At 53.2% G+C, this 57,671-nt stretch carries 51 protein-coding genes (2 of these 51 cut by a window edge); 21 read left to right on the top strand and 30 right to left on the bottom strand.

Annotation, left to right across the window (positions count from 1 at the left end; genetic code table 11):
• Positions 1 to 335 carry the final stretch of an envelope biogenesis factor ElyC gene (gene elyC, locus VIJ98_RS06765; RefSeq protein ID WP_061723608.1) on the top strand. Its footprint begins 451 nt before the window's first position, so the window shows 335 of its 786 coding nt (coding positions 452-786); its start codon lies beyond the left edge, outside the window; its stop codon occupies positions 333 to 335.
• Here the strand turns inward: elyC and VIJ98_RS06760 are convergent.
• From VIJ98_RS06760 to serC, 12 genes are all read right to left on the bottom strand, one after another.
• Positions 315 to 1,208, bottom strand: a complete 894-nt coding sequence (locus tag VIJ98_RS06760; RefSeq protein WP_154153024.1) for a YcbJ family phosphotransferase — start codon at positions 1,206 to 1,208, stop codon at positions 315 to 317. The two genes, elyC and VIJ98_RS06760, sit on opposite strands and share 21 nt — an antisense overlap.
• Before the next feature lie 110 nt (positions 1,209 to 1,318).
• Positions 1,319 to 2,068: a 3-deoxy-manno-octulosonate cytidylyltransferase gene (kdsB, locus tag VIJ98_RS06755; RefSeq protein ID WP_154153026.1), complete on the bottom strand. Its 750-nt coding sequence runs from the start codon at positions 2,066 to 2,068 to the stop codon at positions 1,319 to 1,321.
• Positions 2,065 to 2,247 (bottom strand): Trm112 family protein, encoded by a 183-nt coding sequence (locus tag VIJ98_RS06750; protein WP_007887424.1) that lies wholly within the window; start codon positions 2,245 to 2,247, stop codon positions 2,065 to 2,067. Before VIJ98_RS06750 ends, kdsB begins: the two co-directional genes overlap by 4 nt.
• A 90-nt stretch (positions 2,248 to 2,337) precedes the next feature.
• Positions 2,338 to 3,555: a winged helix-turn-helix domain-containing protein gene (locus VIJ98_RS06745; protein ID WP_154153029.1), complete on the bottom strand. Its 1,218-nt coding sequence runs from the start codon at positions 3,553 to 3,555 to the stop codon at positions 2,338 to 2,340.
• A 22-nt stretch (positions 3,556 to 3,577) separates the two neighbouring features.
• Positions 3,578 to 4,579 carry a tetraacyldisaccharide 4'-kinase gene (gene lpxK / locus VIJ98_RS06740; RefSeq protein ID WP_323272926.1) on the bottom strand — a complete coding sequence of 334 codons (1,002 nt, stop codon included), beginning with the start codon at positions 4,577 to 4,579 and terminating at the stop codon, positions 3,578 to 3,580.
• Entirely contained in the window at positions 4,576 to 6,324 is a 1,749-nt protein-coding gene (gene msbA, locus VIJ98_RS06735) for a lipid A ABC transporter ATP-binding protein/permease MsbA (RefSeq protein WP_008102390.1), read from the bottom strand. Before msbA ends, lpxK begins: the two co-directional genes overlap by 4 nt.
• A 34-nt stretch (positions 6,325 to 6,358) precedes the next feature.
• Positions 6,359 to 8,617 carry a DNA internalization-related competence protein ComEC/Rec2 gene (locus VIJ98_RS06730; protein WP_323272923.1) on the bottom strand — a complete coding sequence of 753 codons (2,259 nt, stop codon included), beginning with the start codon at positions 8,615 to 8,617 and terminating at the stop codon, positions 6,359 to 6,361.
• Positions 8,618 to 8,822: 205 nt separating this feature from the next.
• Positions 8,823 to 9,107, bottom strand: a complete 285-nt coding sequence (gene ihfB, locus VIJ98_RS06725; RefSeq protein ID WP_003849360.1) for an integration host factor subunit beta — start codon at positions 9,105 to 9,107, stop codon at positions 8,823 to 8,825.
• Positions 9,108 to 9,193: 86 nt separating this feature from the next.
• A complete protein-coding gene (gene rpsA / locus VIJ98_RS06720) occupies positions 9,194 to 10,870 on the bottom strand; it encodes a 30S ribosomal protein S1 (protein ID WP_052025984.1) in 1,677 nt (558 codons plus the stop codon).
• A gap of 121 nt (positions 10,871 to 10,991) precedes the next feature.
• Positions 10,992 to 11,672: a (d)CMP kinase gene (cmk, locus tag VIJ98_RS06715; protein WP_036647904.1), complete on the bottom strand. Its 681-nt coding sequence runs from the start codon at positions 11,670 to 11,672 to the stop codon at positions 10,992 to 10,994.
• Between the two features lie 198 nt (positions 11,673 to 11,870).
• Positions 11,871 to 13,157, bottom strand: a complete 1,287-nt coding sequence (gene aroA, locus VIJ98_RS06710) for a 3-phosphoshikimate 1-carboxyvinyltransferase (protein ID WP_323272911.1) — start codon at positions 13,155 to 13,157, stop codon at positions 11,871 to 11,873.
• Between the two features lie 81 nt (positions 13,158 to 13,238).
• A complete protein-coding gene (gene serC / locus VIJ98_RS06705; protein ID WP_061717145.1) occupies positions 13,239 to 14,324 on the bottom strand; it encodes a 3-phosphoserine/phosphohydroxythreonine transaminase in 1,086 nt (361 codons plus the stop codon).
• A 310-nt stretch (positions 14,325 to 14,634) separates the two neighbouring features.
• Here serC and ycaO point away from each other — a divergent pair, with 310 nt between their 5' ends.
• The 4 genes from ycaO to pflA all read left to right on the top strand — a co-directional run bounded on the left by ycaO (position 14,635) and on the right by pflA (position 20,873).
• On the top strand, positions 14,635 to 16,398 hold the full coding sequence (gene ycaO, locus VIJ98_RS06700) for a 30S ribosomal protein S12 methylthiotransferase accessory factor YcaO (RefSeq protein WP_323272908.1): 1,764 nt from the start codon (positions 14,635 to 14,637) through the stop codon (positions 16,396 to 16,398).
• 357 nt (positions 16,399 to 16,755) lie between these two features.
• Positions 16,756 to 17,616, top strand: coding sequence for a formate transporter FocA (gene focA, locus VIJ98_RS06695; protein ID WP_008102405.1), 861 nt, complete (start codon positions 16,756 to 16,758; stop codon positions 17,614 to 17,616).
• Between the two features lie 69 nt (positions 17,617 to 17,685).
• Entirely contained in the window at positions 17,686 to 19,968 is a 2,283-nt protein-coding gene (gene pflB / locus VIJ98_RS06690; RefSeq protein WP_258144858.1) for a formate C-acetyltransferase, read from the top strand.
• 164 nt (positions 19,969 to 20,132) lie between these two features.
• Positions 20,133 to 20,873 (top strand): pyruvate formate lyase 1-activating protein, encoded by a 741-nt coding sequence (gene pflA, locus VIJ98_RS06685; protein ID WP_323272904.1) that lies wholly within the window; start codon positions 20,133 to 20,135, stop codon positions 20,871 to 20,873.
• Between the two features lie 55 nt (positions 20,874 to 20,928).
• Here pflA and VIJ98_RS06680 read toward each other — a convergent pair whose 3' ends face one another.
• Complete coding sequence (locus VIJ98_RS06680; protein ID WP_323272903.1) at positions 20,929 to 22,080, bottom strand: MFS transporter; 1,152 nt, start codon at positions 22,078 to 22,080, stop codon at positions 20,929 to 20,931.
• Here VIJ98_RS06680 and VIJ98_RS06675 point away from each other — a divergent pair.
• The gene (locus VIJ98_RS06675; RefSeq protein WP_179450910.1) at positions 22,028 to 22,225 is read left to right on the top strand and encodes a hypothetical protein; all 198 of its coding nucleotides are present in this window, start codon (positions 22,028 to 22,030) and stop codon (positions 22,223 to 22,225) included. The two genes, VIJ98_RS06680 and VIJ98_RS06675, sit on opposite strands and share 53 nt — an antisense overlap.
• Positions 22,226 to 22,394: 169 nt before the next feature.
• Here the strand turns inward: VIJ98_RS06675 and serS are convergent, their stop codons facing one another.
• The 5 genes from serS to lrp all read right to left on the bottom strand — a co-directional run bounded on the left by serS (position 22,395) and on the right by lrp (position 29,929).
• The gene (gene serS / locus VIJ98_RS06670) at positions 22,395 to 23,687 is read right to left on the bottom strand and encodes a serine--tRNA ligase (RefSeq protein WP_008102413.1); all 1,293 of its coding nucleotides are present in this window, start codon (positions 23,685 to 23,687) and stop codon (positions 22,395 to 22,397) included.
• A gap of 100 nt (positions 23,688 to 23,787) precedes the next feature.
• Positions 23,788 to 25,134, bottom strand: a complete 1,347-nt coding sequence (locus tag VIJ98_RS06665) for a replication-associated recombination protein A (protein WP_323272902.1) — start codon at positions 25,132 to 25,134, stop codon at positions 23,788 to 23,790.
• A 7-nt stretch (positions 25,135 to 25,141) separates the two neighbouring features.
• Positions 25,142 to 25,753, bottom strand: coding sequence for an outer membrane lipoprotein chaperone LolA (gene lolA / locus VIJ98_RS06660; protein ID WP_008102417.1), 612 nt, complete (start codon positions 25,751 to 25,753; stop codon positions 25,142 to 25,144).
• A 175-nt stretch (positions 25,754 to 25,928) separates the two neighbouring features.
• On the bottom strand, positions 25,929 to 29,315 hold the full coding sequence (locus VIJ98_RS06655; RefSeq protein WP_323272900.1) for a DNA translocase FtsK 4TM domain-containing protein: 3,387 nt from the start codon (positions 29,313 to 29,315) through the stop codon (positions 25,929 to 25,931).
• Between the two features lie 119 nt (positions 29,316 to 29,434).
• Complete coding sequence (gene lrp / locus VIJ98_RS06650; protein WP_006118610.1) at positions 29,435 to 29,929, bottom strand: leucine-responsive transcriptional regulator Lrp; 495 nt, start codon at positions 29,927 to 29,929, stop codon at positions 29,435 to 29,437.
• Positions 29,930 to 30,448: 519 nt separating this feature from the next.
• Here lrp and trxB point away from each other — a divergent pair.
• The 5 genes from trxB to infA all read left to right on the top strand — a co-directional run bounded on the left by trxB (position 30,449) and on the right by infA (position 36,350).
• Positions 30,449 to 31,414 carry a thioredoxin-disulfide reductase gene (gene trxB, locus VIJ98_RS06645; protein WP_061717155.1) on the top strand — a complete coding sequence of 322 codons (966 nt, stop codon included), beginning with the start codon at positions 30,449 to 30,451 and terminating at the stop codon, positions 31,412 to 31,414.
• A 145-nt stretch (positions 31,415 to 31,559) separates the two neighbouring features.
• Complete coding sequence (gene cydD, locus VIJ98_RS06640; RefSeq protein WP_323272898.1) at positions 31,560 to 33,329, top strand: heme ABC transporter permease/ATP-binding protein CydD; 1,770 nt, start codon at positions 31,560 to 31,562, stop codon at positions 33,327 to 33,329.
• Entirely contained in the window at positions 33,329 to 35,059 is a 1,731-nt protein-coding gene (gene cydC / locus VIJ98_RS06635; protein ID WP_323272895.1) for a heme ABC transporter ATP-binding protein/permease CydC, read from the top strand. The genes cydD and cydC overlap by 1 nt, the downstream gene beginning before the upstream one ends.
• 33 nt (positions 35,060 to 35,092) lie before the next feature.
• Positions 35,093 to 35,785 carry a leucyl/phenylalanyl-tRNA--protein transferase gene (aat, locus tag VIJ98_RS06630; protein WP_323272893.1) on the top strand — a complete coding sequence of 231 codons (693 nt, stop codon included), beginning with the start codon at positions 35,093 to 35,095 and terminating at the stop codon, positions 35,783 to 35,785.
• Between the two features lie 346 nt (positions 35,786 to 36,131).
• A complete protein-coding gene (gene infA, locus VIJ98_RS06625) occupies positions 36,132 to 36,350 on the top strand; it encodes a translation initiation factor IF-1 (RefSeq protein ID WP_002211347.1) in 219 nt (72 codons plus the stop codon).
• 90 nt (positions 36,351 to 36,440) lie between these two features.
• Here infA and clpA read toward each other — a convergent pair whose 3' ends face one another.
• Both clpA and clpS read right to left on the bottom strand, forming a co-directional pair.
• A complete protein-coding gene (gene clpA / locus VIJ98_RS06620) occupies positions 36,441 to 38,720 on the bottom strand; it encodes an ATP-dependent Clp protease ATP-binding subunit ClpA (RefSeq protein ID WP_008102430.1) in 2,280 nt (759 codons plus the stop codon).
• A 55-nt stretch (positions 38,721 to 38,775) separates the two neighbouring features.
• Positions 38,776 to 39,096 carry an ATP-dependent Clp protease adapter ClpS gene (clpS, locus tag VIJ98_RS06615; protein ID WP_007887621.1) on the bottom strand — a complete coding sequence of 107 codons (321 nt, stop codon included), beginning with the start codon at positions 39,094 to 39,096 and terminating at the stop codon, positions 38,776 to 38,778.
• 323 nt (positions 39,097 to 39,419) lie between these two features.
• Here clpS and cspD point away from each other — a divergent pair, with 323 nt between their 5' ends.
• Complete coding sequence (cspD, locus tag VIJ98_RS06610) at positions 39,420 to 39,647, top strand: cold shock-like protein CspD (RefSeq protein WP_007887624.1); 228 nt, start codon at positions 39,420 to 39,422, stop codon at positions 39,645 to 39,647.
• A 92-nt stretch (positions 39,648 to 39,739) separates the two neighbouring features.
• On the opposite strand, the gene VIJ98_RS06605 is transcribed toward cspD, so the two are convergent.
• Positions 39,740 to 41,380: an ATP-dependent endonuclease gene (locus VIJ98_RS06605; RefSeq protein ID WP_323275748.1), complete on the bottom strand. Its 1,641-nt coding sequence runs from the start codon at positions 41,378 to 41,380 to the stop codon at positions 39,740 to 39,742.
• 137 nt (positions 41,381 to 41,517) lie between these two features.
• Between VIJ98_RS06605 and VIJ98_RS06600 the strand changes: the two genes are divergently transcribed.
• The 3 genes from VIJ98_RS06600 to ltaE all read left to right on the top strand — a co-directional run bounded on the left by VIJ98_RS06600 (position 41,518) and on the right by ltaE (position 45,309).
• Positions 41,518 to 42,414 carry a lysine exporter LysO family protein gene (locus VIJ98_RS06600; RefSeq protein WP_008102433.1) on the top strand — a complete coding sequence of 299 codons (897 nt, stop codon included), beginning with the start codon at positions 41,518 to 41,520 and terminating at the stop codon, positions 42,412 to 42,414.
• A gap of 103 nt (positions 42,415 to 42,517) precedes the next feature.
• On the top strand, positions 42,518 to 44,239 hold the full coding sequence (poxB, locus tag VIJ98_RS06595) for a ubiquinone-dependent pyruvate dehydrogenase (protein WP_154153069.1): 1,722 nt from the start codon (positions 42,518 to 42,520) through the stop codon (positions 44,237 to 44,239).
• A 68-nt stretch (positions 44,240 to 44,307) separates the two neighbouring features.
• Positions 44,308 to 45,309 carry a low-specificity L-threonine aldolase gene (gene ltaE / locus VIJ98_RS06590; protein ID WP_323272889.1) on the top strand — a complete coding sequence of 334 codons (1,002 nt, stop codon included), beginning with the start codon at positions 44,308 to 44,310 and terminating at the stop codon, positions 45,307 to 45,309.
• Between the two features lie 153 nt (positions 45,310 to 45,462).
• Here the strand turns inward: ltaE and VIJ98_RS06585 are convergent, their stop codons facing one another.
• A complete protein-coding gene (locus VIJ98_RS06585; protein ID WP_323272887.1) occupies positions 45,463 to 46,287 on the bottom strand; it encodes an N-acetylmuramoyl-L-alanine amidase in 825 nt (274 codons plus the stop codon).
• Positions 46,287 to 46,607 carry a heavy metal-binding domain-containing protein gene (locus VIJ98_RS06580; RefSeq protein ID WP_007887640.1) on the bottom strand — a complete coding sequence of 107 codons (321 nt, stop codon included), beginning with the start codon at positions 46,605 to 46,607 and terminating at the stop codon, positions 46,287 to 46,289. Before VIJ98_RS06580 ends, VIJ98_RS06585 begins: the two co-directional genes overlap by 1 nt.
• 98 nt (positions 46,608 to 46,705) lie before the next feature.
• Between VIJ98_RS06580 and VIJ98_RS06575 the strand changes: the two genes are divergently transcribed.
• From VIJ98_RS06575 to artJ (VIJ98_RS06550), 6 genes are all read left to right on the top strand, one after another.
• Positions 46,706 to 47,245 carry a lipoprotein gene (locus VIJ98_RS06575; RefSeq protein WP_323272884.1) on the top strand — a complete coding sequence of 180 codons (540 nt, stop codon included), beginning with the start codon at positions 46,706 to 46,708 and terminating at the stop codon, positions 47,243 to 47,245.
• A 239-nt stretch (positions 47,246 to 47,484) separates the two neighbouring features.
• Complete coding sequence (gene artP / locus VIJ98_RS06570) at positions 47,485 to 48,213, top strand: arginine ABC transporter ATP-binding protein ArtP (protein WP_008102444.1); 729 nt, start codon at positions 47,485 to 47,487, stop codon at positions 48,211 to 48,213.
• A 15-nt stretch (positions 48,214 to 48,228) separates the two neighbouring features.
• The gene (artJ, locus tag VIJ98_RS06565) at positions 48,229 to 48,960 is read left to right on the top strand and encodes an arginine ABC transporter substrate-binding protein (protein WP_008102446.1); all 732 of its coding nucleotides are present in this window, start codon (positions 48,229 to 48,231) and stop codon (positions 48,958 to 48,960) included.
• Between the two features lie 6 nt (positions 48,961 to 48,966).
• Positions 48,967 to 49,680 carry an arginine ABC transporter permease ArtQ gene (artQ, locus tag VIJ98_RS06560; protein ID WP_061717169.1) on the top strand — a complete coding sequence of 238 codons (714 nt, stop codon included), beginning with the start codon at positions 48,967 to 48,969 and terminating at the stop codon, positions 49,678 to 49,680.
• A 2-nt stretch (positions 49,681 to 49,682) separates the two neighbouring features.
• The gene (gene artM, locus VIJ98_RS06555) at positions 49,683 to 50,351 is read left to right on the top strand and encodes an arginine ABC transporter permease ArtM (protein WP_008102451.1); all 669 of its coding nucleotides are present in this window, start codon (positions 49,683 to 49,685) and stop codon (positions 50,349 to 50,351) included.
• Between the two features lie 133 nt (positions 50,352 to 50,484).
• The gene (gene artJ, locus VIJ98_RS06550; protein WP_097094391.1) at positions 50,485 to 51,216 is read left to right on the top strand and encodes an arginine ABC transporter substrate-binding protein; all 732 of its coding nucleotides are present in this window, start codon (positions 50,485 to 50,487) and stop codon (positions 51,214 to 51,216) included.
• Between the two features lie 62 nt (positions 51,217 to 51,278).
• Here artJ (VIJ98_RS06550) and rlmC read toward each other — a convergent pair whose 3' ends face one another.
• The 7 genes from rlmC to VIJ98_RS06515 all read right to left on the bottom strand — a co-directional run.
• Positions 51,279 to 52,412, bottom strand: coding sequence for a 23S rRNA (uracil(747)-C(5))-methyltransferase RlmC (gene rlmC, locus VIJ98_RS06545; RefSeq protein ID WP_323272876.1), 1,134 nt, complete (start codon positions 52,410 to 52,412; stop codon positions 51,279 to 51,281).
• Positions 52,413 to 52,460: 48 nt separating this feature from the next.
• Positions 52,461 to 52,928 (bottom strand): YbjO family protein, encoded by a 468-nt coding sequence (locus tag VIJ98_RS06540; protein WP_323272874.1) that lies wholly within the window; start codon positions 52,926 to 52,928, stop codon positions 52,461 to 52,463.
• Between the two features lie 85 nt (positions 52,929 to 53,013).
• Complete coding sequence (potI, locus tag VIJ98_RS06535; protein ID WP_008102460.1) at positions 53,014 to 53,859, bottom strand: putrescine ABC transporter permease PotI; 846 nt, start codon at positions 53,857 to 53,859, stop codon at positions 53,014 to 53,016.
• Positions 53,856 to 54,812, bottom strand: coding sequence for a putrescine ABC transporter permease PotH (gene potH, locus VIJ98_RS06530; protein WP_176970900.1), 957 nt, complete (start codon positions 54,810 to 54,812; stop codon positions 53,856 to 53,858). The genes potI and potH overlap by 4 nt, the downstream gene beginning before the upstream one ends.
• A 9-nt stretch (positions 54,813 to 54,821) precedes the next feature.
• A complete protein-coding gene (gene potG, locus VIJ98_RS06525) occupies positions 54,822 to 55,955 on the bottom strand; it encodes a putrescine ABC transporter ATP-binding subunit PotG (protein ID WP_008102465.1) in 1,134 nt (377 codons plus the stop codon).
• A gap of 114 nt (positions 55,956 to 56,069) precedes the next feature.
• Positions 56,070 to 57,179 carry a spermidine/putrescine ABC transporter substrate-binding protein PotF gene (gene potF, locus VIJ98_RS06520; RefSeq protein WP_008102467.1) on the bottom strand — a complete coding sequence of 370 codons (1,110 nt, stop codon included), beginning with the start codon at positions 57,177 to 57,179 and terminating at the stop codon, positions 56,070 to 56,072.
• Between the two features lie 372 nt (positions 57,180 to 57,551).
• Positions 57,552 to 57,671: the 3' end of a YbjN domain-containing protein gene (locus VIJ98_RS06515; RefSeq protein WP_008102469.1), read on the bottom strand. It continues 360 nt past the right edge of the window; only the last 120 of its 480 coding nucleotides appear in the window; its start codon lies off the right edge, out of view; it ends in the stop codon at positions 57,552 to 57,554.

The following is a 57,671-nucleotide window of genomic DNA, read 5'->3' as shown; positions in this document are numbered from 1 at the left end:
TGCCGCCAGAAGCGATTATTCAGTTGGATCAACCTCGGGATACGATTGGTGAAGCACGCGCGGTGAAACAGACGATTGGGGAACATCCGTTTTTACTGGTGACCTCCGCTAACCATCTGCCACGTGCGATGCAATTCTTCCAAAGTGCTGGCATGAATCCTCTGGCTGCACCGGCGAACCAGCTGGCGGTGACATCGCCGCTCAACTGGTGGGAACGCGCGATTCCGTCACCGCTGTGGCTCGGTCACAGTGAACGAGCGATCTATGAAACGCTAGGACAGATCTGGCAGAAGCTGCGCGGTGACGATCTCACCTCAACCCAGCCAGGGGAGTAATTGCGCCCGGGCATGATCGAAACGCGGACGGTCAAATTGTCCGCTGCTGACCAGCGTGTCGACGCAATCCCACAGCTGATACAACCAGCGTCGCCAGAGAAAACCTTCCGCCACGGGCGCACGCTGCAGATAGTGTTGCAGCAGTGACGCTTCTGCGCCGCTATCCGCCAGGCGCATCAGATCGTATTCGCGCGGTGCCCAGAGAATGTTGCCCGGCTGCATCATCGCAATCAGCTGATCGCTGTGCGCATCTTTCAGCATGCTGGCTAAGCGCAAATTGCCGTGCATCAACACGCAAGGATCGTCAAACCCGTTGAAAAGACGCGGTAATAGCTGACGGCTGCGAAACAGAATCTGACGATCTTCCAGCGTGAAAAACGGCGGCGATAGATAACCCAGCGTTGACCACAACACATCTACCCGCTGGCGATACCATGCGGGCCAGCTATTCTCCTGCACGCTGTCCACGCTACCGACTAAGCCATGACTGTCGATGCGATGCCACGCCAATACGCCTTCGACGATCTGCTCGCACAGCTGTTCCCAGCGTGCTGCGCTGCGTGCCGGAGCTTCCGCCGAGACGCCGTTAAAGCGCGCCATCAGCAACATTTCATGTACCGGCTTTTGCTGGCTGAGCACCAGACCAAACACTGCGGGCACGGCAATTAAGCCATCATGGCCGAGCATGGTCAGCTTTTTGGCTTCCAGCGCAGCACGTCCCTGATGACGAAAATACTTTGCCACCAGCGGCATCGGTTTACCGGCGTTATCGTATAGCGCATACAACCGCGTGTGCGTATTCTCACTAATGGTTTCGAGACGGCTGATGCTTTCACCGAGCACCAACGCGAGTTCTGAACGGAGCTGTTCCATGCAATATCCTCCGAAGTCAAAGGGCTGGAATATGCTGGAGGTGATGGCGGCGCAAATCTTAGCGCCAGATCAAACTTTAAGGCCAGCGAGAGCCGCTGGCCGGTCGGAGATTAACCCTGCATAGCGAGACGAACCCGCTCAAGGTCTTCCGGCGTATCCACCCCAACACTTGGGATAGCTTTTGCCACCGCGACGTGAATCTTTTCACCGTACCACAGCACGCGCAGCTGTTCGAGCAGCTCAATGTGCTCCAGCGGGCAAGGTTCCCACGCGATATAGCGACGGATAAAACCGGCGCGATAAGCGTAGATACCAATGTGCCGCAGCAGCGTGTCGCCAATCTGCTCGCGCGATTGAGCATAACGCTCGCGATCCCAGGGAATGGTGGCGCGTGAGAAGTAAAGCGCATAACCTTTGGCGTCCATCACCACTTTCACCGCGTTCGGGTTAAAGGCTTCTTCTGCATCGGTGATCGGCACCGCTAGCGTCGCCATTCCGGCTTCAGATTGCGCCAGATTACCTGCCACCTGACGTACAATTTCCGCCGGGATCATCGGCTCGTCGCCCTGCACGTTAACGATGATGGTGTCGTCGGCAAACTGATACTTCTCGACCACTTCTGCCAAACGCTCGGTGCCAGACTGATGATCGACCCGCGTCATGCACACTTCGCCGCCCGCTGCGGTTACCGCCGCCGCCACATCCGGATGATCGGTGGCGACAATCACGCGATCGGCACCCGATTCGCGCGCGCGTTCCATGACGTGCAGCACCATCGGTTTACCCTGAATATCCACCAGCGGTTTGCCGGGCAGACGCGTTGAAGCGTAACGCGCGGGAATAATGGCAACAAAACTCATGGGTGGATCTCTTCAACAGACAGCGTACGCGCTTCCACTTCCAGCAGCACTGGAATGCCGTCACGTACCGGATAAGCCAGGCCATCTGGTTTACAGATCAGCTCTTGCTGCTCTTTGTTGAAATAGAGTTTTCCGTTGCATACCGGGCAGGCAACGATTTCGAGTAAACGGTGATCCATAATCTTCTCCATTCAGGACCAATTCAGGCGGTTAGCATATCATAATAGCGTGCGCGTGAATGGCGCACTCAAGCCAGACAAATGGCGGCTTTATTCACCAATCGACCAGCGATTTGACCAGGCAGCCAGCAGTTCTGCCGGCGCATTTTCGATAATCACTTCATTGGCACCTTGCCACGCAGCAAAGCGATTAATGGCTTTTTGTACGTCATTAAGGAAAGCGTTACTGACGCGTGTGCTTTCTTCCAGCCAGAATGCACGAATTACCAATTGTTGTGCCTGACGCTCCATTTTGGCGTCGATGCGCGCTTTCAATACGCCGCGATGTAGCACTGGAAGGACAAAATAACCATATTTGCGCTTCTCTGCTGGCGTGTAGCACTCGATGCGGTAATCAAAATTAAATAGCTCCAGCGCACGACGACGATCCCATACCACTGGGTCAAAGGGTGACAACAGCGCGGTATGCGTAGCCGAGAGTGGCTTTTCCAGCAGCGGCAATAACGCGTGGTGTAGCCACATTTCACCCAGCTGCTCGACCTCAACGCGAACTATCTCTCCGCGTGCGGCGGCATCCATGAGCCACGACTTGAGTGGTGCGCGTTTGAGGCGATAGTAATCAGCTAGCCAACTATCACGGAAAATGCCGAGGCTGCGCGCACTGTGACTCAACATCTGTATCACTGCTTCGTCTTCACTCAGTGCATGCTGTTCATCAATCCAGTCCGGCATTACGCGGCTGTGCAGATCGTAAACTCGTTGAAAGTTGCGCCGCTCCACCACCATCAACTGACCGGCACTGAACAAATTCTCCAGATGACGCTTATGCGGCTTCCACGCCCACCAACCTGGTTTGGTCTGTTTATCATTGCTGAAATCGGCAGCACGTACCGGACCATTGGCGGAGATGTGTTGCAGAAGATCAGTGATTTCCTGTTGATGTTCATCAACCCACTGTTGGTTGTACTTCCAGCCAAGTCGCTGCGGTTCCAGCATGCGATGGCGCAGCAATGGGTAATCTTCGACAGGAATAAAACAGGCTTCATGCGCCCAATATTCAAATAACGCGCCAGATGCCAGCGCCTGTTCCAGCCAATTGGCCTGGTATGCGCCAAGGCGGCTAAACAGCACCAGATAAGGACTGCGTGCCACCACATTGATGGTATCGATTTGCAGCAAAGACATTTGACGCACAGTGGCGTGAATATCGCTAAAGCGCGCTCGGCGGCCCAGAGGACGTAACAGTCCCTGAGCAGCCAGATGAAGGTGACGAGCAGTTTGTAACGAGAGGGAAGCGACGCGGTTCATGACTCAGTTCCCTTTTCGGAGGTTAGCGCGAACGGGCGTCGCGCGCGTTGGTGCAGAGATGAGTGATATCGTCTAACAAGGTTGCCACCGCCGCGCCCTGCAGATGCGCATCCACCGGCAGATACCACCAGTTTGGGCGAGCAAAGCCACGACATTTCACCGCATCTTTTTCTGTCATCAGTAAACACTGTTCTGCCTGAGTCAGACGTTGCAATTCTTCTTCGCTGTAAGCGTGGTGATCGGCGAAGGCAATTTCTGCCACCGGCTGAATACCTTGCTGTTTGAGCGTGTTGAAGAAGCGCGGCGGATGACCAATACCGGCCATCGCGACAATTTCCGGCAACTGCGCTAACGCTAAGGTTGCGCCGCTGATCAGGTTTACCGCCAGACCAGGCTGCAATGTCATCGCAATTTCGCCCGCCTGCGCATCACCACCATTAACGATCACCGCATTCACCGTCTGAAGTCGCGAAGCACGTTCACGCATCGGCCCAGCCGGTAACCACCAGCCATTGCCAAAACGACGCATACCATCCACCACCACGATTTCACGATCGCGCTGCAGCGCGTAATGCTGCAGGCCATCATCGGTAATGATCACATCCAGATCGTGCGCAGCGAGCAGACCTTCTACCGCCAGACGCCGCTGCGGTGCAACCGCGACTGGCACCTGCGTACGCTGAGCGATTAAAACAGGTTCATCGCCAGCCTGCGCCGTGGGTGTTTCAGCGGTAACCAACAGCGGATATCGTTCAGCTTTTCCGCCGTAACCTCGCGACACCACGCCAGCACGTAAACCGCGTTGTTGCAGCGCCTGCACCAACCAGATCACTACAGGCGTTTTACCATTCCCGCCTGCGGTGAGATTCCCCACCACAATCACCGGGCAAGGTGCGCGCCAGCTTTTTCGCCACCCGTGCTGGAAGCTGAGGCGAATCAGCGAGGTGATCGCCCCATAAAGCAGACTCAGCGGCCATAGCAGCAGCCATAACGGCGAGCGCCCGCTCCAGATGCGTTCAATCATTGACCGAACTGCAGCTTGTGAAGCTGCGCATAGGCGCCCTTCTGTTCCAGCAGCACGCTGTGGGTACCGCGTTCGACAATGCGACCATCTTCAACCACGACGATCTCATCAGCTTTTTCAATGGTCGACAGACGGTGCGCTATCACCAGTGAAGTACGGTTTTTCTGCAGCTCATCAAGTGCGGCCTGAATCGCACGCTCAGATTCGGTATCCAGCGCTGATGTGGCTTCATCAAGAATCAAAATTGGGCAGTCACGTAGTAACGCACGCGCAATCGCAATACGTTGACGCTGACCACCAGAAAGCAGCACGCCATTCTCACCAATCACGGTATCGAGGCCGTTATCCATCTTCTGGATGAAGTCCATCGCATGCGCCATGGTCGCAGCCTGCTCAATTTGTTCACGCGTGTATTGGCCATTGCGGGCATACGCAATGTTGTTGGCGATGGTGTCGTTGAAAAGGTGTACGTTCTGGGAAACCAGCGCGACCTGGTTACGCAGTGAGCGCAGGGTGTATTCACGTAAATCGTGACCATCCAGCAAAATTTCACCGCTGTCGATGTCGTAGAAGCGCGTCAACAAACTGGCCATGGTGGATTTACCCGAGCCGGAACGACCGACCAGTGCAACCGTTTTACCGGCAGGCAGCGACAGGTTGATATCGCGCAGCGCAGGGATTTCACGGCCTGGATAGGTAAAGGTCACGTTGCGGAATTCAACATCACCTTTGGCGCGATCCATCTCACGCTTGCCGTTATCCACTTCCTGCTCACTGTCGAGAATCGAGAACAGTGTCTGACATGCCGCCATACCACGCTGGAACTGCGCATTGACGTTGGTCAGTGACTTCAGCGGACGCATCAGGGCGATCATTGAAGAGAAGACCACGGTGATGGTACCGGCTGTGAGCGTATCCATCACGCTTGGGAAGCTCGCGGCATAAAGCACGAATGCCAGTGCCAGTGAGGCAATTAACTGAATCACCGGATCAGAAATGGAGGACGCTGACACCAGTTTCATGCCCTGTTGACGCATCTTGTTGCTAACCTGAGAAAAGCGCTTCGCTTCGACGTCCTGGCCACCAAAGATCAGCACTTCTTTATGCCCTTTCAGCATCTGTTCGGCGCTGGTTGTCACCTGTCCCATGGTGTTCTGCATGTTCTTACTGATGCTGCGGAAGCGCTTTGAAACGGTACGAATGGCAAAAGAGACGATCGGCGCCAGCACAATGAGAATCAAAGACAGCTGCCAGCTGTAATAGAACATCATGATGAACAGGCCAATGATCGAGGCCCCTTCACGCACCACGGTAACCAGTGCGCTTGAAGAAGAAGAGGCAACCTGCTCAGAATCGTAGGTGATGCGTGATAGCAGCGTACCCGTTGACTGTTGATCGAAAAAGGTAACCGGCATGCCCATCATATGGCCGAACAGACGGCGACGCATGTTCATGACCACGTTGCCGGAAACCCATGAGATGCAGTAACTGGAGATATAGCTGGTCACGCCACGCACCAACATCAGGCCGATTACCACCAGCGGCATCCACAGCATTACGGATCTGTCAGCTTTACCGAAGCCATCATCCAGTAAAGGTTTCAACAGAGAGAGCATCAGGGTATCGCCTGCCGCATTGAGTATCAGCGCCACCGCTGATACATACAAGCCAGCCTTGTGGGGTGCAATCATCGGCCAGAGTCGACGGAATGTCTGCCACGTTGAGAGATCTTTATCTTGATGCATTATTTATTCACGCTGTTTGAAATAGCCGCTCATTCTACCTGGAATCGCGTTTGACGCCAAACCACTGATGGTACCAGCGAGGCATTATTTGCTCTCTTAAGCCCTTAATTTGCCAATGACCTTGTCTGATACCCACATGAATCTGCCCCGATTGTGCCGTGTCGTGCCACATATACCCTTGCTGACGATAGCGCTGCACCACGGCTGGTGCAGGCATACGCCAGGCGTTATAACGCGCCACCGAAGCGAATGCCGCCTTACCAGCAACATTACGTAACAGTAACGCTCCAGACGAAGTGCGACTGCCATGATGCGGCACCTGCAAAATCGTCGCGTTGAGCGCATCTTTTTCCAGCGCGACAATTTTTCTCTCGGCTTCTAACTCAATATCACCGGTGAGCAATACGCTAAATTGCCCGTCATCGACTCGCACCACACACGAATCGTTATTTTGTCCCTGGGTCTGACTCTCCGGCGGCCACAAGGCGGTAAATTGCAATTTGCCCCATTGCCACTGCTGGCCACGGAAGCATGGCAGATGTCCCTTTTCCGCTAAGGCACTTCGAATTGCTACCGCTGGATTAACTTTGAGCAATGAGTGTAGCCCACCACGGTGATCCAGATGCTTGTGGCTTAGTATCAGAGAATGAAGGCTTCTGCCGTGATACTGCAACCATGGCAGGATGACCCGTGAACCGGCATCATCCTGCTTCCAGCCCGGTCCAACATCATATAGCACCACTTCATTGCCTTGCGTAATGGCAATAGCCAGGCCATGCCCCACATCAATCATGTCGATTTGCCAATCATCACGCTGAGTAGTGCTGCGCCAAAGGATGATCGCGAGTACCAGGCTAAAACACGGCATAAGGCTGCGATATATCAGCTTGCTACGCCAAAGAAGTAATCCCACCCACAGCAGCACGATCGCGGGTAAGGTATCGCTCCATGCCCACCAGCTCGCGGGTAACCACTGCAGCACGAGCAATAGTTTGTTTATAGAAAAATCCGCCAGATACCACAGTCCCGCTGAAATCGGCGGCACCGGCAAGAGCATTGCCAGCAATATCAGTGGCACCGTGACAAATGACACAACCGGCACCGCGATCAGATTTGCCAATAAAGCACTCAGGCTTATTCCCTGAAACAAGAAGATTTGTAGCGGAGCCATGAGGATCATCATGCCAAGCTGCAGATGCAGCAATTGCAGTAGCAGCCATCGACGCTTTGAGCGAAAGCGATGCGGCAATGGAAACCATTGATACCAGACAATTAGCATCGCGACCGCCAGTGCTGACAACCAAAAGCTTTCTGACAGTACGGTTAATGGATCAAGTGCCAGCAAGGCGCCAATACACAATGTCCATACTTGCCAGCCACTGAGTTGCCAACCAACGCTACGAATACCTGTCCAAAGCATGAGCGCGATAATCGCGCGCTGGGCCGGTGCATGGCTGCCAGAAACCCATGTGTAAATGGCTGCGGTTATGATGCTAATCAGCAGCGGAAACAAATGGCCAATCAATTGAGCAGGTAAAGTCACCTGGATTGCACGTGATAATAGCCATCCAACGCTGGCAGCTAACGCAATGTGCATGCCTGAGATGGCCATCAAGTGGGCGGTGCCTGTTTCCCGCAGCAACTGTCGCTGCTCTTCGGTCATGTTGGTACGTATACCAAACGCTAAAGCCTGCATGATTGCGGGTAGCTGGAACGTATCAAATTTAGGTAAATGATAATCAATAAAACGCGTGCGCCAGTTGCAAGTTAGCGATTCCGCCTGCTGACTGATGATGCGACCTTGCAGCGGAGTGTGATTCGACAAAGCAAAGCGTTGCAGATCGAACTCCCCTTCGTTCAGTCTGCCGTGCACGGCACGCAGTCGCAATTTCATCTGCCAGCGCTGACCGGCACAAAATGGTTGGTCTGTAGAAGCATTATTGAGCGTGACAAATAGAGGTGGAAATTGATAACGCTGACCGACACGCAGGATTTGCGCTGTCAGCTGCTGCTTCTGTTCACGCACTTCAGTGATGCGCACCGTGGCTTCAATAGACGCGGCAGCCAGTTCCTCAATGCTATTAACCATCTGCCGAGCTTCATTCAATGTCCAGGCCAACATTAACAGAGCAATCCCTAATATCCGCAGCAACGTGATTGGCATCAACCCGAGTAACACCGCGAATCCAACCATGATGAGTATTACGCTGGCGGCGGGTATGTGCGGCAATATGCCCAACGGCAACGCCGAGGCAATCATCAATCTCGCCAGAACAATCCAGTTCATATGCATTAGTAATCTCCCTCATTGGGGGAAGAGTTTGCAGTGAAGATGGGGGATTTGCTTCAGTGAAAAGAGTGTGTGTCGCGATGGATTCAGAGAATTTTGCAGAGATTACATTGGTGGGACTTCATTTTGGAAAGCAGCTCGCAATTCTGCATACTGCAAGCAAAAAAAACGACACCCTAAAGTGTCGTTTTTATCGTTCGGTAACGGCTTAGCCGTAGATGTTCGCACGGTCACGCAATTCTTTGCCCGGCTTAAAGTGAGGAACGTATTTACCTTCCAGATCCACTTTGTCACCCGTTTTCGGGTTACGACCCGTACGCGGTGCACGGTAATGCAAAGAAAAGCTGCCGAATCCCCGGATTTCAATGCGCTCGCCCTGGGCCAACGTAGTGGCCATGTGCTCAAGCATCTCTTTGACCGCATCCTCAACGACTTTCGCCGGAATATGAGTATGCTGGCCAGCAAGTCTTTCAATCAGTTCTGACTTGGTCATGTAACCTCCGGTTAATCCTTATTGGGAAAGGTATGACAGCTTTTACCGAAACCGGACGATTTTCATCGTCCGGTGCCTTAGGTCGATTACTCGCCTTTAGCCGCTTTGAACGCTTCAGCCATCGCGCTAGAGAAGTTGCTGCCTTCATCCTGTTTGGTGTTAACAGTGTTGATAGCTTCTTTCTCATCAGCCTGGTCTTTAGCACGAACAGACAGGCTCACAACGCGGTTCTTACGGTCAACGCCGGTGAATTTAGCTTCAACGTCGTCGCCAACACTCAGAACCAGAGTTGCGTCTTCGATGCGGTCCAGAGAAGCTTCAGAAGCGCGCAGGTAACCCTCTACGCCGTCAGCTAATTCTACTGTAGCACCTTTAGCGTCAACTGCAGTGACTTTACCAGTCACGATAGCGCCTTTCTTGTTCAGGGTGATGTAGTTGTTGAATGGATCTTCAGCCAACTGCTTCACGCCCAGAGAGATGCGCTCGCGCTCTGCATCAACCTGCAGTACAACGGCAGCGATTTCGTCGCCTTTTTTGTACTCACGAACGGCTTCTTCGCCAGTCGCGTTCCAGGAGATGTCAGACAGGTGAACCAGACCGTCGATGCCACCGTCCAGGCCGATGAAGATACCGAAGTCAGTGATTGACTTGATTTTACCTTCAACGCGATCGCCTTTGTTGTGGGTCTCAGCGAACAACTGCCATGGGTTAGATTTGCACTGCTTCAGACCCAGGGAGATACGACGACGCTCTTCATCGATGTCCAGAACCATTACTTCAACCACGTCGCCTACGTTTACAACTTTAGACGGATGGATGTTTTTGTTGGTCCAGTCCATTTCAGAAACGTGTACCAGACCTTCAACGCCTTCTTCGATTTCTACGAAGCAGCCGTAATCAGTCAGGTTGGTTACACGACCAGTCAGGCGGGTGCCTTCTGGATAGCGCTTAGCGATAGCCACCCAAGGATCTTCGCCCAGCTGTTTCAGGCCCAGAGATACACGGGTACGCTCGCGGTCGAACTTCAGCACTTTAACAGTGATTTCGTCGCCCACGTTGACGATTTCGCTCGGATGCTTAACGCGTTTCCAAGCCATATCGGTAATGTGCAGCAGGCCGTCAACGCCGCCCAGATCCACGAATGCACCGTAGTCAGTGAGGTTCTTAACGATACCTTTAACTTCCATGCCTTCCTGCAGGTTTTCCAGCAGCTGATCGCGCTCAGCGCTGTTCTCAGATTCGATAACTGCACGACGTGAAACCACGACGTTGTTACGTTTCTGATCAAGCTTGATTACTTTGAATTCAAGCTCTTTGCCTTCCAGGTGCAGAGTATCGCGAACCGGACGAACGTCTACCAGTGAACCTGGCAGGAACGCACGAATACCGTTCAGCTCAACTGTGAAGCCACCTTTAACTTTGCCGTTGATAACACCGGTAACAGTTTCAGCGTCTTCGTAAGCTTTTTCCAGCGTGATCCAAGCTTCGTGACGTTTAGCTTTCTCACGGGACAGCAGGGTTTCACCGAAGCCGTCTTCTACTGCGTCCAGCGCAACGTCAACTTCGTCGCCTACCTGGATTTCCAGTTCGCCGGCTGCGTTCTTGAACTGCTCTGCAGGAATTGCAGATTCAGATTTCAGACCCGCATCAACCAGAACTACGTCTTTGTCGATAGAGACAACAACGCCACGAACGATGGAACCCGGACGGGTTTCGATTTCTTTCAGGGACTCTTCAAAGAGTTGAGCAAAAGATTCAGTCATATTGATAATCTTAGGATTCTTCAATTTAACGTCCACCTGACTTCATTGTCGGATGGGGTTGTTTCACATGCCCTGCACCGGGTCCTTGGTACAGGGTTATAGCAATTCGGTTGCCGAAAGATTAAATGCCGAGCTTCTGCTTAGCATAATCAAGCGCCTTTTCAATCACTTGCTCAATCGACATACTGGTTGAATCCAGTACCAGAGCATCTGTGGCAGGCACTAAAGGTGCGATGGCACGATTACGATCGCGGTCGTCGCGTTCCTTTATCTCGGATAAAAGGCGATCAAAGTTAACATTAAAGCCCTTCTCCTGCAACTGTAGCATACGGCGATGCGCACGCTCTTCCGAGCTGGCGTCGAGGAAAATTTTCACTGGTGCATCTGGGAAAACCACGGTTCCCATATCTCGTCCATCAGCGATTAAACCGGGCTCTTCACGGAATGCACGTTGGCGACGAAGCAGCGCCTCACGCACCCGCGGAAAAGCGGCCACGCGCGATGCGGTGTTGCTCACTTCTTGCGTGCGGATTTCACCGGTGACGTCTTCACCTTCAAGCACCACCTGCATTTCACCGTCAACCGACAGAAAACGCACATCAAGATGCGCAGCAATCGGAACTAATGCTTCTTCAGACTCAATATCCACCTGATGGTGAAGTGCAGCCAATGCTAAAACGCGATAAATAGCGCCAGAATCCAGTAAGTGCCACTGCAACGACTCCGCCATCGCTTTACATAAAGTCCCTTTACCCGCGCCACTTGGCCCATCGATGGTAATAACCGGGGCGATTGCCGTCATTGTTCTCTCCTGTTGCTGCGTGCTTATTGTCAGCCCTTCCAGGCCGCCTGGATTGCGCGGCATTATACGCTGCCTGCATCAGGTTAGTTACCCTTTAGCGTAGACAGCGCTAGAAATATAGACAGATTCAGAAGAATTTCCGATTGATAAGGCCAAAGGAGAGCAAAGAAACCCGGCCTAGTGCACCGGGTCAGACGATCAAGAAGTATGACTGATTTTCGCCAACTGCTGGAAATAGCTTGGGAAGGTTTTCGCGGTACAGCCTGGATCAAGGATGGTTACTGGCGTATCAGACAGAGCCACCAGTGCGAAGCACATCGCCATGCGGTGATCGTTATAGGTACCGATATCCGCATGGTTCAACTGAGCCGGCGGTGTCACACGAATAAAGTCGTGTCCTTCTTCCACTTCAGCACCCACTTTGCGCAACTCAGTCGCCATCGCCGTCAGACGATCGGTCTCTTTTACGCGCCAGTTATAGATGTTGCGCATCAGCGTGGTGCCTTCTGCGAACAGTGCTGTGGTTGCAATGGTCATTGCCGCATCGGGAATATGGTTCATATCCATATCGATTGCCGTCAACGATCCACGCGTACAGGAGATGTAATCATCGCCCCACTCAATCACTGCGCCCATCTTTTCTAGCACATCAGCAAAACGAATATCGCCCTGCACGCTGTTGCGGCCGATACCGGTTACACGCACGGTGCCACCTTTAATGGCTGCCGCAGCGAGGAAATATGAGGCAGAAGACGCATCACCTTCCACCAGGTAATCGCCCGGAGACTGATACTGTTGCTGCCCTTTGACCACAAAACGCTGATAGTTCTGGTTATCAACGTCCACACCAAAGCAGCGCATCAGGTGCAAGGTAATGTCAATATAAGGCTTAGAAACCAGATCGCCTTTAATGGTGATGATGGTGTCTTGCTGCGCCAGCGGCGCGGTCATCAACAACGCCGTCAGGAACTGGCTGGAAACGCTGCCATCAACGCTGACTTCGCCCCCAACAAAACCGCCATTGAGGCGTACTGGTGGGTAATCGGTCTGCTCAAGATAGTCGATCTTTGCTCCGCCCTGACGCAGTGCATCAACCAGATGACCAATCGGACGCTCTTTCATGCGCGGCTCGCCAGTCAGGACAATTGACTGCTGGCCCAAACACAGCGCAGCAGCCAATGGACGCATCGCGGTGCCTGCGTTACCCAGAAACAGCTCAAGCGGCTTTTCAGCGCGCAAAGGTCCCGCGTTACCCACTACTTCGCATACGGTGCGATCATCGGAGAGCGTATAGCTGACACCCAGCGCCTTGAGGGCGTTCAGCATGTGCTTAACGTCATCGCTATCGAGCAAATTAGTCAGGCGAGTGGTGCCTTTTGCCAGCGCGGCCAGCAAGAGAGCGCGGTTCGAGACGCTTTTTGAACCCGGTAAATTTACCGTGCCGTCAACGCGAGCAATCGGTTGTAGAGTCAGGGTGTCCTGCATGTGAAACCAAATCTCCAGAAAATACGAGACCCCATCGTGTGACGGGGTCTGATACCAGACAAGCTGGCATGAAAAAAGCAATTAACCGTGGCGACGTTCGAAGTCAACCATGAACTCAGTCAGTGTTTTAACGCCTTCCAGCGGCATCGCATTGTAGATCGATGCACGCATACCGCCAACCACGCGATGGCCTTTCAACGCATGCAGACCAGCCTTGAGAGACTCTTCCAGGAACACTTTGTCCAAAGATGAATCGGCTAACTGGAATGGAACGTTCATACGTGAACGGTTTTCGCTTGCGACATCGTTACGATAAAACGCGCTGTTATCAATCACGCCATACAGTAAGTCGGCTTTTGCCTGATTCAGCTTGTCCATCTCGGCCACGCCGCCCTTCTCTTTCAGCCATTTGAATACAAGGCCAGAGAGATACCATGCGAAAGTTGGCGGGGTGTTGAACATCGATTCGTTTTCGGCCAGCACCTTGTAATCAAGGATTGAAGGCACATAACGCTGTGCTTTACCCAGCAGGTCTTCGCGCACAACCACTAAGGTTAAGCCCGCCGGGCCGATATTTTTTTGCGCGCCAGCATAGATCACGCCATAACGACTCACATCGATTGGACGAGACAAAATAGTAGAAGAGAGATCGGCAACGACGATCTTATCGCCAAAATCTGGCTCTTCATCGATAGCAATGCCATCAATCGTTTCGTTCGGGCAGAAATGGACGTAAGCCGCATCATCATTCAGCTGCCATTCACGCATTGGTAATAAAGCACGTTTACCATCACGAGTGGTTTTTATATCAATGGTATTTGGCGAGCAGAATTTTTCGGCTTCTTTAATTGCGCTGTGAGCCCAGTAACCGCCGTCAATATAATCTGCGGTTTTTGCGTCACCCAATAGGTTGCCGGGGATGGCCGCGAATTGTGCACGCGCACCGCCGTGGCAGAATAAAACTTTGTAGTTGGATGGGATCTTTAGTAGATCGCGAAAATCTTGTTCTGCCGCTTCTGCAACAGCAATAAACTCTTTACTGCGGTGACTGATCTCCATCACCGAGGTGCCTAATCCGTGCCAGTTTGTCAGTTCTTGTTCTGCGCGACGGAGCACTTCTACCGGCAGCATAGCCGGGCCAGAGCTAAAATTATAAACCTGAGTCATTTCCCCTCACCACTGTCATATCGAACGGTTATGAATACCCCACCGGTTTTATCATTGCCTCCAGATGGCTGCAATCATTAATCCGGCAGCGATCACATTTCCAGAGCCAGCTCCACCGCAGCTTATGTCATAAATGCATTAAGCTGTGGAATTATGTGAGGTAATTCCAGAAAGAAAAAGCGGGGAGCGGAATAGCGTAAAAACCTTAACCAGACTGAGATAAATTTGGCTGACTGAATAGCGAAGCACGCATAAAACCCGTATTATTGCGCGCTTTACGCCCACCCCTTTGACTTAAGAGAGCGCCACCATGACGCAAACGTTTATCCCCGGAAAAGACGCCGCACTGGAAGATTCCATTGCTCGCTTTCAGCAGAAACTGCAAGACCTTGGTTTCAATATTGAAGAAGCTTCCTGGCTGAATCCGGTGCCACACGTCTGGTCAGTACACATTCGCGATCGCGACTGCCCGTTGTGCTTTACAAATGGCAAAGGTGCTAGCAAAAAAGCCGCTCTGGCTTCAGCACTGGGCGAATATTTTGAGCGCCTCTCTACTAACTATTTCTTCGCCGATTTCTGGTTAGGTAAATCCATCGCTAATGGCGATTTTGTTCACTATCCGAATGAAAAGTGGTTCCCGCTCACTGAAGACGACAGCCTGCCAGAAGGCATTCTGGATGCGCGCCTGCGCAAGTTCTATGATCCTGATGAGAGCCTGGGTGCTTCTGAGCTGATTGATCTGCAATCCGGCAATGATGAGCGCGGTATTTGTGGCCTGCCATTTACCCGCCAATCTGACCAGCAAACGGTTTATATCCCGATGAACATCATCGGAAATCTGTACGTTTCGAATGGTATGTCAGCCGGTAACACCGCGAACGAAGCGCGCGTACAGGGCCTGTCTGAGGTTTTTGAGCGCCATATCAAGAATCGCATCATCGCCGAATCCATCAGCCTGCCAGAAATTCCAGCAGAGGTGATGCAACGTCATCCTGGCGTAATTGAAGCGATTGATCGTCTGGAAGCAGAAGGTTTCCCAATCTTCTCTTACGATGCTTCACTGGGCGGTAAATATCCGGTTATCTGCGTAGTGCTGTTCAATCCAGCAAATGGTACCTGTTTCGCTTCGTTTGGTGCACATCCGGACTTTGGCGTCGCACTGGAGCGTACAGTTACTGAACTGCTGCAGGGCCGTGGTCTGAAAGATCTCGACGTGTTTACTCCGCCGACGTTTGATGATGAAGAAGTGGCGGAACACGCTAACCTGGAAACGCATTTCATCGATTCAAGCGGTCTGATTTCATGGGATATGTTCAAAAACGATGCTGACTATCCTTTCGTCGACTGGAGCTTTGCGGGTACCACGCACGAAGAGTTTGATACGCTGATGGCGATCTTCCGTGCGGAAGATAAAGAAGTCTATATCGCTGACTATGAACATCTGAGCGTTTACGCTTGCCGCATTATCGTTCCTGGTATGTCTGATATTTATCCAGCGGAAGATCTGCTGCTGGCGAATAACAGCATGGGTGCACCACTGCGCGAAACGCTGCTGGCGCTGCCGGAAAGCCAATGGGAACCTGAGGCCTATCTCGAGCTGATCGTGCAACTGGATGAGGAAGGTCATGATGACTTTACTCGCGTGCGCGAACTGCTGGGTCTGGCATCAGGCAAAGATAATGGTTGGTACACGCTGCGTATCGGCGAGCTGAAAGCGATGCTAGCGCTGGCAGGTGGCGACCTGGATCAGGCTCTGATTTGGACTGAATGGACGATGGAATTTAACCAGTCCATCTTCAGCGAAGAGCGCGCTAACTACTATCGCTGCCTGCAAACCTTGCTGCTGCTGGCAATGGAAGAGGAACGTGATCCACTTCAATATCATCGCGCCTTTGTTCGTATGTATGGCCAAGCCGCTGTTGAAGCTGCTTCAGCGGCAATTAGTGGTGAAGCGCCCTTCTATGGATTGCAAGCGGTCGATCTGGACCTAAAAGCATTCCCTGCGCATCAATCATTACTCGCTGCCTATGAAAAACTGCAGACAGCCAAACGTCGTTACTGGTCACAAAAATAGCCTTAACGCTTTAAGTCTTATCCATAGAAATTAACGTATTGGTAAATGGCACTGAAAAAAATCAGTGCCATTTTTTTATTTTGATCATGCAAAGATATTAAAGCGTATTATTGAATAACAATTAAGCTTCATTCGTTAATGATATTTAACAAAACCCAGCCTTGACTGCATCCACCTTCAACTTATTTTGCATAAATTAAAAATTATTTATTTTATATAATTCAATTAGTTAAACACAAAATGCATGCTTTATCGCTTCGCTTATCAGCAACCTTCCGGTCAAATATGATCCACATCAATTTCTGACCTATACTCCTTTGTTAGTATCTTTACAGGCAATTTTTGGAGAGCGTTAGTGTGAAAGCTGACAACCCTTTTAATTCATTATTACCGGCGGCAATGGCGAAAGTTGCAGAAGAAGCCGGCATATATAAAGCTACTAAACGTCCTTTAACCACATTCTTCCTTGCCATTACTGCTGGCGTATTTATCTCAATTGCATTTGTCTTCTATATCACTGCAACTACCGGAAGTGGAGCCATGCCCTACGGCATAGCAAAACTGATCGGCGGTATCTGTTTCTCACTCGGTTTAATGTTAGTAGTCGTGTGTGGCGCTGACCTGTTCACCTCAACTGTTCTGATCGTGGTGGCAAAAGCCAGCGGCCGAATCACCTGGCTGCAACTTGGTCGACATTGGTTGACCGTCTATATAGGTAACCTGTTTGGCGCGCTGTTCTTTGTAGCGCTGATCTGGCTGGCCGGTGAACACATGGTGGCGAATGGTGCCTGGGGCTTAAACCTTCTGCAAACCGCTGACCACAAGATGCATCACACCTTTATTGAAGCAGTCAGTCTCGGCACGCTCGCCAATTTGATGGTTTGCCTGGCGGTATGGATGAGTTACTCCGGCCGAAGCCTGATGGATAAAATGTTTGCGATGATCTTACCGGTAGCGATGTTTGTTGCCTGCGGCTTCGAACACAGCATAGCCAACATGTTCCTCATTCCGATGGCCATTGTTATCCGTGATTTTGCCAGCCCGGAATTCTGGCAAATGGCTGGTGCAAGCGCAGCACAGTTTCCCTCACTCAGCGTTAGCGATTTTATTCTTAATAACCTTATTCCCGTAACCATCGGCAACATTATTGGCGGCGGATTATTAGTCGGTTTGACCTACTGGGTAATCTATCTGCGTGGCGATGAGCCGGTGCATTAATGAATTGGTACTGGCGTGCTGAAGCAGCGCGCCATACGTCAAAGTCTCCCTAAATAAGGCAGGTATATCATGTCCGAACTGAATGAAAAAATGGCGTCAGCCTGGGAAGGATTTAGCGCCGGCGAATGGCAGAACAGCGTCAACGTCCGTGACTTTATCCAGAAAAACTATACACCGTATGAAGGCGACGAGTCCTTCCTCGCGGGCGCGACTCCAGCCACAACTAAGTTGTGGGACAGCGTGCTTGAAGGCATCAAAATTGAGAACCGCACTCACGCGCCGGTGGATTTTGACACCGATTTGGCTTCAACCATCACCTCTCACGACGCCGGCTACATCAGCAAATCGCTGGAAAAAATTGTTGGTCTGCAAACTGAAGCGCCTCTGAAACGTGCCATCATCCCGTTCGGCGGCATCAAAATGGTTGAGGGCTCTTGCAAGGTTTATGGCCGCGAACTCGATCCCGCGCTGAAAAAAGTCTTCACTGATTACCGCAAAACCCATAACCAAGGCGTATTCGATGTTTATACCCCAGACATCATGCGCTGCCGTAAATCAGGCGTACTGACAGGTTTACCTGATGCCTATGGCCGCGGTCGTATCATCGGTGACTATCGCCGCGTTGCGCTGTACGGCATTGATTACCTGATGAAAGACAAAGTTGCGCAGTTCAATTCTCTGCAAAGCGATATGGAGAATGGTGTTGACCTCGAAGCCACTATTCGCCTGCGTGAAGAGATTTCTGAACAGCATCGTGCGCTGGGTCAAATCAAAGAGATGGCTGCGAAGTATGGTTCAGATATCTCGTTGCCCGCTACCAATGCACAAGAAGCCGTTCAGTGGACTTACTACGGCTACCTCGCGGCGGTGAAATCTCAGAATGGTGCGGCGATGTCCTTCGGTCGCGTATCCACCTTCCTTGATGTGTACATCGACCGCGATATTCAGGCCGGGAAACTAACTGAAGAAGACGCACAGGAACTGATTGACCATCTGGTAATGAAACTGCGTATGGTGCGCTTCCTGCGTACGCCTGAATACGATGAGCTGTTCTCCGGTGACCCAATCTGGGCAACAGAATCATTAGCGGGTATGGGCGTAGATGGCCGTACTCTGGTGACCAAAAGTACCTTCCGTTTCCTGAATACGCTTTACACCATGGGTCCATCTCCGGAACCAAACATGACCATTCTGTGGTCTGAAAAACTGCCGGTTAACTTCAAGAAATACGCCGCAAAAGTTTCTATCGATACATCCTCATTGCAGTATGAGAATGACGACCTGATGCGTCCTGACTTTGACAACGATGACTATGCTATCGCCTGCTGCGTTAGCCCAATGATTGTCGGTAAGCAGATGCAGTTCTTCGGTGCGCGTGCCAACCTGGCAAAAACCCTGCTGTATGCAATCAACGGCGGCGTTGATGAAAAACTGAAAATGCAGGTTGGTCCGAAAGAAGCGCCAATCACTGACGAGATTCTTGATTTCGACATCGTGATGGAGCGTCTGGATCACTTCATGGATTGGCTAGCGAAGCAGTACGTCACCTCCCTGAATATCATTCACTACATGCACGATAAGTACAGCTATGAAGCTTCACTGATGGCACTGCACGACCGTGACGTTTATCGCACCATGGCATGTGGTATCGCGGGTCTGTCTGTTGCCGCTGACTCACTTTCTGCTATCAAATACGCCAAAGTGAAAACCATCCGTGATGAAGATGGTTTAGCGGTAGACTTTGAAATTGAAGGTGAATATCCGCAGTTTGGTAACAATGACTCGCGCGTTGATGACATGGCGTGCGATCTGGTTGAACGTTTCATGAAAAAAATTCAGAAACTGCAAACCTACCGCAATGCGGTGCCAACTCAGTCAGTACTGACCATCACTTCTAACGTGGTTTATGGTAAGAAAACCGGTAACACGCCAGACGGACGTCGTGCGGGTGCACCGTTCGGACCGGGTGCTAACCCAATGCACGGCCGTGATCAGAAAGGTGCGGTAGCTTCATTGACCTCGGTCGCGAAACTGCCCTTCGCTTATGCTAAAGACGGCATCTCTTATACCTTCTCCATCGTGCCGAATGCGCTGGGTAAAGATGATAACGTGCGTAAAACTAACCTTGCTGGCTTGATGGATGGATATTTCCACCATGAAGCTAATATTGAGGGCGGTCAGCATCTGAACGTTAACGTGATGAACCGTGAGATGCTGCTGGATGCGATGGAACATCCTGAGAAGTATCCTCAATTGACCATTCGCGTATCCGGTTATGCTGTTCGCTTTAACTCGCTCACCAAAGAGCAGCAGAAAGATGTAATTACCCGTACGTTCACTCAGTCGTTGTAATAGCACTTCACTGAGATTAAAAGGCTCCTGCGGGAGCCTTTTCTCCACAAGTCCGTTTTGCCAGCTTGCTGGTGCTGGCGACCTGGCAAAATCGACTTTCACTTTTAGAGCACGACATAGATTGTGCTGCCTGATGTTCAGGCTCACCTGGAGAACCCATCGCAATGTCAACCATCGGTCGTATCCACTCCTTTGAATCCTGCGGCACCGTTGACGGCCCAGGCATCCGTTTCATCACCTTTTTTCAGGGCTGCCTTATGCGCTGCCTGTATTGCCATAACCGCGATACATGGGACACGCATGGCGGTAAAGAAGTTACCGTTGAAGAGTTGATGAAGGATGCGCTCTCATATCGTCACTTTATGAATGCATCTGGCGGCGGCGTGACGGCGTCGGGTGGCGAAGCGATCTTACAAGCCGAGTTTGTGCGTGACTGGTTCCGCGCCTGCCAGGCAGAAGGTATTCATACCTGCCTTGACACCAACGGCTTTGTTCGTCGCTACGACCCAGTGATCGATGAATTACTGGATGCCACAGATTTGGTCATGCTCGACTTAAAACAGATCAATGATGATGTGCATGAAGTTCTGGTGGGCGTTTCCAATCATCGTACGCTGGACTTCGCGCGCTACCTACAGAAGAGAGGCAAACGCACCTGGATTCGTTACGTTGTTGTGCCTGGTTACTCTGATGATGATGATTCCGTGCATCGCTTAGGTGAGTTCACTAAGGATATGGATAACATTGAGAAGATTGAACTGTTGCCTTATCACGAGTTAGGCAAACACAAATGGATTGCCATGGGTGAAGAGTACAAGCTGGATGGTGTTAAGCCGCCGAGCAAAGAAACCATGGAGCGAGTGAAGAATATCCTCGCCAGCTACGGTCATAAAGTGATGTATTAACCGCAAACAAAAGGGGAGCCGCTGGCTCCCCTTTTTACTATTTCATATTAATGCGTTAAGCATGTGCAACCGGCGTTGCCTGATGATCGGCTTTGCGCAGTAACATCACCAGATAAACCAGTGCAACTACAGCAATCATCACAAACAGCAGGCGGTCAGAGTAGTTCTGCATCAGCATTGACGTCATTCCCGGCCCCACCAAACTACCCACGGTATAGCTGAACAGTAATGCCTGATTCATCGCCACTAACTCATGATGCGCCACGGTTTCGCACGCCCAGGACATCGCCACTGGGTAGAGAGTAAAACCCGCCAGCCCCAGCACAAACAGTGCTGGCGCCATCGCAGCATCACCCAACATGGCAATCGCACCCAGAATAACCACAAACACTTGCACACGTAGTACCATCAGGCGACCAAAGCGATCGGCTAAACGTCCTACTGGCCACTGGCCGACAATGCCCGAGCTGACCAGTAACGCCATCCAGTAACCGACGGTCGCATCACTCATGCCCTGATGCGACAGATACAAAGGCATCAAGCCATAAAGCGAGCCGAGAACGATACCGGAAATGATGCAGCCATTGATGCCGAGACGTGAACTACGACGGCGCAACATCACCCAAAGGTGACCCGTTGAAGCCTCTTCCGTCGCAGCGCTGGCATTAACATGCACAAATACGACCGGCAACACCGCACAGATAATCAGCGCAGTCACCCACGGAATCACGTGGAGCAGCTCTGTCGACACACGACTCACCAACAACTGGCCGGCAACCGTGCCGAGGTAGTAGATGATCATATATGCCGCGAGCAGCTGACCACGATTACGTACGGTACCGCTGCATAATAAGGCGCTCTCAACCACCACCCAAATCAGTGCACAACCCACACCTGCGGTGAAGCGCAACATGGTCCAGCTATAGAAACCATCCAGCATCACCATGCCCATGGTCGCCACGGCGAAAAGCACACTGGCGAGGTAGAAACAGCGATTAAAACCGTAACGAGTGATCAACCAACCCGCGAGCAAAGTGCCCAGCAAATTACCGGTGTAATACGATGAGCTAGCCATACCCACTTGCCAGGTTGGCAATTGATCATGGGTAAGCCATAGCGGTACCAGCGTATTAAGCACAGCAATAGACACCGTCATGAGCATTAAGCCGCAAAGCAGCAAAACGACGGGGCGCGACCAGGTTGACATAGGGAATAAAACCAAAAGAGATGACGATAATTGCGCGCAGTTTGCCATTTGCTATTTTAAAGTCAATGTGCAAAAAATCGTCGCCGCACGATTTGCTGCAGCACAATTTATTTTATTTATCTTCAGCGGGTTAGAGGCAGGATGAAAGATAACAGGCAGGCATCTATCTATTTGAATTTATGATTTTTAATGGTTAACGGCCATTTATTATCGATAACGTTTATTTCTGATTAATTCCAACTAAAAAATAATTATTTTTCAGCTTAAGAAACAAAAAAACCCGGCATTGCCGGGCTTATATAATTGCGCGTTGATTAGCCAACGAATTCCAGTCCGCCCATATAAGGACGCAACACTTCTGGCACTTCAATGCGGCCATCTGCTTGCTGGTAGTTTTCCAGCACAGCAACCAGAGTACGACCAACCGCCAGACCAGAACCGTTCAGCGTGTGCACCAAACGTGGTTTCTTGTCGGTTTTGCTGCGGCAGCGCGCCTGCATACGACGAGCCTGGAAATCACCCATGTTGGAGCAAGAGGAGATCTCACGATAGGTGTCCTGTGCTGGCAGCCAAACTTCCAGATCGTAAGTCTTGGCAGAACCGAAGCCCATATCGCCGGTGCAAAGTAGCACTTTACGGTATGGCAGATTCAGCAGCTGCAGCACTTTCTCTGCATGGCCGACCAACTCTTCCAGTGCGTCCATAGAAGTTTCAGGCGCCACAATCTGCACCATTTCCACTTTGTCGAACTGGTGCATACGGATTAAACCGCGCGTATCACGTCCGTACGAACCGGCTTCAGAACGGAAGCATGGCGTGTGTGCGGTGAGTTTGAGCGGCAAAGATTCTTCTTCAACGATTTCATCGCGCACCAGATTGGTCAGCGGCACTTCAGCGGTTGGGATCAACGCATAGTTGCTGCTACCTGCTTCTTCGCCCAGCGGCTTGGTATGGAACAGATCTTCACCAAATTTCGGCAGTTGTCCGGTTCCATACAGTGTTTCCTGATTAACCAGATACGGAACATAGGTTTCAAGATAACCGTGCTGCTGCGTGTGCAGGTCAAGCATAAACTGGCTAAGCGCACGGTGCAGACGCGCAATCTGGCCCTGCATCACAATGAAACGTGAACCCGTCAGTTTAACCGCTGCGGCAAAATCCAGACCTTTGGCGGCTTCACCCAGCTCAACATGGTCTTTTACCGGGAAATCGAACTGGCGCGGTTGGCCCCAGCGACTGACTTCCTGGTTCTCGCTGTCATCTTTACCCAACGGGACTTCGTCAACCGGGAGATTTGGCAATGCGAGGGCAAAGTCACGAATTTCGTTCTGCAGGGCATCCAGTTCTGCTTTCGCCGCATCCAGGCGTTCGCCCAGTGCGTTCACTTCCTGACGCAGCGGCTCGATGTCTTCCCCACGTGCTTTGGCCTGACCGATGGATTTGGATCGGGAATTACGCTCAGCTTGCAGATTTTCAGTTTCTACCTGCAAGACTTTACGACGCTCTTCAAGCGAACGTAAGGTTTCCACATCCAGTTTAAATCCTCGGCGTGCCAGTTTTTCTGCGACTGCGTCTGGCTCGTTACGCAGCAGGTTGGGATCGAGCATGCTAATCCTGTGTAATAAAAAGGTTGATTGAACGAATGGCGGGACGTGCATCCCTATGGAATGCAATGAAATCCTTGCTCACCTTACCGTAAGGTGTTTATCAGCGGTAGCGTTTTATCGGGCTATTTTGATCCTGCTCAGCCAGCCAGGCGAGTTTTTCGCCAATTTTCCCTTCAAGCCCGCGATTAGTCGGTTGATAGTAGCGTGTCTGCGCCATTTCTGGCGGGAAATAGACTTCGCCAGCGGCATAGGCGTTAATCTCGTCGTGCGCATAGCGATACTCTTTACCCAGCCCCATCTCCTTCATCAATTTGGTCGGAGCATTGCGTAAATGTTCCGGCACATCGTAGTCAGGAAATTCGCGGGCATCGCGCATCGCGGCTTTGAAAGCGGTGTAAACGGCATTACTTTTGGGTGCGCTGGCAAGGTAGACAATCGCCTGCGCAATCGCCCTTTCGCCTTCAGCTGGACCGACGCGGGTGAAGCAATCCCAGGCCGCTAACGCAACTTGCATACCGCGCGGATCGGCGTTACCCACATCTTCCGAAGCGATAGCCAGCAAACGGCGGGCGACATACAGCGGATCGCCGCCGGCGGTGATGATTCTTGCATACCAGTAAAGTGCCGCATCAGGTGCTGAACCGCGTACCGATTTATGCAGAGCGGAGATCAAATCGTAGAAACGATCGCCTTTGTTATCAAAACGCGCCGCTCTTTCACCGGAAACTTCGTTAAGCAATTGTGGCGTTAATTCACGCTGGCCTTCGGCGTTACTTTCGGCCATATCCGCCATCATTTCCAGCGTATTCAGTGCCCGACGTGCATCCCCGTTCACCAACTCTGCAATCATGCAGCGCGTATTATCCGGCAGCACAATATCGCTTTTGCCATAACCGCGATCGTCATCCTGCATCGCCTGCAGCAAAACCTGTTCGATATCAGCAGTGGTAAGAGATTTGAGTAAATAGACACGAGCACGCGATAGCAGCGCCGAGTTGAGCTCAAACGAGGGATTTTCGGTGGTGGCACCGATAAACGTGATGGTGCCATCTTCAATATGTGGCAGGAATGCATCCTGCTGACTTTTGTTAAAGCGATGAACTTCGTCGACAAACAGAATGGTGCGTCGGCCCACCAAACGATTTTGCCGGGCGCGCTCTATCGCTTCACGAATCTCTTTAACGCCAGAAGTCACCGCAGAAATCCGCTCAACATCAGCTTTACCGTAATGGGCGATGATTTCGGCTAATGTTGTTTTCCCTGTCCCCGGCGGTCCCCACAAAATCATCGAATGCAGATGCCCGGCCTCAATAGCGCGCGGCAGCGGTTTACCGGGCGCCAGCAAATGCTGCTGCCCAATGTAATGTTGCAGCGTAGCTGGCCGCATACGTGCGGCCAGCGGCTGAAACTCATTCGAAGGTGCGAAATCCAGAGACAGGTTACTCACCGTGACCTCACTGACGTTGATCGTCCACCGTTACCCCTTTTGGCGGCGTAAAGGTGAATTTGTCTGGGCTAATGGCGCCGTTGTTTTGGCTCTTCAGCTGATAATCGCTGTGCTGACCATCTTGCTCAATCGCGCTGAACTTATTGATGGTGCCAGACGATGTCACATTGATGGTGAACTGCTTGAGGTTGCCATCACTGCTCTTCGGCGTTAGCTCGAAGTTATCGCCCTGTTGCTTGATGTTGTACTGTTTCCAGTCGCTTGGCTGATTACGCGCAATCAGCATAAACGGCGTATTACTTGCCGCATTTTGCAGCAGGCTAACGCTGGCTTGTTCAACGAAGGGATTGTAGAACCACAGATTTTTGCCATCAGAAATAATTACGCTTTCGTCCGGCGCGGTCATGTGCCAGTTAAACAAACTTGGGCGCTTAACCCACAGCTCACCTTCACCATCCTGCACGTTAGCGCCGCTGCCATCGGTCACTTTCTGACTGAAGCTGGCATGGAAGCTGTTCACTTTATTGAGACGCTGTTGCAGATCGCTGGACGCATCCGCCAATACTGATGCGGAAACAAAACTGGCCAACAGGCCACAGGCAATAACGCGTAATTTCATCTGATTCGATTCCTTATTCATTGTTTCCCGACACTTACTGCATTAAACGTAGTTGCCGTCCTGTCTCTTCGACAGGAGAAAAAGCCGAAAGCTCCCGAAGATATGGGGATCGACCAACAGATAAACAATGGGCCAGTGTTAACTGGCCCATAAGCAGACAATCGCACGCGATAATTTACATTTCGTGTGGCGGCGGTGAAAGCACTTCACGGTTGCCATTGTGTCCCGGTTCAGAAACGATGCCCTGCGCTTCCATCTGCTCGATGATGCGTGCAGCACGGTTATAACCAATACGGAACTGGCGCTGAACCCCAGAAATGGACGCCCGGCGTTTTTCCACCACGAAAGAGACAGCCTGATCGAACAGCGGATCCAGCTCTTCATCACCCATCATACCGCCAGCCGCGCTATCGCTCTCTTCACCAGCAGTAATGCTTTCGATATATTGCGGACGACCGCGTGCTTTCCAGTCCTGAACGACCGCATGGACTTCCTGATCGCGCACGAATGCACCGTGCACACGCACTGGCATTGAGGAGTTTGGCGGCATGTAGAGCATGTCACCCATGCCCAGCAGCGATTCCGCACCGCCCTGATCGAGGATGGTGCGTGAGTCGATCTTACTGGAAACGGTAAAGGCGATTCGCGTCGGGATGTTGGCTTTGATCAGACCGGTAATCACATCGACCGACGGACGTTGCGTCGCCAGCACCAGGTGAATACCCGCCGCACGTGCTTTCTGTGCCAGACGCGCAATCAACTCTTCAACTTTCTTACCGACAGCCATCATCAGATCGGCAAATTCGTCAACCAGTACCACGATATAAGGCAGTTTTTCCAGCACTGGCGGTGTGGTGTCCATGCTATCGCCCGGCTTCCAGAACGGATCGGGAATTGGTCGGCCCATCGCTGCAGCCTGCTCAATCTTCTCGTTATATCCGGCAAGGTTACGCACGCCCAATGCCGACATCAGCTTATAGCGACGCTCCATTTCACCAACACTCCAGCGCAGCGCATTGGCCGCATCTTTCATATCGGTAACCACTTCGGTCAGTAGGTGCGGAATGCCTTCGTAGACTGACAGCTCAAGCATTTTCGGGTCAATCATGATAAAACGCACTTCTTCAGGCGTGGCTTTATACAACATGCTGATGATCATGGTGTTAACGCCCACCGATTTACCGGAACCAGTGGTACCGGCAACCAGCAAGTGAGGCATTTTCGCTAAATCAGCCACAACCGGCTGGCCAGCAATGTCCTTGCCCAACACCACTGCAAGCGGTGACGGATTTTCACGGAATTTAGGGCAATCCAGCACTTCGCGCAGATAAACGGTTTGACGATGTTTATTTGGCAGTTCAAGCCCAACATAAGGCTTGCCTGGAATCACTTCCACCACGCGCACGGCAACCGCTGACAGTGAACGCGCCAGGTCACGCGACAAGTTAGAGATACGTGAAGCTTTAACGCCTGGCGCTAAGTCGAGCTCAAAACGGGTGATGACTGGCCCAGGAGAAATACCTACTACTTCCGCCTTCACACGATAATCCGCCAGTCGAGCCTCAACCAGTCGCGCCGTTTGCTCAAGTGCAAACATATCAACCGGCTCTTCTTCAGCCGGTGGTGACGTGAGCAGATCCAGCGTTGGCAGCGGCGTAGAGGGTTTTTCCAGCGGCTGTTCATGGCGAACCAGGAACGGATGGAACAAGCTATCCTGCGCTGGCGCTGCAGGTTTCACTGGCGCAGGCGGCGCAGAATAGGCTTCCTGTTCCGGCGACGACCACGGGCTTGATTCGGCACTCAACGACGGTAATGACGCTGGCTCTGGCGCAACGGGTTGCTGCCACTGCGCGGGTTCTTCCGGCTCTGGCGTTGCAGAGATCGTAAACAGCGGCTCGCTTGGGCTGTCGTCGACCAGATCTTTCATTGGCGAAAAATCAAACGCAGACGAGGTATCCAGATTAAAGACCGGCGCTTCCTTCACTTCAGGTTCGTTATAGCGTTGCTGCTGCTGGTCGGCGAACTGACGTGCCAGTTGAGCCTGCTGCAATGCATCTTCATCCTCAGGCTCAGACGCATCCTGCCAGCTTTCGCCATAACGATTCTGCTGCTGTGATGCGAAGGCTTCACGCAACTGCGCCTCTTGCAGCTCACCATCATCTTCCTGTGAAGGAACGCTGTAAGACGCGGTGACTTCCGGCTGTTGCTGCTCAGCATCTTTAGCCTGCTCTTCCGCCATGCGCTGCGAAGGCAACTTAATGCCGTACGACGCTAACTCGCGTCGTGTTGGCAACTTAACCTTATTCGGACGCGGCAATTCTGGACCAATGCCCTGCTTGACCTGCGGGTTGTAATCACGCTCAGGCACGATATCGAAAGCAGGCGAATAAGCAGCTGTTGAAGATGCTGCTTTTACTGCTCCCGTAGCTAATGATGAAGCGGCGACACTATTTAAAGGCGCTGAAGATGGAGCGGCATCCTGCCAGTTGCCCATTCTCGGGCCCTCATCGTCATCAGCCGGCGAAAACGGTGAAGGTGCCGGTTCATTTGGCATCTCGAAACGATAGAGCGGCGTAGAAGGCTGCGCGATCGGTTCAGGCGCCGCAGCGACAGGCTGTGGAACCGAAGTTGGCTGGGCAGCAGATTCAGTAACGCGCGGCATTGCGGCGGGTTCTGCAGACGCACTTGCCGCAGGCTGCGTGGTTGCCGGGGTTTGCTGTGCGGCTTGCGTGGTAACCGCAATCGCAGCGGCAGTTGCCGCACTGGCCTTAGCTAGTAGCGGATCATCGCCCAACTCTGCAACAACGGGTTCGCTAATCTTGCGCGGTTTGGCTAACAAGACATCGTCTTCTTCATTTGCAGGCTGTAAAGCAGGCATAGAAGGCGACACCTCATCAGCGTGCTCTTCGTCGTCGTATTCTTCTTCCTGCCAGGGTTCGTCATGCCGTGAACGGTTGCTGGCAAAGGTCAGAACACCCATTACCACGCCGCCGATCTTCTCGGCAATCGTCAGCCATGACCAACCGGTATAAAGGGTGATCCCGGCAGCCCAGACGCACAGCAGCGTTAAAGTGCCGCCAGCCGAACTGAACCACGGTGCCATCGCATTGCTGACCAGGCTGCCAATGACGCCGCCGGAAGCAAAATACCAGATGTCATCAACGTTGAGCGCCGCAAGACCACAGGTAGTTACCACCAGGGCCAGCACGCCAATCAGACGTAAACCAACGGCAAAGTAGTCGATGTAATCCTGACGATCGCGTTGGCGGAAGGTGATCCAGCACAGACCAATAATGACGGGAGGAATGGCGTAAGCCATCACGCCAAAAATGAACAATAGCGTATCGGCCAGCCATGCGCCGACGCTACCACCCAAATTATGGATAGGTTCGTGCCATGCGGTTTGTGACCAGCTTGGATCTGAAGGGTTAAAACTAACCAGCGACACCATCAAATAGATGGCGAACAAGGCCACAAGAATGAGCAACGCCTCCAGCAGACGACGTCCACTGCTCAGCGGTTGTAACGAAACATCTTTATCTTCTGTATATTCCTGGCTCAAGAGAACTCTCCAGGTGCCTGTAAATTAAGAAGGCAACAACGTCGGGCATGCCCGACGCTGGTCCTGTATGAATTCACAGGAGTGTACCGAAATCCTGCAAGCTTTGCACCTGCCCTGCACTACCGGGTTTTGATCACCAGACGATTGCTCTGTTTGACCTCTTCCATCACCACGTAAGTACGGGTGTCGTTTACGCCCGGCAGACGCAGCAAGGTTTCACCCAGCAGTTTACGATAGGCGGACATATCTGGTACGCGGGTTTTCAGCAGGTAGTCAAAGTCACCGGAAACGAGGTGACACTCTTGAGTTTCCTCAAGTTTTTGCACAGCGGCGTTAAATTGTTCAAACACATCTGGCGCACCACGATTCAGAGTAATCTCAACGAAAACCAGCAGTGAAGCATCCAGATAATGGGGATTGAGCTGCGCAGTGTAGCCCAGAATGAAGCCTTGACGCTCGAGGCGACGTACGCGCTCAAGACAAGGAGTTGGCGATAATCCAACACGTTTGGAAAGCTCGACATTGGAAATTCGACCGTCTTTCTGCAGTTCATTCAGAATATTTCTGTCGATACGATCTAAATCTTTTCCGGGGCGTTTCTTATTGTCTACCATTATTATTGTCTCTCTTAATTCCTTCCCTTTACCTGCCACACCCTGAAAACGCTCATTGTTCAGGGCCTTACTGAAGTGAAGACCATAAGCCTGTGCAGTAACGCGTCCATCCGTATGACGCATGTTGTCTGTCCACATCATGCGTCACTACCAATGTCAGGCTGAGTTTATTCGGCTAAAAAAGCCAAAACAGAAATGAAATTCTGTTTTGAATCGCTAAATATTCTCTGCTTCTCCCAATGTTTTCGCAAAAGCGCAGGCGATTGTCAAAGTAAAACATCCAAATTCAGTACAAGATGCCAGATAGAGTTCTGGGTTGCTGTTTTTAAATGAGAATTTTTATGCTGCTGCACCACTAATTGCCGAGCATTGCCCCCTTTTGGCGCAACGCGCGTGCAAAATTTACACTCATCGTCTACGCCGCTCGCAGTGATTGTTAACAAAATTGCTGAAGCCTTTTTTTGCGACGTTAATTTCCCTACAATCAAAAACTATGTTGTCAGAAAAATTGAGGAACGCATGAGTACGGCCAAACACAGTAAGCTGCTCATTCTGGGCTCCGGCCCTGCCGGTTACACTGCTGCGGTATATGCAGCGCGCGCTAACCTGAATCCGGTATTAATCACCGGGCTGGAAAAAGGGGGTCAGCTCACCACCACCACCGAAGTGGAGAACTGGCCAGGCGATGCAAACGATCTGACCGGTCCAGCGTTGATGGAACGCATGCAAGAGCATGCTGAGAAATTCAACACCGAGATCATTTTTGACCACATTCATACCGTCGATTTGCAGAACCGTCCGTTCCGTCTGGTCGGCGACAGCGGTGAATACACTGCTGATGCCTTGATCATCGCAACTGGCGCCTCAGCGCGTTATCTCGGTCTGCCATCAGAAGAAGCGTTTAAAGGCAAAGGCGTATCTGCTTGCGCGACCTGTGACGGTTTCTTCTACCGTAACCAGAAAGTTGCCGTGATTGGTGGAGGCAACACTGCCGTTGAGGAAGCACTTTATTTGGCTAACATTGCCGCTGAAGTGCATCTGATTCACCGTCGCGACAGCTTCCGCGCGGAGAAAATCCTCATCGACCGCCTGATGGAAAAAGTGCGCAATGGCAACATCGTGCTGCACACCGACCGCACGCTGGACGAAGTGGTCGGCGATCAAATGGGCGTGACAGGCTTGAAACTGCTTTCTACCAAAGGTGAAGCGGCGGAATCACTCGATGTCGCTGGTCTGTTTGTCGCTATCGGCCACAGTCCAAATACCGCAATCTTTGACGGTCAGCTGGATTTAGAAAATGGCTACATCAAAGTGCAGTCTGGTTTGCATGGTAACGCCACTCAAACCAGCATCCCAGGCGTGTTCGCTGCCGGCGATGTGATGGATCATATTTATCGCCAGGCCATTACCTCTGCCGGTACCGGCTGTATGGCTGCGTTGGATGCGGAACGCTTCCTCGATGGACTGGTTAAAAACGATAAGTAAGTTGTTAATAACCTGATCATAATCGCCTAAAGGCGGCCAGTTTTGGTCGCCTTTTTTGTTACCTGCGTGCTACAGTTCACGCGCCCGACATTGCTGGGTTTTCATCCGGGATTCACATCTCTTTTGAGTTACCAAACGGCATCGCATGAACAAATCACGGCAACAAGAACTTCTCCGCTGGCTCCGTCAGCAACGTCATCACGGTGCGCGCAACTTGCGTGTAGCTTCGCTGTTGGGTTTTGCTGGCGCACTGGTCATTATCGCCCAAGCCTGGTTAATGGCTTCACTGCTGCAAAATCTGCTGGTCGCGCAACAACCTCGTGCATCACTGCTCACCGATTTTCTGTTGTTGCTGCTGTGCTTTGTCTTACGTGCTGGATTGCATTACGCCCGCGAAATGGCAGGACATCGCGCTGGCGTCGCCATTCGCCGTGCGCTGCGTCAGCAGGTTCTGGATCGCCTCAATGTGCTCGGTCCCGCCTGGATTCAGGGCAAACCCGCAGGCAGCTGGGCTACGCTGCTGCTCGAGCAAATCGAAGAGATGCAGGAATACTACGCGCGCTATCTGCCACAAATGTCGCTGGCGGTCTTTATTCCATTAGCTATTTTGATCGCTATTTTCCCGATTAACTGGGCGGCAGGATTGATTCTGCTGGTGACCGCGCCACTGATTCCCCTGTTTATGGCGATGGTTGGTATGGGCGCGGCGGATGCCAACCGCCGCAACTTTGTTGCTCTCGCCCGTCTTAGCGGTGATTTTTACGATCGTCTGCGTGGACGTGAAACGCTGCGCTTGTTCTATCGCGGCGCGGCAGAGCAAGAAGCGATTGCCGCCAGCACCACCGATTTCCGTCAGCGCACCATGGAAGTGTTGCGCCTGGCGTTTCTCTCTTCCGCCGTGCTGGAGTTTTTTGCCTCACTGGCGATTGCTGTCGTCGCGGTCTATTTCGGTTTTTCTTACCTTGGCGAACTGAATTTTGGTCATTACAGCACCGGCGTAACGCTGTTTGCCGGTTTTCTGGCACTCATTCTGGCACCTGAATTTTTTCAGCCGTTACGCGATTTAGGCACTTTTTATCACGCCAAAGCGCAAGCGATTGGCGGAGCTGATGCGCTGGACCAGTTTCTACGTGAAAGTCCCGATCCAACCTTAGAACACGCTTCCCGCGAGCTTTCCCTCACGGCACCGCTACACCTTCATGCGCAGGACCTAGTGGTAATGACAGCCAGCGGTGAAGCGCTGTCTCAATCGCTGAATTTTACTCTCAACGCCGGTAAACGCGTGGCGTTAGTAGGACAAAGCGGCGCAGGGAAAACCGCGCTGATGAACGTCTTGCTGGGTTTCCTGCCTTATCAAGGTTCGCTGCAGATCAATGGACAGGAGCTGCGCGATATCAGCCGCGATAGCTGGCAAAAACATATCGCCTGGGTAGGCCAAAATCCCCATTTACCCGCGCAAACGCTGCGCGAAAATCTGCTGCTTAATAGCCGCATTGATGACGCTACGCTCATGTCGGTTCTACAGCGCGCGGGTGTTGATGAATTTTTAGATCGTCTGCCACAAGGATTAGATACCGTTTTAGGCGATGGCGGCGTGGGTCTTTCCGTCGGTCAGGCGCAGCGTATTGCCGTAGCGCGTGCATTGCTTAAACCAGCGCAATTGCTGCTGCTTGATGAGCCCGGTTCCGGGCTAGATAGCCAGAGCGAGCAGCATGTCATCAATGCCTTGCAACAAGCAGCCACTCAGCAAACCACGTTGATGATCACACACCAACTTAGCGAGCTCGCGAGTTGGGATGAAGTGTGGGTGATGCAGGCGGGGCAACTGGTGCAACAAGGTCCCTGGCAGCAGCTGATTGAACAAGATGGACCACTGCGCGAAATGGCGCAGCATCGTCAAAAGGAGATCGCATAATGAACGATTTATTGCCTTTCCTACGTCTGTTTAGCCGTCATCCATGGCGTTTAGGACTTGGCGTTGTTCTTGCCATCATCACCTTGCTTGCCAGTATTGGACTGCTTACGTTATCCGGCTGGTTCCTCGCCGCCTCTTCACTGGCGGGCGTAGCGGGACTTTACACGTTCAACTATATGTTGCCCGCAGCTGGCGTACGTGGCGCGGCGATCACGCGCACGGCTGCGCGTTATTTTGAGCGCCTGGTGAGCCACGATGCCACTTTCCGCGTGCTGCAACATTTGCGCGTGTTCACCTTTGGCAAACTCATCGCCCTCGCTCCGGAACAGCTGGCACGATTTCGTCAGGGTGAATTACTCAACCGCTTTGTCAGCGACGTCGATACACTCGATCATCTCTACCTGCGTGTGATCTCACCGTTGATTGGCGCAGCCGTGGTAATTGTGGTGGTCACCTGCGGCTTAGCCTTGCTGGATGTACCGCTAGCTTTGCTGCTCGGCGGCATCATGCTTTTAACGCTATTGCTTATGCCGCCGCTATTCTGGCGGCTTGGCACTTCAGCCGGACACCAGATTGCCCAGCATCAGGCTAGCTGGCGCATGCAGTTGACGCACTGGATTACCGGCCAGTCTGAGCTGAAAATTTATGGCGCTGCACATCTGTGGCGCGCCCAGCTTGATAAAGAAGAACTCAACTGGCAGCAGGCGCAACGCAGACAGCATCGCCTGCAGGCGCTGGCGCAAAGTCTACTGTTGGTCATTAGTGGCGCGACGGTCACGCTGTTGTTGTGGATTTCCGCCAATGGCGTGGGGGGAAGCAGTGCACCGGGCGCATTTATCGCGCTGTTTGTGTTTTGCGGACTGGCGGCGTTTGAAGCGCTGGCCCCGGTTGCAGGAGCGTTTCTGCCGCTTTCGCAGGTGACCAGCGCCGCTAAGCGAGTACAGGAAATCATTGAGCAGCCCGCTGCGATACATTTTCCCTACGCTAAAATCAGTAGTGCTTCAGGTATTAACCTGAAAATGGAAAATATCAGTTTCAGCTATCCGCAGCGTCCTGAACCGGTGTTGCAGAATTTCTCTCTATCGCTAAATGCAGGCGAACATCTGGCGCTGCTCGGTCCAACCGGCTGCGGCAAATCCAGCCTGCTGGCGCTGATTACCCGAGGTTGGGAAGCGCAACAAGGTTCGATTAGCCTGAACGACAGCGATATCGCTTTATGGGATGAAGCTTCGCTGCGCAGCCGCATTAGCGTGGTAACACAGCGCGTGCATCTGTTTAGCCAAACGCTACGCGACAATTTGTTGCTGGCAAAACCTGATGCCAGTGATGAGCAACTGGTTGATGCATTAAACAAGGTCGATCTGGCTCATTTGGCCGAACACAACGAAGGATTGAACGCATGGATGGGCGATGGCGGTCGACCGTTATCTGGCGGTGAACTGCGTCGTCTGGCAATTGCGCGCGCTCTGCTGCACGATGGCGATTTCTGGCTGCTGGATGAACCCACTGAAGGTCTTGATGCCAGCACCGAGCAGCAGATTCTGACGCTATTGCAGCACGTCACCCGTGGTAAAACGCTGATTATGGTGACGCATCGCTTAAGCGGTTTAGATGCCATGGACCGTATTTGCGTTATGGATCAGGGACAGATTATTGAATCCGGTTCGCACGCCGAATTAATCTCAAAAGCAGGCCGCTACTGGCGTTTCCATCAGCGCTTTACGCTATAGTCTTAGCCAACAGCCCTGAGTGTGATTGACGCAATGAGACTGATACAGCTTTCACGAGATTCATTAAATTTCCCACCACCGGAAATGGCGCTGCGCGAGCCCAATGGATTATTGGCGATGGGCGGCGATCTCTCCCCTGCTCGCCTGATGAATGCTTATCAGCGTGGCATTTTCCCGTGGTTTTCTCCGGGCGATCCGATTCTTTGGTGGTCGCCGGATCCCCGCGCGGTAATGCTGCCAGAATCTTTCCATCTCAGCCGCAGTATGGCGCGCTTCCATAGGCGCTCACCGTATCGCGTTACCATGAATCATGCGTTTCCACAGGTTCTGGAAGGCTGTGCCAGTGGTCGACAGGAAGGTACGTGGATTACTTTTGAAGTGAAACGGGCGTGGTTACGATTGTACGAACTGGGCCATGCACACTCGATTGAAGTCTGGTGCGATCAGCAACTGGTCGGCGGGATGTATGGTCTGGCGCTGGGGCAAATTTTTTGCGGTGAATCGATGTTTAGCCGTCAGGAAAATGCTTCGAAAACCGCACTCTGGGTATTCGCGCAACATTTTCTCGCGCATCAGGGCCGACTGATTGATTGTCAGGTACTGAACCCGCATACCGCTTCCCTGGGTGCGGTTGAAATTCCCCGCGTCGATTATCTACAGTACGTGCAAACGCTGGCGTGGCAACCGGTTTCCGAGAGTTGCTGGCAAACACAAACCCTTTTTTGACATCGGTCACCGATGTTTTGCACACAATTCCCGACAAAAGTGCTACAATAAGCGAGTTTGGTATGTCGTCCGCGCTTCGCTGTGGCGAGCCGGAATTGCCAGGTTGGGAATCTCACACATTTCCCGAAGCTGTTTTGATTGTGCAACTGATGCCGATTGCTACAGATTCTTAGCCCGCTAATCCCCCGCAGACGTCAAAAAACACCCTAATTTATCCGTACTGCACGCGCAACGGCGCGACGCACGGCGAAGCGTTGGCAAAATCATCAACGGTTCTTTACATAAATCATGGAATTCGGCATTATCTTGCCGGTTCAACAGTTTGGTAGTACACCCAGAGGATTCGATGGCCAAAGAAGACAATATTGAAATGCAAGGTACCGTACTGGATACGTTACCGAACACCATGTTCCGCGTAGAGCTTGAAAACGGGCACGTGGTTACCGCTCATATCTCCGGTAAAATGCGCAAAAACTACATCCGCATCCTGACGGGCGACAAAGTGACTGTCGAGTTGACCCCGTACGACCTGAGCAAAGGCCGCATTGTCTTCCGTAGTCGCTAAGTAAATATTCACATCTCGCGATGGTTATATTTACATAGCGCGAAAAAAAGGCCGGATTCGCATCCGGCCTTTTTCATATCTGCATTCCGCTTAGTGCACCGTACCTTCGGTTTTACGTTTTTCCGCACTCAGGAAGTGGTAAGTAAGCTGGTTTTTATCTTTATCCAGCGCTACTGATACCGATCCACCATCAACCAGCGAACCAAACAGCAGTTCATTCGCCAACGGTTTCTTCAGATTTTCCTGTACGGCACGTGCCATCGGACGCGCTCCCATCGCTTTGTCGTAACCTTTATCAGCCAGCCAATCGCGCGCATCATCGCTAACTTCCAGTGATACGCCCTTCGCATCCAGCTGAGCCTGCAACTCGACGATGAATTTATCCACTACCTGATGAATCACTTCCTGAGACAGGTGACGGAACCAGATAATGTTGTCGAGACGATTACGGAACTCTGGCGTAAAGATCTTTTTGATCTCTTCCATCGCGTCAGTACTGTTGTCCTGATGAATCAGGCCAATCGACTTACGTTCAGTCTCGCGTACACCGGCGTTGGTGGTCATCACCAGCACCACGTTGCGGAAGTCTGCTTTACGGCCGTTGTTATCGGTCAGCATACCGTTGTCCATCACCTGCAGCAGCAGGTTGAAGACATCCGGGTGCGCTTTCTCAATTTCATCCAGCAGCACCACAGCGTGCGGATGTTTAATTACCGCATCTGTCAGCAAACCGCCCTGATCGAAGCCAACGTAGCCCGGAGGCGCACCAATCAAGCGGCTGACGGTATGACGTTCCATATATTCGGACATATCGAAACGCAGCAGCTCGATACCCAGCGCTTTGGCTAACTGGACAGTAACTTCTGTTTTACCGACACCGGTTGGGCCCGCAAACAGGAAGGAACCAACCGGTTTACGATCCTGCCCCAAACCTGCACGACTCATCTTGATTGCTTCAGTCAGTGCTTCAATCGCATTATCCTGACCAAACACCAGCATCTTCAGACGATCGCCAAGATTTTTCAGCGTATCGCGATCGGTTGCTGACACACTCTGCTCAGGAATACGCGCAATACGCGCCACCACCGTTTCGATATCCGAAACGTTGACGGTTTTCTTACGCTTGCTGACCGGCACCAGGCGCGCACGCGCACCGGCTTCGTCGATCACGTCAATAGCTTTATCCGGCAGATGACGATCGTTGATGTATTTCACCGCCAGTTCCACCGCCGCACGCACCGCTTTCGCGGTATAACGCACATCATGGTGCGCTTCGTACTTCGGCTTCAGGCCGTTGAGAATCTGCACGGTCTCTTCCACAGAAGGCTCGGTAATATCGATCTTCTGGAAACGACGCGCCAGCGCACGATCCTTCTCAAAGATATTGCTGAATTCCTGATAAGTGGTTGAACCCATCACGCGGATTTTACCGCTGGAGAGCAATGGTTTGATCAGGTTTGCCGCATCGACCTGGCCACCCGATGCTGCACCAGCACCGATAATGGTATGAATTTCATCAATAAACAGGATGCTGTTACTGTCCTGTTCCAGCTGTTTCAGCAGCGCTTTGAAACGTTTCTCAAAATCACCACGGTATTTGGTACCCGCCAGCAGCGAACCGATGTCGAGTGAATAGATGGTGCACTCTTTCATCACTTCCGGTACGTCGCCCTGCACAATGCGCCAGGCAAGCCCTTCAGCAATCGCAGTTTTACCCACGCCCGATTCACCCACCAGCAGCGGGTTGTTCTTACGACGACGGCATAATACCTGAACAGTACGTTCCAGCTCTTTATCGCGGCCGATCAGCGGATCGATTCCGCCGACACGAGCAAGCTGATTAAGATTGGTGGTGAAGTTTTCCATACGATCCTCCCCGCCTGCTTGCTCTTCGTTAACCGGATTCTCCGCATTGTTCTGCGGCTGGCCGGGTTCGTCTTTACGCGTACCATGGGAGATGAAGTTCACCACATCGAGGCGGCTCACTTCGTGTTTGCGCAGCAGATAAGCCGCTTGCGACTCCTGCTCGCTGAAAATCGCGACCAGCACGTTCGCGCCTGCGACTTCGCTGCGACCGGAAGACTGGACATGGAATACCGCGCGCTGCAACACGCGCTGGAAGCTGAGCGTAGGTTGGGTATCGCGCTCCTCTTCACTGGCAGGCAGCACCGGCGTGGTTTGTTCGATGAAGGCTTCGAGTTCCTGACGCAGAGCCACGATATCCACCGAGCAGGCTTCCAGTGCCTCTCTGGCCGACGGGTTACTGAGCAATGCCAGCAACAGATGCTCGACGGTCATAAACTCATGACGGTGCTCGCGCGCTCTGGCGAAAGCCATATTTAAACTGAGTTCCAGTTCTTGATTGAGCATTTGGCACCTCCCCCAATTATCGCTCTGACAACCTATCTCCTATATGGAGATGGCTTCAGGCTTTTTCTAGCGTACACAGCAACGGATGTTCATTATCTCGTGCGTAATTGTTCACCTGGGCTACTTTGGTCTCCGCCACTTCTGCAGTGAATACACCACAGATTGCTTTTCCATGGTAGTGAACTTTCAACATCAGCTGCGTTGCACGTTCAATATCATAAGAAAAGAACTTTTGCAGAACGTCAATAACAAATTCCATAGGTGTATAATCGTCATTGTTAAGAATGACTTTATACATTGAAGGCGGCTTTAACCCTTCGCGTACTTTATCTTCGGCTAGATGTTCAAAATTAAGCCAGTCGTTTGTGTTTGCCATAATGTTCCGTCGAAATTCTGCGTTACGGTTGTGCACATCTCTGCGCCCATTCCTAAAGTTTAACATGCCTGTCAAGCCGGTTTTCAGATGATAAAAACTGGCCCTAAAAGCACATGCGCGACCTGTATCACAAAATTTGCAATAGCGTTAACTGCCTCAAATTTTGATGAATTTATCCCCGTCCGCCAGGGCCGTTTGCTTGACGATAAGGTCCGTTTCTCTACATTCTACTAACACAAGCTGATTGAGTTTTAAACAAACTCGACTCACAGCTTCAATGACCTCACCTACTTATCAAAATGTCTTGCGAGGGAAGTAAAAGCATGGAGACGGGTACAGTAAAATGGTTCAACAACGCCAAAGGCTTCGGGTTTATCTGTCCGATTAGCGGCGGCGACGATATCTTCGCACACTACTCCACGATTCAGATGGAGGGATACAGAACGCTGAAAGCTGGCCAGCAGGTTCAGTTTGATGTCCATGAAGGACCAAAAGGCAATCATGCCAGCCTGATCGTGCCCTGTGAAGCCACGCAAGCCGCGGTCGCTTAACGCGCATGCTGTTTCACGTATTCTGACCACTCCCGAAAAAAAATGCCAGCCGCAGACGCTGGCATTTTTATTTGGCTCATCTCACCCTTTCCTCAATCCGCCCGACCGCGCGCCAACCACATCACGTGCGCAAACAGTTGATCCAGCAACGGCGGGATCGCCTGTGGCCCGCGCTCAGCCGCAGCCATCGCGACGGCAATCGCCAGCTCAGGTTTCGAGCTGTGCTGAATGGCTTTACTAATAATACGCCGCGTATTCATCGGCGCGTTTAACGGCAGGTGCGCCGTCTGGTGATAAACATCGCTGAAGCCCTGCTTATAGAGAAAATGTTCGATATCCGGTGCCGGGAACTGCGTGAGATGATCGCTCTCCCGCGCCGCCGATGGCAGCTGACTGCGAGCGGTAGCCGCATATTTGCTCCCCGCCTGGTCACCATCGGTCAGCACATGCCAGGCGATGCCCATGCGTTGAGCAAATTTCAACAGCGGTTTCAAACCCGATTGCGCAAACTCAATCACTTTCACCCCTTCCGCCGCGAAGTGATAGCCACGCTGCCGCGCCAGCTCATTGATAATCCACACTTCGGTCTCGCCTTCCACCAGCAGCCAGCAGCGGGCAAACAGCGCTGAAGGACGATTAACGCGGATGTGGAAACCGATACGGCGGCTCTCTTCAGCACTTAAACCTTCGGGTCCAATGCGCCATGCCGCCACACGCGCGGGTTCGCGCACCAGCCGACAGATATTCTCCAGCGGCACCTGCGATAGCAGTTCGCCCGAGTTGGTGGTGGCGATTTTTTGCAGCGGCATCAGCTCCAGTAAATTCCACGCCACCGACAGCATAATGGGATGCAGCCGCGTTTCTGGATCTTCCACCAGCAGCAGCGGATGCGCGCCCGCCGGCAGCGGTTCGTTGCCGTGCGCCTGAATCAACAGCGAGAACATACGCAGCAAAATCACCTGACGACTGCGCGATTCCGTACCGGCAATCAGGTGATTAAGTTTATCCAGCGAACGCCAGCCTTCGCTGCCATCGCGAACTTCCGGTGCCACGCGCGGCGCGCTACTGCCTGATTGCTGCACCAGAAAATAGTGTTCCAGCAGCTGCTGCATGGTGTGCAATCCCTGACGCAACAGATCGTCGCTCAGCGTTTGCGGACGCACCACCAAATCGCGCGTCAGATTTTCCACTTCCTGTGCCAGTGCCGTCAGCGTCGTCGCGCGGCGTTCAACATCGCAGTCCGCATGGCGGTTACGACGGCCAAAACGCGCATCGCGTAAACGCAATACCGGATAATAAGCGCGCAGATGTGCCAGCGCCGCGTCGGTGCCTGCCAGCGGCAACACATCGTTATGTTGATCGATGAAACGCCAGGTAGTTTTTACGCCCTGATCCTGACGCTTAGCGCGAGTGCTGAAGCGAATATAGCGGCCATGCTCATCGTGCTGCCAGAAAGGCTGAAACAACGCGCTTTCATCATCGCTCTGAGCGCGAAAACGAAATATCAGCTGCAACTGACGCATGCGGGCATCAATATCACCGGGAGGAAAGTGGAAGTCGTGTTCAGTGAATTGATAGGGTTCGGCGGCGGGTGCCAGCAATAGAGTTAAGGCATCGAGCAGGCTCGATTTACCCCAGGCATTTTCCCCAATCAGCAAATTGGTGTTGGTCAACGGCAATGACAGCCGATTAATGCCGCGAAAACCGTGAATATCGATATGTTCCAGAATCATCATACATTCCATCCGATGCTTTGCCTGAGCATGGTCCGCCACGCTGCGTTGGTCAAGTCAGCGCCGGGGGAAAAGGTTTACACTTCAACCGTTTTTCGCTAGCGTGGCAGCCCGCCAATCATGGATTGAAAACCCACATGTACGGATTGATTATCATCCTTTTGCCGCTAATTCTTGGCTATCTGCTGCCGCTGCGGCACACCACGCTTTTACAGGCGGTTGGCCGCACGTTGAGCGCGCTGGTCTACATCATTCTGTTCTTTATGGGCACCAGCCTGGCGTTTCTCGATAACCTGAGCAGCAATCTGCTGGCCATTTTCCACATCGCCCTGGTGAGCATGCTGAGCATTCTTGCCTGCTCGCTGCTAGCGCTGTGGCTGCTGGAGCGACGCTGGCCGTGGCGTCATCAGCACAAACCTCAAGCGCTGCCGTCAAGGCTGCATATGGCGCTGGAGTCGCTCAAGTTGTGCGGTTCGGTGCTGGCGGGCTTTCTGCTTGGTTTGAGTCAGTGGGCACCGCTGCGTCATGCCTCGACCATCAGTGAATACGCCTTGATGCTGATGCTATTGCTGGTCGGTATTCAACTGCGCAGCAGCGGCATGACGCTGCGTCAAATCACCATCAACCGGCGCGGCATGTTGGTGGCGCTGGTATCGCTGTGCAGTGCACTGGTGGGCGGCATGATTGCCGCGCTGCTGTTAGATCTGCCGATCAAAACCGGTCTGGCATTAGCCAGCGGCTTCGGCTGGTATTCGCTCTCCGGCATACTGATGAGCGAATCGTTCGGCCCGGTGATAGGCAGCGCCGCCTTCTTCAACGACCTGCTGCGTGAACTGATCACCATTATGCTGATTCCGCTGCTGATAACGCGTCAACGCAGCATGACGCTAGGTTTGAGCGGCGCAACCTCAATGGATTTCACCCTGCCGATCCTGCAACGCACCGGCGGCATGGAAATCGTGCCCGCCGCCATTGTGCACGGTTTTATTATGAGTTTGCTGGCCCCAATCCTGATCGCCCTGTTCTCGGCATAACGCATTTTTTCACGGCTGCACGCCAGCTTCATCGTCTACGCTTTCTGACTGACACGTTTTCGCCATCGGCATGGATGGCTCAACACCAGAAAGGAGCATAACGATGAAGCAAACTGTGGCAGCAATGCTGGCAAAAACCCTGGAAAACGCCGGTGTGAAACGCATTTGGGGCGTCACCGGTGACTCACTTAACGGGCTGAGCGACAGCCTGAATCGCATGGGCACCATCGAATGGATGCCGACGCGCCATGAAGAAGTGGCGGCGTTCGCGGCCGGCGCCGAAGCCCAAATCAGCGGCGAGCTGGCGGTATGCGCCGGTTCCTGTGGACCGGGCAACCTGCATCTCATCAACGGCTTGTTTGATTGCCACCGCAACCACGTTCCGGTATTGGCGATCGCCGCCCACATCCCTTCCAGCGAAATCGGCAGCGGCTACTTCCAGGAAACCCATCCGCAAGAATTGTTCCGCGAATGCAGCCATTATTGCGAGCTGGTGTCCAATCCGGAACAGTTGCCGCAGGTGCTGGGCATTGCGATGCGTAAAGCGATTCTCAATCGTGGCGTATCGGTAATTGTGATCCCCGGCGACGTGGCGTTGCAGCCGGCGCCGGAAAGCGCACGCAGTGAATGGTATCCGCCGCAGCTGCCACACGTGGTGCCAACCGCCAGCGAAGTGTCCGCCTTAGCCGAAACGCTGAACGCAGCGGAAAATATCACTCTGCTGTGCGGCAGCGGTTGCGCTGGCGCGCACGCCGAAGTGGTGAAGCTGGCAGAAACGCTGAAAGCGCCGATCGTGCATGCGATGCGCGGTAAAGAGCACATCGAATACGATAACCCTTACGATGTCGGCATGACCGGATTGATTGGCTTCTCCTCCGGTTTCCACGCCATGATGAACGCCGATACCTTAGTGCTGCTGGGGACGCAATTTCCCTATCGCGCCTTCTATCCGGCCGATGCCAAAATCATCCAGATCGATATCAATCCCGGCAGCCTCGGATCGCACAGCCATGTCGATATGGCGCTGGTCGGTGACATCAAAACCACCTTACATGCGCTGCAGCCACAGCTCACCAGCAAAACCGATCGCCAGCATCTGGATAAAGCGCTGGAGCATTATGTCGATGCGCGTAAAGGGCTGGATGAGTTGGCCACCGCCAACGATAAGTTGGCGATTCACCCGCAATATCTGGCCCAGCAAATCAGTGAATATGCCGATGACGACGCCATCTTTACCTGCGACGTCGGCACGCCAACCGTGTGGGCGGCGCGCTATCTGAAGATGAACGGCAAACGTCGTTTAATTGGCTCGTTCAATCACGGTTCGATGGCCAACGCCATGCCGCAGGCGTTAGGTGCACAGTCGCTGGACAAGCAGCGTCAGGTGGTTGCGCTGTGTGGCGACGGTGGTTTTAGCATGCTAATGGGCGATTTCATTTCGGTGGCGCAGCTGAAACTGCCGGTGAAACTGGTGATCTTCAATAATAGCGTGCTGGGCTTTGTGGCGATGGAGATGAAAGCTGGCGGCTATCTAACCGATGGCACCGATCTCGAAAACCCTGATTTCGCCGCCATCGCCGCCGCCTGCGGTATCAAAGGCATTCGCGTCGAGAAAGCCTCCGATCTCAACGGCGCGCTGCAGGAAGCCTTTGCGCATGATGGTCCGGTGCTGCTTGACGTGATCACCGCCAAGGAAGAGTTGTCGATGCCGCCGCAAATCAAAGCCGAGCAGGCTAAAGGTTTTAGCCTCTATATGATGCGCGCCATTCTGAATGGACGTGGTGATGAGATCGTGGAGCTGGCGAAAACCAACTGGCTGAGGTAAAACAATTCAGGCCAAACATGATAATAACGCGGGCGCTCTGCCCGCTTTTTTTATTTCAGGAGAGCGACGTGATCGATTTACGCAGTGATACCGTAACCCGCCCGAGTGCAGCCATGCTCGATGCCATGATGGCAGCTGAAACCGGCGATGATGTCTACCGCGATGACCCCACCGTACACGCACTGGAAGTCAAAGCCGCGCGCTTGAGCGGCAAAGCCGCTGCCCTGTTCTTCCCCACCGGCACGCAAGCCAATCTGGTGGCGCTGCTGTGCCACTGTCAGCGCGGCGATGAATATATCGTGGGTCAGCAGGCGCACAACTACAAATATGAAGCCGGTGGTGCAGCGGTGCTCGGCAGCATTCAGCCGCAGCCGATTTTGCACGCCGAAGATGGTTCCCTGCCGCTGGCGGATGTAGCTGCCGCCATCAAACCCGACGATTTCCACTTCGCCCGCACGCGTCTGTTGAGCCTGGAAAATACCCATCACGGTAAAGTGCTGCCGCTCAGCTATCTGGAGCAAGCCTGGACATTCACCCGCGAGCGCAAGCTGGCGCTGCACATTGATGGCGCGCGTATTTTTAACGCCGTGGTGGAACAGAATGTTGAGCTGGAAGCGATTGCGCGTTACTGCGACACCTTAACCATCTGCCTGTCAAAAGGCCTCGGCACACCGATTGGATCGCTACTGTGTGGCGATGAGGCGTACATTGAGCAAGCGCGTCGCTGGCGCAAAATGACCGGCGGCGGCATGCGTCAGTCGGGTATTCTGGCCGCTGCGGGCCTGTATGCGTTAAAGCACAATGTCGCGCGTCTCAAAGACGATCATGACAACGCGGCATGGTTAGGCGAGCAGCTAAGTGCCATCGGCGTTGAAGTGCTCAATCAGCACACCAACATGCTGTTTGTGAAGGTGCCAACCGAAAAAGTTGAAGCGCTGAAAAGCTGGATGCAGTCAGGCGATGTGTTAATCAGCGTCGGGCCCGTGACGCGCATTGTCACGCATCTGGATGTCAGCCGTCAGGATCTTCAACGGCTGGTCGCACACTGGCAGGCGTTTCTGCAGCAGTAAATCCTGGTGCGCATTCATACTTTGTAGGGTCGCCATTTATGGCGACCACTGCTAGTTCGTCAAGCCAACGATGAGTGCGCTGGCCGACGTCGAAACTTCAGTGCGTGTTGTTCAAAAGAGGTCAAATGCATGATGCTTTATTAATAACAAGCATCACTGCGCCACACCATACTTCGCTAATAACGCACGCGCAATCGCCAGGGTTTCCGCATCGGCGATGCCGCGATAATCACGCGGGCGGAAGTGCATCTGAAACGCCGCAATCAGCTTGCGCTGCATCTGCGGCGTGGTTGCCGCCGGGACGTCGTAGCCATAGCGCTGCAGCGCATCCAGCAATTCAGCCTGATCCACGCCCTCATCCGCCGCGCGTCCATTGAGATAGCGCTGCACCGTTTCCTGCTCGGGCCACGCGCCTAAACCTTGCTCTGCCAGTTGCTGCCACGGAAACAGCGGACCGGGATCCTGCTTACGCTGCGGTGCGATATCGCTGTGTCCGACCACATTTTCCGGCGCGATACCGTAGCGCTGGGTGATGTCCTCTACCAGCGCCATCAACGCGCTGATTTGCTGCGGCGTAAAAGGCTGCCACAGCAAACCCGTCAAAGTGCGGCGATAGCCGCTGTTGACGATTTCAATGCCAATCGAGGTGTCATTGATGCGCGTTGCGCCGCGCCAGAAACTCGGGCCCGCATGCCACGCGAGCTGACTTTCCGGCACCAGTTGCCACACCACGCCCTTGCCGTTTTTCTGCGGCGGATGTTGCGGAATCAGGTAGTGCGCGCTAACGTCCCGATCGGTCAGTGTCGCCAGCGAACTAGAGAAATCCTCGGCAGTATAGTGAATCACCACCACCTTAATGCGCGGTCGCGCGCCCTGCGCCGGATGCGCGGTATCGACCCAATAACCGTGTCGCGCTTCCATTGATGACTGACAAGCGCTCAGTAACAGCGCCATCGCCAACAGAACCACCACGCGCATTAGCGAATAATCACGGCGGTGCCGGTGACGCTCACCATCAACATGCTGCCCTCTTTGCCCACGGTTTCGTAGTCGATATCAATGCCCACTACCGCATTGGCACCAAGCGCTTTGGCCTGCTCTTCCAGCTCTTTGAAGGCGATCTGGCGTGCTTTACGTAACTCTTTTTCGTAGGCGCCTGAGCGGCCACCAACGATATCGCGAATGCCGGCGAAGAAATCGCGGAAAATATTGGCGCCGAGAATCGCTTCACCGGCGACCACGCCGCAATATTCACTGATGCTGTGTCCTTCCAGCGTGGGCGTTGTAGAAAATTTCATGGTGTTCTCCTTTTCTGAATCAGCTCGTAGCGCTTAAAAGCAAGGCTATACTCTATGCTAAAAATGGCGCTTTGCCAGTGAACAATAAGGAAATCGAGATGAGAAACAATGCCTTTGCGCTGCTTATTCCCGCAGCGTTGCTGCTGAGTGCTTGTACCACCGTTGAGCCGGTCATTAAGGATAATGGCCCGCGCACCGCTGCCTGTGTTGAAGGTGGTCCGGACAGCGTGGCACAACAGTTCTACGATTTACGCGTCAGTCAGCCGACACAAGGTTTGCCAGACAGCAACACACTGGCGAAATATCGCCCTTACCTCAGCGATCACCTGTATCAGAAGCTGCTAAGCGCCAGCAGCCAGAACCCGAAACCGGCGGCATGGAGCCAGGGCGATCTCTTCTCCAGCCTGGCCCAAGGCCCAACCTCGGCTAACGTTGCCAGCGCGTCCACCATTCCTAATCGCGACGCGCGCAATATCCCGCTGCGCGTTGAGCTGAGCCGCGATAACAAAACCTGGAAAGATGAAGTGCTGATGATCCACGAAGGCACTTGCTGGGTGGTTGATGATGTGCGTTATGTCGGCCAGGTGCCACACGTTGGCGGCGGTTCGCTGACGCAGCTGCTGGAAGCGAAAAAGTAACCGTTCACTTTTCCCGCAGTTAACACCATTGATTAGCGCGCCGCATCCTTGCGGCGCTTTTTGTTGATATTTTGTGAACTAAATAGGGCTCGCCAGCCCTCATCCACCTTGAGTTGCGCGATATTGTGCTACGCTTTGGAGGTTTCACTGCTCTTTAATAAATATTAACCCACCACAATTGCATAACTATTCTGGTGACGTTAAAATCCGCGACACTAATTACTATTCATTTTTTGCGCATGAGTATTCAACTAAACGCCATAAACTGTTTTTACGGTGCCCATCAGGCACTGTTCGATATCAACCTGGCTTGTCCGCAGGGTGAAACGCTGGTGTTGCTCGGCCCGAGTGGCGCGGGTAAAAGTTCGCTCCTGCGCGTTCTCAACTTGCTGGAGCAACCGCGTTCCGGCAGCCTGCAGATTGCCGGCAACCAGTTTGATTTCACCAAAGCCCCTTCCGACAGCGCGATTCGCGAGCTGCGGCAGAACGTGGGCATGGTATTCCAGCAATACAATCTGTGGCCGCACCTTAGCGTGGTGCAAAACCTGATTGAAGCACCGTGCCGCGTGCTCGGTCTCAGCAAAGATGCCGCGCGTGCGCGTGCGGAAAAGCTGCTGGATCGTCTGCGCCTGACGCCGTACGCCGATCGCTTCCCGCTGCATCTTTCCGGCGGCCAGCAGCAGCGCGTCGCGATTGCCCGTGCGCTGATGATGGAGCCGCAGGTGCTGCTGTTTGATGAACCGACCGCCGCGCTCGATCCCGAAATCACCGCCCAGATCGTCAGTATTATTCGTGAGCTGGCACAGACCAACATCACACAAGTGATCGTCACGCACGAAGTGGAAGTGGCGCGTAAAACCGCCAGCCGCGTGGTGTATATGGAAAACGGTCACATTGTTGAGCAAGGCGATGCCAGCCACTTTACACAGCCGCAAACCGACGCGTTTGCTAATTATCTTTCGCATTAAGTCAGGATGCTTCTAATGAAAAAAGTTGTAATTGCTGCCCTCCTTGCTGGCCTGAGCCTCAGCGCTTCAGCGGCACAGACATTGCGTTTTGCTACTGAGGCTTCTTATCCTCCGTTTGAATTCGTCGACTCTGATAACAAAATTCAGGGCTTTGATGTCGATCTGGCTAACGCGCTGTGTAAAGAGATGGATGCGACCTGCACCTTTACCAATCAGGCGTTCGATAGCCTGATCCCCAGCCTGAAGTTCCGTCGTTTTGACGCGGTGATGGCGGGCATGGACATCACGCCAGATCGTGAGAAGCAAGTGCTGTTCTCCAAGCCGTACTACGACAACTCTGCCATCTTCATTGCGCAGAAAGGCAAAATGGCTGACGTGGCCGCGCTGAAAGGCAAGCGTGTTGGCGTGCAGAACGGCACCACGCATCAAAAATACCTCTCTGACAAGCACAGCGACATCACCGTTGTGCCTTACGACAGCTACCAGAACGCGGTACTGGATCTGAAAAATGGTCGCATCGATGCCGTATTCGGTGACACCGCCGTGGTGAACGAGTGGCTGAAGCAGAACGCCAACCTCGCGCCGCTGGGTGAGAAAGTGACGGACAAAGATTACTTCGGTACCGGTTTAGGTATTGCCGTGCGTCAGGGCAACAGCGAACTGCAGGGCAAGTTCAATGCAGCGCTGGAGAAGATCAAAGCTGACGGCACTTACAAAACCATCTACAGCAAATGGTTCCAGCAGTAATTTCTGATGAATGAAATGATTCCACTCGCGAGCGCCGCCGGTATGACCGTCGGCCTTGCCGTTTGTGCACTGATCGCCGGCCTTGTGCTGGCGATGATTTTTGCTGGCTGGGAATCGGTACGCTGGAAACCGCTGGCGTGGATCGGTACCGCGCTGGTCACGCTGATTCGCGGCCTGCCGGAAATTCTGGTGGTGCTGTTTATCTATTTCGGCGCTTCTCAGCTGCTGCTGACGCTCTCCGATGGCTTCCACATCAATCTCGGCCTGTTCAACATTCCGGTGCAGGTGCAGATTGAAAACTTCGACGTCAGTCCTTTCCTGTGCGGTGTGATTGCGCTGGCGATGCTCTATTCCGCCTATGCGTCACAAACCCTGCGCGGCGCGCTGAAAGCGGTTCCGGTCGGCCAATGGGAATCGGGTCAGGCGCTGGGCATGAAGAAGTCGGCGATTTTCCTGCGCCTGATCATGCCGCAGATGTGGCGTCACGCGCTGCCAGGTTTGGGCAATCAATGGCTGGTTTTGCTGAAGGATACCGCGCTGGTCTCGCTGATCAGCGTCAACGATCTGATGCTGCAAACCAAAAGCATTGCCACGCGCACGCAAGAGCCGTTTACCTGGTATCTGGTGGCGGCAGCGATCTATCTGATTATCACGCTATTCAGTCAGTTCGTGCTGCGCCGCATTGAATTGCGCACCACGCGTTTTGAGCGAGGGGCTTAAGCATGCTGGATTACTTACCCGAGCTGCTGAAAGGGTTACACACCAGCCTGACGCTGACCGTGGCTTCGCTGATTGCGGCTTTGGTGCTCTCTGTGCTCTGCACCATCGTGTTGGCGCTCAAAGTGCCAGTGCTGAATTGGCTGGTGAAAGGCTATATCACCTTGTTCACCGGCACGCCGCTGCTGGTGCAGATCTTTCTGATCTATTACGGTCCCGGCCAGTTCCCCAGCATCCAGAACATTCCGTGGCTGTGGCATCTGCTGTCGCAGCCTTGGCTGTGCGCACTGCTGGCGCTGTCACTCAACAGTGCGGCTTACACCACCCAGCTGTTTTACGGTGCGGTGCGTGCCATTCCGTCCGGTCAATGGCAGTCCTGCGCGGCACTCGGCATGAACCGCAAAGATACGCTGCGCATTCTGCTGCCGTACGCCTTCAAGCGCGCCCTGTCGTCCTACTCCAACGAAGTGGTGCTGGTATTCAAAAGTACCTCGCTGGCTTACACCATTACGCTGATGGAAGTGATGGGCCACGGGCAGCTGCTGTATGGCCGCACTTACGATATCTCGGTGTACGCTGCCGCTGGCCTGATCTATCTGGTGGTTAACGGCTTGCTGACGTTGATGATGCGTTTGGTTGAGAAGCGTGCGCTGGCATTTGAGCGCCGCAACTAATGTCACCAAAGCGGGTGCCCAAAAGGTACCCGCTTTTTGATTTAAATTAATAAGCAAAAATATTGCATATAAATTCATTAACTGGCATCGTGTAACCCGTTCCGTCTCTGGCATGGTTTACAGGAGTTACATAATGAAAAAATGGATCGTTGCTGCTGCACTGGCAACTCTGGCAATGAATGCTTATGCGGCCGAAAAAATCCGCTTCGCCTCTTCCGCAACTTATCCCCCGTTCGAATCCCTTGATCACGACAACCAAATCGTTGGCTTCGATATCGATCTGGCAAAAGCACTGTGCCAGCAGATGAAAGCGGATTGCACCTTCACCAACAACGCCTTCGATAGCCTGATTCCGTCGCTGAAATTCCGTCGCTACGACGCGGTCATTTCCGGCATGGATATCACCGCCGATCGCAGTAAGCAGGTCGATTTCACCCAGCCTTACTACGCTAACTCGGCGATTGTGATTGCACATAAAGGCCAGTTCACCGATTTCAGCCAGCTGAAAGGCAAACGTGTTGGCGTTGAGAACGGCACCACGCATCAAAAATACCTGCTGGAGAAACATCCGGAGGTGATTGCGGTGGCGTATGACAGCTATCAGAACGCGATTCTCGATCTGAAAAACGGTCGTCTGAACGGCGTGTTTGGTGATACGGCGGTGGTGAATCAGTGGCTGAAGGCCAATGACGATCTTAGCGCGGTCGGCGAGCACATCACCGATACCGACTTCTTCGGCACCGGTTTAGGCATTGCAGTACGCAAAGGCAATGAGCCGCTGCTGAACGAGCTGAACAGCGCGTTAGTGGCGTTGAAAGCCAACGGCACCTGGCAGCAAATCAATCAGAAGTGGTTCCCGGAATAAGCATTATGGGATAGCGTGGCGGGCGCCAGACAGGTTCTGCACGTCCTCCGTTCCGGTGAACGTTACGCTGTTCCACCCTTCTTAAGCAAGCACAGCACTTCAAAATGCGCAGTATGCGGGAACATGTCGAACAGCTGCACACGGCTCACCTCATACTCCGCCAGACGCGCGATATCCTGCGCCATGCTGGTGGGATTGCAGCTGGAATAGAGAATGTAATCGGGTGCCATCTCACTGAGATAAGCACACAACTCTTCACCAATACCACGACGCGGCGGATTCACCAGCACCAGCTGCGGCACCGCTTCCCGCGACGTGGCGAACTGGGTGGAATCCAGCGCGGCAAAACTCACTTTTTCTAATCCAAGCTGCTGAGCCGACTGCTGAGCACAGGCAATGGCTTCAGCATTGATTTCGATGCCGGTCAGCTGCATCTCCGGCGTTGCGCAGTGCAGACCAAATCCCCCGACGCCACAAAACAAATCCCACATGCTATTAACCGGCAACTGCGCAACCCAATCACGCGCGGTGGCGTAGAGATTGGCTGCAACCTGTGGATTAGTCTGGAAGAAGCTTTGCGGACGAATATAGAGCGGCACCTGATTAAAGCGCTCGGCCAGCGCTTGATCCGGCGTCAGCGCAATCTCTTCATCGCCTTCAAGAATCGCCATATGCACCGGCTGAATATTGGCGGAGATCACCTTCAGCTGCGGCAGCTGCTGTTGCAGCCACGGCAAGGCATCGCGCAGCTGCTGCAGCTTACTGGTGGATCGCAGCACAAAACGCAGCATCATGCCGCCCTGCGTACTCTCCGTCAGCAGCAGGAACTTCAGCTCACCGCGTTTACGCGCTACGTTATAGGGCGTTAAACCGGCGCGGGCGATAAAGGGTTTGAGTAGCGTGAACACCGCGCTGAAGCTGTCGGGATAGAGTGGACAGGCGCAGAGATCGACCGGTTCACCGTCGCGCGCCACCATGCCAAAAATCGGCCGCTCCACGCTGCCGCTCACCACCATTTTGGCTTTATTACGAAACCCTTGCTGCGCGGATTGCACCGGCGGCAGCCATTCGCCCACCGGCTTCTCAGCCAGCAGTTGTTCCAGCAGCGACTGCTTGTCGTTGAGCTGTTGCGGATAGGGTTTTTCCAGCCACTGGCACGAACGACAGCGACCGGCATCATAAAGCGCGCAATGCATGCAAATGCCTGTATTCAGAATCGGGAGAAAAAATGGGGTGCGATTGTATCACCGGTGCCGGAAAAAAGCGCGGCTGCTGGCGGGCACAAACAGCAACGCTAACACCAGCACATCTGGCAGTTTTTGCAGCAGCGTGTGATGAATGATCTGCGCATTGCTTTCGCCAGGGATGCTGAAAATTTCCGGGTAGATCAAGCCCACCGATGCCATCAACATGTAGATCAGCACAATGATTTGCGTCGCGACATAGCCCCAGCGCCCACGATTTTTGCCGCGCATCAGGGTAAAGGCGCAGCGCAGTTCAAACAGGAAAATCAGCTGGCTGGCGATAAAGATCAGCGTGGAATCCCAGGCTTGCGCGCTGCGATGCACGAAATTGGCAAGTTCGTCGTAACCCAGTTCGTTGGCCAGCATCAATACGCTGAGGCAGCGCGTAATGATGATGGCGCAGCCCGCCACCATTACCGGCACCGGCGTAGCGTTAATCATTGAACCGTGTTTCAGGGTTTCCGACATGGTATTGCTCCGTAACTGAGGTGCGCATAAATGCGCACCCTACGACGTAGGGTCGCCATTAATGGCGACCTTAATGTTACGGCGTTCAGCCACGTTTTGCTTTCTGAATATCGCGTAAACGCTGCTTTTCTTCGTGCGCCATAAAGCGCCAGGCGATAAAACCGACTAAACCGACGACAAACAGAATCAGCGAGGCTAAAGCGTTGATCTCCGGATTCACGCCACGACGCACGGTAGCGAAAATCGCCATCGGCAAGGTGGTCGCGCCTGGGCCGGTCACGAAGCTGGCAATCACCAAATCATCCAGCGATAGGGTAAACGCCAGCAGCCAGCCGGTAACAATCGCGGGCGCGATCATCGGCACGGTGATCACGAAGAACACTTTCACCGGCGTTGCGCCGAGATCCATCGCCGCCTCTTCAATCGAGCGATCCAGCTCGCGCAGACGCGAGTTGATCACCACCGCCACGTAAGCGGTACAGAAGGTCACGTGCGCCAGCCAGATAGTCAGCATGCCGCGATCGCTCGGCCAGCCAAAGGTATTGCCCATCGCCACGAACAGCAGCAGCAAGGATAAACCGGTGATCACATCGGGCATTACCAGCGGCGCCGTCAGCATAAAGGCGAAACCGTTATGCCCACGGAAGCGACCAAAGCGCACAATCACCACCGCCGCCATAGTGCCGAGCACCACCGCCATGGTGGCTGAGAGCGCGGCGATGGTCAGGCTGAGCCCCACCGCATCCAGCATCGCCTGATCCTGGAACAGCACTTTGTACCAGTGGAACGAGAAGTTCTCCCACACCGTTACCAGCGGCGAACTGTTAAAGGAGTAAACCACCAGCAGCAGCATCGGCGCGTACAGGAACATAAAGCACAGCACCAGAATCACGGTGCGCCACGGAGAGCGAATGGTCGGTAACTGGCTCATTCTTTCTCTCCCACTTCACGGTTCTGGTGCTTGTGGAACCAGATAATCGGCAATATCAGAATCAACAGGATGATCACCGCCAGCGCGGACGCTACCGGCCAATCGCGGTTGTTAAAGAACTCCTGCCACAAAATACGCCCAATCATGATGCTGTCCGGGCCGCCGAGCAGTTCCGGGATCACGTACTCGCCGACCGCCGGAATAAACACCAGCATTGAGCCAGCAATAATTCCGCCTTTGGTCAGCGGCACAATGACGCTGAAGAAGGTTTTCAACGGACGTGCACCGAGATCCAGCGAGGCTTCCACCAGCGAATAATCAATACGCGTCAGCGCGGTATAAATTGGCAGCACCATAAACGGCAGATAGCAGTAAACGATACCGATATACACCGCCGTGTTGGTATAGAGGATCACCAGCGGATGATCGATCACGCCGAGCCACATCAGGAAGCGGTTAAGAATGCCGTTGTTGTTGAGCAGGCCCATCCACGCGTATACGCGCACCAGGAACGAGGTCCACGACGGCAGGATCACCAGCAGCAGCAGAATCGTACGCATTGATGGCTTGCTGTGCGCCACCGCCCACGCCAGCGGATAACCGATCATCAGGCAGATAATGGTGGAGATGCCCGCCACTTTCAGCGATGTCAGATATGCGTCGGCATACAGCGGATCATCGGTCAGCGTGAAGTAGTTACCGAGATTGAGTACCAGATTGAGCTGACCATCGGCCCAGGTGACCAAATCGGTGTACGGCGGAATGGCGCGCGCAATATCGGCGAAACTGATCTTCAGCACGATCAGGAACGGTAGCAGGAACAGCAGGATCAGCCACAGATACGGCAAGGCAATTACCAGCTTGCGGCCGTGCTGCATCTTGATGCGCGTTGCCCAGCGCTGCAGCGGCGTGCCCACCACTTCGGGCTCGCTGCGTTGAGAAATCTGGCTCATATCGCCCCCTTAAACCGTCAGAACCACACAGCTGTCGGCGTCCCAGCAGAGACGCACTTCATCGCCCCACGTTGGCGCGCCTTTGCGGTAGCGATGGGCGTTTTGCAACTGTGCGCTGATCATCTGGCCGCTGCGCAGACGCACGTGATAAATCGACAGGTCGCCGAGATAGGCGATGTGAACCACTTCACCTACGGCAAAATTACAGCCATCGGCTGGGACTTCTTCGCACAACATCACTTTTTCCGGACGCAGCGCCACGTGCACCGGCACGTTATCCACCACGGAGACATCGGTCTGCACTTTCAGCGGATGCACTAAGCCTGGCGCGTCAATGATCAGCGCGTCTTCACCGCGCTCGCGCAGCAAGCCTTCAAACACATTCACTGAACCGATGAACTCCGCGCTGTAGCGGCTGGTTGGATGCTCGTAGATCTCTTCCGGCTCACCAATCTGCACGAATTTGCCACGGTTCATGATGGCGATACGGCCCGCCATGGTCATCGCCTCTTCCTGATCGTGCGTCACCATCACGCAGGTAGCGCCGACACGCTCGAGAATATCGACCACTTCATGCTGCATGCGGTCACGCAGTTTTTTATCCAGCGCGCCCATCGGTTCGTCGAGCAGCAGCAGCTTAGGACGTTTCGCCAGGCTACGCGCCAGCGCCACACGCTGACGCTGACCGCCAGAAAGCTGATGTGGCTTACGCTTGGCGAACTCCTGCATGTGCACCAGCGACAGCATCTCTTCGACGCGGCTAGTGATTTCGCCTTTCGGCAGTTTGTCCTGCTTCAGGCCGAAGGCAATGTTCTGCTCCACCGTCATGTGCGGGAACAGTGCGTAGGACTGGAACATCATGTTGATTGGGCGCTGATACGGCGGAACATGGGAGAGATCCTGACCATCCAGCACAATCTGGCCGCTGGTTGGCGGTTCGAATCCCGCCAGCATGCGCAGCAAGGTCGATTTGCCACAGCCGGATGCGCCCAGCAGCGCAAAAATCTCACCTTTGTAAATGGTCAGACTGACATCATCCACGGCGTGCTGGCCGTCAAAAGATTTGGTCAGGTTGCGAATTTCCAGCAGCGGCGTCATCGCCTTAGCCGTTTTATTTGGGGGGCGGGGAATCGCGTCGTTCACTAACATTTCTCCGGCGCTAATATCGCGCGGCACAGCCAGCCGCTAAAAATGGCACAACAGAGGCCATCACTGCGCCTCTGCTGTCGTCTTCAGGCAATAATCGTTCAGAACGAATTACTTACCACTTTTTACTTTAGTCCATGCACGGGTACGCACACGATCCAGTTTCGGATCCTGGACCTTAAGCACAAACAGTTTGGCCATGGCATCCGGCGTTGGGAAGATGCCCGGATTGTTACGCACGTCCGCATTGATCAGCGGCAGCGAGGCTTTATTACCGTTGGCATAGTTCATGTTGTTGGAAACATCAGCGATGACTTTTGGATCCATCATGTAATTCAGGAACTGATAGGCACCTTCAACATTTTTCGCGTCTTTAGGAATCGCAAACATGTCGAAGAATGCCAGTGCGCCCTGCTTCGGCACGATATAGCCGAGATGCACGCCGTTGTTGGCTTTATCCGCGCGATCTTTCGCCTGCAGGATATCGCCCGACCAGCCAATCGCCACGCAGATGTTGCCGTTCGCCAGGTCGTTGATGTACTGCGACGAGTGGAAGTAACGGATGTTTGGACGCAGTTTCAGCAGCAGATCAGTCGCCGCGCCAGAGTAATCTTTCGCGTCAGAGCTGTTTGGATCTTTGCCGAGGTAATTCAGCACGGTAGCGAAGATCTCTTCCGGTGCATCGAGGAAGGAGACGCCACAGCCTTTCAGTTTTTCCAGGTTTTCTGGTTTCAGCACCAGATCCCAGCTATCCAGCGGCACATCTTTGCCCAGTGCGGCTTTCACTTTATCGACGTTATAGCCGATGCCAGTGGTGCCCCACAGATAAGGAATCGCGTATTTGTTACCCGGATCGTGCTGGGCTACTTTCGCCATCAGATCGGGATCAAGATTTTTGTAGTTCGGCAGCTTGCTCTTATCCAGCTCCTGGAACACGCCCGATTGCAGCTGACGCGCAAGGAAGCTCGACGACGGCACCACCACGTCATAACCGGTGCTACCGGCCATCAGTTTGCCTTCCAACACTTCGTTGGAGTCAAAGACGTCATAAACCACTTTATCGCCGGTCTGCTTTTCGAAGTTCGGCACGGTATCCGCCGCGATATAATCGGACCAGTTATACACATGAACCGTACTACCTTCGGCCTGCGCACCGCCGGCCGCAGCCATCAATGCACCAGCAACCACACCTGACAACCATTTTTTACGTTGGTTGAACATGTTTTACTTCCTCCTGAGCGGGTCATCACAACGCTGCATACACGGCGATCCGGACGTTGCGTTTTCTGTTAAATCACAGGCACACAATGAATCAATATTCAGCGGGAGTTTAATAGCAAAAACCTATACCTGCGCTGAGGTTGCACGTCTCAAGCAGCCCCGCAAGAATAGCCCCCCCGCACCACCTGCACCAGATCCCAGCTTAAAAAACGCCTTTTCGCGATAAGTTATGCATGTTTCTGCTATGGGGTTTGGCGTTAGTGGCATAAAGCACGACTAATATCTGGCAATAAAGGGCAAAGTGCAGAATAAAAAGTGGTGGGGCAAAAATGAAAACTGCCGCAAAAAGCGGCAGTTAGCGAGGCGGGGAACTCAGTGCAGCATCGCGTGGCTGCTGGAGCTGGGTTGTCGCTCCTCTTCTTCTTCTACCACCAGCAAGTGGTTAGCAAAGGCTTCCATGATCACCATAGAAACGCCCTCTTCACTCTGCTT

It is taken from the genome of Pantoea sp. S18 (assembly GCF_045689705.1).
Taxonomy (GTDB): Bacteria; Pseudomonadota; Gammaproteobacteria; order Enterobacterales; family Enterobacteriaceae; genus Pantoea; species Pantoea symbiotica.
This window is presented reverse-complemented; position numbering and strand designations above follow the sequence as displayed.

Coding starts and splice junctions, on each gene's coding strand:
- VIJ98_RS06760 (WP_154153024.1), bottom strand. CDS start 1,208: ATGGAACAGCTCCGTTCAGAACTCGCGTTGGTGCTCGGTGAAAGCATC.
- kdsB (WP_154153026.1), bottom strand. CDS start 2,068: ATGAGTTTTGTTGCCATTATTCCCGCGCGTTACGCTTCAACGCGTCTG.
- VIJ98_RS06750 (WP_007887424.1), bottom strand. CDS start 2,247: ATGGATCACCGTTTACTCGAAATCGTTGCCTGCCCGGTATGCAACGGA.
- VIJ98_RS06745 (WP_154153029.1), bottom strand. CDS start 3,555: ATGAACCGCGTCGCTTCCCTCTCGTTACAAACTGCTCGTCACCTTCAT.
- lpxK (WP_323272926.1), bottom strand. CDS start 4,579: ATGATTGAACGCATCTGGAGCGGGCGCTCGCCGTTATGGCTGCTGCTA.
- msbA (WP_008102390.1), bottom strand. CDS start 6,324: ATGCATCAAGATAAAGATCTCTCAACGTGGCAGACATTCCGTCGACTC.
- VIJ98_RS06730 (WP_323272923.1), bottom strand. CDS start 8,617: ATGCATATGAACTGGATTGTTCTGGCGAGATTGATGATTGCCTCGGCG.
- ihfB (WP_003849360.1), bottom strand. CDS start 9,107: ATGACCAAGTCAGAACTGATTGAAAGACTTGCTGGCCAGCATACTCAT.
- rpsA (WP_052025984.1), bottom strand. CDS start 10,870: ATGACTGAATCTTTTGCTCAACTCTTTGAAGAGTCCCTGAAAGAAATC.
- cmk (WP_036647904.1), bottom strand. CDS start 11,672: ATGACGGCAATCGCCCCGGTTATTACCATCGATGGGCCAAGTGGCGCG.
- aroA (WP_323272911.1), bottom strand. CDS start 13,157: ATGCAGGACACCCTGACTCTACAACCGATTGCTCGCGTTGACGGCACG.
- serC (WP_061717145.1), bottom strand. CDS start 14,324: ATGACTCAGGTTTATAATTTTAGCTCTGGCCCGGCTATGCTGCCGGTA.
- ycaO (WP_323272908.1), top strand. CDS start 14,635: ATGACGCAAACGTTTATCCCCGGAAAAGACGCCGCACTGGAAGATTCC.
- pflB (WP_258144858.1), top strand. CDS start 17,686: ATGTCCGAACTGAATGAAAAAATGGCGTCAGCCTGGGAAGGATTTAGC.
- pflA (WP_323272904.1), top strand. CDS start 20,133: ATGTCAACCATCGGTCGTATCCACTCCTTTGAATCCTGCGGCACCGTT.
- VIJ98_RS06675 (WP_179450910.1), top strand. CDS start 22,028: ATGAGCATTAAGCCGCAAAGCAGCAAAACGACGGGGCGCGACCAGGTT.
- VIJ98_RS06680 (WP_323272903.1), bottom strand. CDS start 22,080: ATGTCAACCTGGTCGCGCCCCGTCGTTTTGCTGCTTTGCGGCTTAATG.
- serS (WP_008102413.1), bottom strand. CDS start 23,687: ATGCTCGATCCCAACCTGCTGCGTAACGAGCCAGACGCAGTCGCAGAA.
- lolA (WP_008102417.1), bottom strand. CDS start 25,753: ATGAAATTACGCGTTATTGCCTGTGGCCTGTTGGCCAGTTTTGTTTCC.
- lrp (WP_006118610.1), bottom strand. CDS start 29,929: ATGGTAGACAATAAGAAACGCCCCGGAAAAGATTTAGATCGTATCGAC.
- trxB (WP_061717155.1), top strand. CDS start 30,449: ATGAGTACGGCCAAACACAGTAAGCTGCTCATTCTGGGCTCCGGCCCT.
- cydD (WP_323272898.1), top strand. CDS start 31,560: ATGAACAAATCACGGCAACAAGAACTTCTCCGCTGGCTCCGTCAGCAA.
- cydC (WP_323272895.1), top strand. CDS start 33,329: ATGAACGATTTATTGCCTTTCCTACGTCTGTTTAGCCGTCATCCATGG.
- aat (WP_323272893.1), top strand. CDS start 35,093: ATGAGACTGATACAGCTTTCACGAGATTCATTAAATTTCCCACCACCG.
- infA (WP_002211347.1), top strand. CDS start 36,132: ATGGCCAAAGAAGACAATATTGAAATGCAAGGTACCGTACTGGATACG.
- clpA (WP_008102430.1), bottom strand. CDS start 38,720: ATGCTCAATCAAGAACTGGAACTCAGTTTAAATATGGCTTTCGCCAGA.
- clpS (WP_007887621.1), bottom strand. CDS start 39,096: ATGGCAAACACAAACGACTGGCTTAATTTTGAACATCTAGCCGAAGAT.
- cspD (WP_007887624.1), top strand. CDS start 39,420: ATGGAGACGGGTACAGTAAAATGGTTCAACAACGCCAAAGGCTTCGGG.
- VIJ98_RS06605 (WP_323275748.1), bottom strand. CDS start 41,380: ATGATTCTGGAACATATCGATATTCACGGTTTTCGCGGCATTAATCGG.
- VIJ98_RS06600 (WP_008102433.1), top strand. CDS start 41,518: ATGTACGGATTGATTATCATCCTTTTGCCGCTAATTCTTGGCTATCTG.
- poxB (WP_154153069.1), top strand. CDS start 42,518: ATGAAGCAAACTGTGGCAGCAATGCTGGCAAAAACCCTGGAAAACGCC.
- VIJ98_RS06585 (WP_323272887.1), bottom strand. CDS start 46,287: ATGCGCGTGGTGGTTCTGTTGGCGATGGCGCTGTTACTGAGCGCTTGT.
- VIJ98_RS06580 (WP_007887640.1), bottom strand. CDS start 46,607: ATGAAATTTTCTACAACGCCCACGCTGGAAGGACACAGCATCAGTGAA.
- VIJ98_RS06575 (WP_323272884.1), top strand. CDS start 46,706: ATGAGAAACAATGCCTTTGCGCTGCTTATTCCCGCAGCGTTGCTGCTG.
- artP (WP_008102444.1), top strand. CDS start 47,485: ATGAGTATTCAACTAAACGCCATAAACTGTTTTTACGGTGCCCATCAG.
- artJ (WP_008102446.1), top strand. CDS start 48,229: ATGAAAAAAGTTGTAATTGCTGCCCTCCTTGCTGGCCTGAGCCTCAGC.
- artQ (WP_061717169.1), top strand. CDS start 48,967: ATGAATGAAATGATTCCACTCGCGAGCGCCGCCGGTATGACCGTCGGC.
- artM (WP_008102451.1), top strand. CDS start 49,683: ATGCTGGATTACTTACCCGAGCTGCTGAAAGGGTTACACACCAGCCTG.
- artJ (WP_097094391.1), top strand. CDS start 50,485: ATGAAAAAATGGATCGTTGCTGCTGCACTGGCAACTCTGGCAATGAAT.
- rlmC (WP_323272876.1), bottom strand. CDS start 52,412: ATGCATTGCGCGCTTTATGATGCCGGTCGCTGTCGTTCGTGCCAGTGG.
- VIJ98_RS06540 (WP_323272874.1), bottom strand. CDS start 52,928: ATGTCGGAAACCCTGAAACACGGTTCAATGATTAACGCTACGCCGGTG.
- potI (WP_008102460.1), bottom strand. CDS start 53,859: ATGAGCCAGTTACCGACCATTCGCTCTCCGTGGCGCACCGTGATTCTG.
- potH (WP_176970900.1), bottom strand. CDS start 54,812: ATGAGCCAGATTTCTCAACGCAGCGAGCCCGAAGTGGTGGGCACGCCG.
- potF (WP_008102467.1), bottom strand. CDS start 57,179: ATGTTCAACCAACGTAAAAAATGGTTGTCAGGTGTGGTTGCTGGTGCA.